The sequence below is a fragment of the Bacteroides caecigallinarum genome (assembly GCF_016902295.1).
Lineage (GTDB): Bacteria > Bacteroidota > Bacteroidia > Bacteroidales > Bacteroidaceae > Phocaeicola > Phocaeicola caecigallinarum_A.
On the sequence record NZ_JACJLQ010000030.1, the window covers coordinates 1 to 42,122 of the forward strand.

Consider the following 42,122-nt stretch of genomic DNA (forward strand, 5'->3'; position numbering starts at 1 on the left):
AGCTTTATTGTAAATTAATAGTTTGATCACTTCTAATTTACTAATAATCAGCGATAAGCACAACCTTTTATACATATTTATTTTATCAATTTAATTCCGCCAACGGGTTGTTTAATCTCTACATACTATGAATATAAATAACTATAAACCAAAGCCGGTTGATGTCTCTGATGTGGAATTGCCGGAATCTCTTAATGAACTGTTTGAACAGATAGCGGAGAATGTGCATGAGGTATGGAGCTGTGGCAGAATGAATGATGGATGGGTGTATGGTCCGGAAAGGGATGACGAAATGAAGACGCATCCGTGTCTGGTTCCGTATGTGGAACTGGATGAAAAGGAGAAGGAGTATGACAGAAATACTGCTATTAATACTTTGAAACTTATAATAAAACTGGGTTATAATATTGAAAAAAGGTAGATTATGAATATAATTAGGTATTATAAACGTTTGTTCTCTCAAGAAAATATTGACAGAACTATATCAGGAGGGATCAGGCCGCAAATAAAACTATTATTAATATCAATAGCTACACTATTATTCCTATTCTTTGTTATTGTGCTTGTATTTTCGATTGAATTGGGTGGCTCGGATGGATTTTGGGAACGGTTATGGCTCGTTTATAATAATTTTGTAGATTCAGGGAATCAGGTCGTGGAAAAAGGATGGGTTAATCGTTTGATAGTCACTTTTATGAGCTTGTGTGGTACTGTGTTGTTGAGCGGGGTGCTGATTTCCACTATTTCGAATATCATAGAAAGAAGAGTGGACGCTATTAAATCCGGTAGGGTAACTTATAGAAAAATAAAACAGCACTATGTGATAATCGGTTTTTGTGATACTACTATCAGTCTGATAAAAGAGATATGTAAGAAAGAGAAAAACACTCCAGTATTGTTGATTAGCGGTGTTCAGACAGAGAAAATCCGTTCTGCCATACAGTCTCATCTGAGCAAAGATGACGAGAACAGGGTTGTTATTTATTTCGGAAATATCGAATCAGAGGAGGAATTGGCAAGATTGAATATTCATATGGCTAAGGAACTGTATCTGTTGGGTGATTCAAATACTGTGGGACGCGATTCGAAAAGTATTGAATCTGTACATAAAATAAGTAATCTAAGAGGAAATCCTGAAGGAAAACCTTTGCTGGATGTATATGTGCAGTTTGATAGGATTCCGTCGTATTCAAATATTCAGAAAATGTCTTTGCCTGAGGATTATATATGTCATAATAAGGTGCCTAATATATATTTCAGACCTTTCAATTATTATGAAAACTGGGCGCGTCAGTTGTGGAGTCTGTATTCTGTGGACAGTGGCTTTGTGTTTAGACCTTTGTTCTTTAAGCCTATGACAATGAGGAATAAGGATGGCAGGCTGGTGATGGATAATGCTGATAAGTTTGTTCATCTTGTAATTGTAGGGTTTAACCGCATGGGGCGTTCGTTGTTTCTTGAGGCTTTGCGGGTGTGTCATTATGCGAATTACGATGATACTGTGGATGAATGTATGAGGACTCGTACAAAGCTTACTTTGATAGATAAGGATATGGATAATATGTTGCCATATTTCAAATCACAGTTCCCTTATTTAGAAAGTCAGATTTACGACATTGATATTGAATATATTAATGCTGACGTGTGTAGCATTCAAGTCAGGGATTTATTAATAAGTCAGGTTAATGATGATAATTGTATGCTCACCGTTGCAGTATGTGTCAGTGACCCTGACATGAGCCTTTCTTTAGGACTGAACTTGCCGCCTGATATTTATGAAAAGGATGTTTCGGTATTGATACGTCAGGATATACAAACTGACCTGGGGAAACTTATCAATTCGGATTGCGGAAGATATAAGAATGTAAAGATTTTTGGAATGCTTGACCAAGGGATGTCTATGACATTGCTTAGTGACGAACTGCCAGCATACGTAAATCAGATGTATAACTGTAATGTTTGTAATAAGACATCTCGTGAAGATGGTAAACATTGTGCGCTGTATTCTACTAAAGGGTGTAAGTATTGTAAGGATTCTTTTAAATCGAACCATTATATGTATTGTTTGTGTGAGTGTATTGATAATGACAATCCGTATGCCGAGGTGATGAAAAAGTGTGCTCTAAATTCCTGGTTTACCCTGGCAGAGGTTTATCGTTGGTCAAACCGTTATCAGATTGATGCGTATATCGTTTACTGTCGTGTCCTGGGGTATGAGATTTTTAGGAAAGCTCCTGGTAACGGATGGGAAATTGTAGATTTCAAAGAGTTTGAAAAGCATATTAATGATGGATATCTGCAGATATTGATGAAGATGGAGAAATATAGGTGGAATGCGGAAAGAACTATTGCGGGGTGGAGGAATGGAGATTTACGGAATAATACTTATCTTATACACAATCTTATTATGCCATACAATGAACTGATTAGCCAATATCCAGAACAGATTGGTAAGGATGAGGATGTTATTCGAAATATACCTTATATACTGAAATTGGGTGGATATGGAATTTATAGAAAGAAATACTGCTGATTTATAATAAATTAATATATTTTATTATCTTTGTTCTACAACTTTGTTACATAAGCTGACTTATAAATACTCTTACATGGAAATAGTTATTGTTTAATTTAAAATCATAGTATTATGGACAACAAATTATTCGCTTTTTTAGACAAGGTTTGGAATTATATTGACAATGGAAAATTTTATCGTGAACCTTTCCGTTGGTTGTATGCGGTGATTGCCGCTTTGAATCTGCTGTTCCCATTATATGTCATTTATATGGATAGTAGGATACTTAAATTCCTTTCAGGAGGAGAAGTGTTTGCTTGTGTATTGATATTCCTTTTGTTTATCTTTTTAGGAATTATGAGTGCTCATCTTTGGTTTAACAGGCAGAAGAAGGTAAAAGAATATCTTCAGGAAGATAATGATTTTGTTGCTATACCTGTTGTGTCTCATTTTATACAAACACTTGGTGAGTGGCTTGGATTCTATCTTGGAGTGGGTGGATGTATAATCTCATTGTTGTTTGTTATCTTTGGGCTTGATAGTTATGTAGGTGATATTCTTGGAGGAGGTTTCCTTCATATTGGTTCTGGATTTATTATGGTTATTATATATCCAATTATGGGATTCCTTGTTGTTGTGAGTGGTAGATTGTTAGCAGAATTATATAGAGCATTGGCTTCTATTGCAAACAATACTAAAAGATTTGTGAAACGGGATTGTCGTAATAATATTTCTTCTGAAGAGGTTGAATCTCAGAAATCAACTATTGATTAGGCAGATTTGAAAGTTAAAATATTAGTTCTGTTTTTAGGAAGTACCATTCTTGGAAACAGAACTTTTTTATATATGTAACGGTCTGTATTTTATGGAATCATAATAGGATGTAAATTAAAATTGGCTGGATATAAAATTTATGGGAATAGAAGCTGTTAATATGTAATAATTGATTTATATTTACTGCTGAAAACTTCATAACAACATGGGAATTCAAATTGTAAAACAAGGTAAAAGAGATATGGATAGAACTTTTCCATACAACATTGGCCTTGCGCTTAGCGGTGGAGGAGCAAAAGGCTTTGCGCATCTTGGCGCTTTACAGGTTCTTGAAGAAAGAGGAATAAGGCCTGATATAATATCCGGTACGAGTGCCGGGGCTATTGTGGGAGCTTATTATGCCGCGGGACTTAAACCTAAGGAGATTCTTAAACTATTCCTGAAACATGATGCAATGGACTTTATCAGTTTTACAATTCCGAAGGAGGCTTTCCTGAAATTTGACGGCTTTATTAAATTTCTGAAGGAAACTTTGCCTGTGAAACGCTTTGAGGATCTTAATGTCCCGCTGTGTGTTGTGGCTTCGGATTTCGACAAAGGGGAATGCAAGGTCTTTACAGAAGGAGAGCTTCTGCCGAGGGTGATAGCTTCGTGTTCTATCCCTATCTTGTTTAAGCCTGTCATGATAGACGGGGTGAGGTATGTGGACGGAGGATTGTACAAGAACTTTCCGGTCACTCCGATACGTGATGTGTGCCGAAAGGTGATAGGTGTAAATGTTTGCCCAAAGTTTGACGAGGAGTATGATGATAATATTCTGCACGTAGCTATGAGGTCTTATCTGTTTATGTTCAGCCAGAATGCTGTGGAGGATTCAAAACTTTGCGACCTGTTGCTCGAAGTGGATTCGATAGAGGGTTTTAATATCCTCAGGCTGAAGAATGCAACTAAAATTTATTATCAGGGTTACAGGCAAATGGCGGAGTTGCTTGATAAAAATGTATTGTCTATATAAATAAAATAATAATGGAGAAATTATCGAATAATGAACTGAGCATTCAGGTGAAGGCTGCAGGGGCAGAGCTTTGCAGCATCATGTGTAATGGTAAGGAGTATTTATGGCAGGCCGATCCTGCTTTCTGGAACAGACATTCGCCTGTGCTTTTCCCTATTGTGGGCAGGGTATGGGGTAATGAGTACAGATGCTGTGGCGGAACTTTCGCTTTAGGACAACATGGATTTGCACGCGACATGGACTTTCAGCTTATAAGCAAGACTGACGATGAGGTGTGGTATAAGCTTACTGACAATGAGGAAACTCATAAGAAATATCCTTACAGCTTTTGTCTTGAGATAGGATACAGAATTGAAAGGAAAAAGATTCATGTGATGTGGAGGGTTACAAATACCAACGATGGGGATATGTATTTCCAGATTGGCGCGCATCCGGCTTTTTATTTCCCGGGCTTTGATTCTTCGACTAAGGAACGCGGATTCTTTGGATTTGACAAGAAAGATGGACTGGAGTACATCCTTATAGGTGATAAGGGTTGTGCAAATACAGATGTACATTATCCTCTTGAACTTTGTGACGGTTTGTTGCCTATGGATACTTCCACTTTCGATGGTGACGCCTTGATTCTTGAAAACGGGCAGGTGGGCGAAGTGGCGCTATATGACAACTCGCGCAAGGCGGTGTTACGTCTGCTGTTTGATGCGCCTGTGGTAGGTCTGTGGTCGCCTCCTGGAAAGAACGCTCCGTTTGTTTGCATCGAGCCGTGGTATGGCAGATGTGACAGGATGAATTTCGATGGCGAATATAAGGATAAGGACTGGATACAGCATCTGCAGAAAGGTGGGGTATTCAACGGGGAATATGTGATTGAAATAATGGAATGATTTTTTTATGAAGATACTTCACACCAGCGACTGGCACTTGGGACACACGCTATATGAGCATGACAGGACTGCGGAACATGCCGCTTTCCTGTCGCAACTCAGGGATATAGTGGAGGAGGAGAAACCGGATGCTCTTCTTGTTTGTGGCGATATTTACGACAGGACTAATCCATCTACTTCGGTACAGAGAATGTATTATAAGGCTTTGTTGGATATGCATGAGGCGTGTCCGGAAATGGCTGTAATCGTTACCGCAGGTAATCATGACAGCAAGGCGATGCTGGAGTTGGGACGTGAGCTGTGGCTTATGGCTGGAGTGAGGGTTATAGGTCAGGTGGAACGCAGGGATGGTGTGATAGACCTGGACAGACATATCATTGGTATTGATGATGCTGATGGTGTGAGAAAGGGGTATGTGGTGGCAGTGCCGCATATCTTCGACCAGAATTATCCTGCTTTTGAGGGGGATACTACGAAGGAGGATAGAAGAAACTCTTTTTTCAGGGCTTTACAGGAGAGGGTGAAGGAAGTCAATGCGGAAGGGCTGCCGCTTGTCATTATGGCTCATCTGACGGTCGCGGACTGTAACTGTGAGGGGCATGATCCGGAGATGATTGGCGGAATAAATGAGGTGCCGCAGGAGGAGCTGGGGCGTGTATATGACTATATCGCATTGGGGCATATACATTATCCGCAGACTATGAAAGGGCTTCATGGAGTGGCAAGATATTCGGGCTCGCCTGTTCCTGTGAACTTTGACGAGACTTATCCACATTCTGTTTCTGTTGTGACACTGGAGCATGGATCGGCTCCGGATATCAGGGTGATTAGGATTCATAACGTCAAGCCTATGCTGACTGTGCCTGCTGTGCCTTCTGGTTTTGAGGAGGCTTTGGCGGAACTGGAAAATATAGCTGATGATGAAGTTTGCTATGTGAGACTGAACATTATGATGGACAAGCCTATGCCTTCGGACTACATGGAACGCATCGCACAGGCTTTGAATGGGAAAATGGCGGAATATTGCTATTGTAAAATCACAAGACCCGAAATGGATGAAGTGGCTGATGATACAGCTGTGACTTATGATGAATTCCGTGAACTCAGTCCGATAGATGTGGCTCAAAGATTTTATAAATCGAAATTCGGAACTGAAATGCCGCAACAGATGGCTGATATGATAGTTGAGGCTGTACGGAGATATGATGAGGATATTGACAAAAATTTCTGACAATCTATGAAACTGATAAAACTGAAAATTGAGAATATTGCGTCCATAGAAACCGCCGAGATTGATTTTGACTGTGAACCTCTGGCCGGTAGTTCTGTCTTTCTTATTACAGGTGATACGGGGGCCGGTAAATCTACTATTCTCGATTCTATATGTCTTACTTTATATAATACTACTCCGAGACTGAATATGGCTTCGGGGACGAAATCGAATTTCGGAACTGACAATATAACGGCAAGGAATACGTCGAATCTGTTAAGGCATGGAGCAAAACAGGCTTCGGCTATTCTGAATTTTATCGGTTCCGACGGGGTGGAGTATGAGGCTGTATGGCAGGTGAAACGCAACAGAAACTATAAACTTACTTCGCCTGAACAGACACTCTCGTGGGGCGACGTGACACTGAAGAATGCCGATGCTGTAAAGAAGATTACGGAGGAGGCTGTCGGGCTGGATTTCGATCAGTTCTGTCGTACTACCATGTTGGCGCAGGGACAATTTACGCAGTTTCTGAAGAGTAAGGATGATGATAAATCGGAAATACTGGAAAAACTTACGGGAACAGGTATATATTCGGAAATAGGAAAGAAGATTGAGGAAATAAAGAAGGAGAAGGAAGCGGAGTATGCGGCTCAAAAGAGTGTTACGGCAGGTATTGTACTTCTCAAGCAGGAGGAGATAGAGGGATTGAAAGAGAGGCTGTCTGTCGCGGCCGAGAAGAAAAAGAGTTTGGATAATGAGGCTTTGCGTTTGGACGGTTGTATCAGATGGATGGAAGGGAAAGTCAGAATTGAAAAAGAACTGAGTACAGCCGAACAGTCTGTTAAGGCATGTGATGAGATAATAAATTCGGACATGTTCAAGGAGGAATCAAAACTTATCTCTGAAATGGACAGGACGGAGTCTGCAAGAAACAATATCAGAACGCTTAAGGATGCCGAAAGGAAAATAAAGTAACTGGATGCTGAGAAAGAGAAACTTAGACTGCAGTATTATGATCTGTGTAAGGGGAGAAACGGACTGAAGGAATGGATTGACAGAAAGAACAAATATATTGCGTCGCTAAAAGAGAAGATGGAGGCGGCATCGGGCAATGTGTCTATGTATGCCAATGCCCAGAAAATCGAGGCTTTGCTAAAGTCGGCTTCGGATGCGTTGGTTAGGATAGGGAATAACAGAAAGGTGGTAAAGTCTGTTGAGGATAAGTTGCCTGAGCTGGAAAAAGATTTTAATGATGCTTGTATAGAATTGGAGAAAGCTGAAAAGGATTTGAAGCTTAAAGAGGAGGAGTATGTAAAGGCGGACGGAGAGATAAAACAGCTGAAACCTGAAGAGGTGAATGAGGAGACGGACAGACTGAACGCAGAGAAGTACGGCTTGAACGTATTGTCAGGACATTTGGCTGAATTGCGTAATGGCAATGTTTCGTTTGAAAAAACAGAGAAGGAGTTGGCTGCTCTTAATGCTGAACTTAAAATGAGGGAAGAGGAGGCTGTTGCCGGCAATAGAAAGTTGGAGGAAGTCACCGAAAGATATAATGAGGCTAAAAAGGCATACGACGCTGTGGAACTGTCAATGAAAGAATGGACTGTAAATCTGAGAAGCAGACTTAAGGTTGGTGATACATGTCCTGTATGCGGGCAGAGGATTGACAGTCTTGTGTCGGATGATGAATTTATAGAAAGACTGAAACCACTCGAGGAAATGGTTAATGTCTTTGATAAGGAGTTGCGCGAAACAGTATCTTTATGCAGCGGTATAGGAATGTTATCGGAAAGGCTTAAGAAGGATATTGCCGCAAAAGAGAACGAAAAGTCTGATAATCTGAATGTAGTAAAGAAACTTTCCGAAAAGGTTGTGGCTGAATGTAAACGCCTGTCGGTGGACTATGGCTGTGAGGACTGTGTTGATATAGCCATTGCCGAAGCTTGTATCAAAGTTAAGGCGGAGCGTATTATTTCCAGAATGAACGAACTTATTGAGGCAAGAAAGAAAATTGACGAACGCAACAAGTCATTGTCTGAGTTGGGACGTAATCTTTCGGCGTTGAGGAAGGAAATGGATAATGCGGGCAAGAAAACGGACCGTGCGAAGGATGCACGTCAGTCGGCAATAAAAGAGATTGAACGTGTAAACTCTTTGCTTGAGGCTGACAAAAGCAATATGGAGAAGATTTTGGCTGAGGCCGGCAATATGATGACTATTGATGACTGGAGAAGCAGATGGGATGCCGAACCGAAAGCTTTTGTATCTTCGATTGTCAGTGCCGCTGATGAATATTATAGTTGGGAAAAAGAGGTTACACTGACGGAAAAGCATCTTTCGAGAGCTGTGCCTGCACTGGAGAATGTGGAAAAAATCCTTACATCTGCATCGCATGAGTGGCCGCAATGGTCTGCCGGCGTGATTACTGAGGCTGTACCTATGGAAGGTCTTGCGGATATGTGTGATGCGTTCGGCAATAAAGTAAGTACGGTGGTAGCTGCTTTGTCGGCAGAACGTGAAAGGATTGCTAAGGAGACACGCGAACTGGATGTGTTCCTTGCCAATGAGACTGATATTGACAGGGAACGTCTGGAGTTTCTTTCTGCTGTGACCGACCTGACGGAGAGAAGGAAACGGCATGACAGGAAGATTGCCGATGCAAGGAGCGCGCATGGCATTCTTGATGCAAAGAAAAAGGAACTGGAAAATCATTTGGCGCTGCGTCCGGAATCGCTTATGGATGACGATTCGTATGAGAAACTTAATCTGGAGTTAAAGGAGATACGCATGTCAGCCGAGGAACTTATGGCTGAGATGGGACGTATTGACCAGCAATTGAAATCGGACGAGCAGAATGCCTCACGTTTCAGAAAAGAGAAGGACAAGGAGGAGGAGTTTAGAAAGGTATTTGCCAAATGGGATACATTGAACAAACTTTTTGGTGGCGGTGACGGCAAGATTTTCCGTAGAATAGCACAGAGCTTTATCCTTAATGATTTGCTGCAGAGGGCTAACGGATATCTGAAAAAGCTTAATAAACGATATAAGCTGGATTGTGAGCCTGGTACACTGACTATACGTATGATGGATATGTATCAGAATGATGCCCAGGGACCGGTGGATATTCTTTCCGGTGGAGAGGGATTTTTGGTGTCTCTTTCGCTTGCGTTGGCTCTTTCGTCGCTAAACAGGAAAAATCTGTCGGTTGATACACTTTTCATTGATGAGGGTTTCGGAACTTTGAGCGGTGAGGTATTGAATACGGTTATGAATATGCTCGAGAAATTGCAAAGCCTTAACGGTAAGCGTGTAGGTATAATAAGTCATGTGGAAGGACTGAAGGAGAGAATAGCCGTACAGGTGAAGGTGAAACGTATAGACCAGACCCGTAGTACGGTTGAGATTGTGGATAGTAGAAGTTAATTTTGGTAGGTAGTGAATTTAAATTTATAGCAAGCCGTAAAGAAGAATATATAAGAAATATTAGTGTGAAACTTACAATATAAAGATTTTTTCTATATATTTGTCCATGGAAAACACAAGGCCATTAAGCTAATATGAAAACGGACAACGTAAAACCAATAGATGTAGTAGCTGCTGTTATTGTATCGGATAGCGGTATTCTTGCTACTCAGAGAAGCCATGGAGAATTCAAGGACAGATGGGAATTCCCCGGTGGAAAAATTGAACCGGGAGAGACTCCGGAAGAGGCTTTGATACGTGAAATACGTGAGGAACTGGATATTGAAATTAGGATAGATTCGTTCATTGATATTGTAGATTATTCTTATCCTGATTTCCGCATAAGACTTCATGTGTTCGCATGTTCGGTTGTTTCCGGTAATATTACTTTGAAAGAACACGAATCCTTGAAATGGCTTAAACAGGATGAACTTTCCTCTATTGAATGGTTACCTGCCGACAGAATTGTTATGCCAGCGCTGGAAAAATATCTCGGTAATGTTACGATAGACAGAAAATCTGTAATGCCTGCATATACTTATCTTGAAAAAGGACATTTCGGACTTATAGAAAAGTCTGTTCCTCATATTATCAGTCAAAAAGATGCGATAGTACGTGTCACTCTAAGCAGTATCTGTACAAGCGACCTGCATATCAAGCATGGCAGTGTACCGCGTGCGGTTCCGGGAATAACAGTGGGACATGAAATGGTTGGTGTAGTGGAGCAGGTAGGAAGTGCTGTTCATAATGTCAAGCCGGGCGACAGGGTTACAGTGAACGTGGAAACTTATTGTGGTGAATGCTTTTTCTGCAAGAACGGATTTGTAAACAACTGTGAGGATCCTGACGGAGGCTGGGCATTGGGATGCCGCATAGACGGTGGTCAGACTGAGTATGTACGTGTGCCTCACGCTGATATGGGGCTTAACAGGATTCCTGATGGAGTAACTGACGAGCAGGCTCTTTTCGTTGGCGATATCCTTGCTACCGGATATTGGGCTGCTCGTATCTCTGAAATAAAGAACAATGATACGGTGCTTATCATAGGGGCAGGACCTACAGGTATATGTACATTGGAATGTACTATGCTGAAAAATCCTGGTAAGATAATTGTATGTGAGAAATCAGAAGAAAGAATTGCCTTCGTCAAAGAACATTACCCTGACGTATTTGTGGTAAAGCCGGAAAGCTGTAAGGATTTGGTTATGGAACAGTCGGCTCATGGAGGAGCTGATGTCGTTATGGAAGTGGCTGGAGCCGACGATACATTCAGGTTGGCTTGGGAATGTGCAAGACCTAATGCAATTGTCACTGTAGTGGCACTTTATGACAAGCCGCAGCAACTTCCTTTGCCTGATATGTATGGCAAGAATCTCACGTTCAAGACTGGAGGTGTGGACGGATGCGACTGTGACGAAATCCTTCGTCTGATAGCTGAAGGCAAGATAGATACAACTCCTCTTATAACTCATCGTTTTACGCTTGATAATATTGAGGAAGCCTATCGGATATTCGAGAACAGGATTGACGGGGTGATAAAAGTTGCGGTGGAAGGAAAACATAATTAACAGAAAATTAATATACCTATTGGAAAACAAAAAACATTAATCTTATGAAACATTTTTTCAAATCAGGACTTCTTTTGGCAAGTCTGCTGTTGTGTAGCCTAACGGCTTTTGCACAAGATCCTAATTTTTACATTTATCTGTGTCTGGGACAGTCGAATATGGAAGGTAATGCCAGATATGAGGCTCAGGACACAATTGTAAATCCACGTTTCAAGGTTCTTTCTGCCGTTGACAATGATGAAGTGGGCAGAAAAATGGGCAAATGGTATCCTGGACGTGCTCCGTTGTGCCGTAAAGGTACAGGATTGACTCCCGCAGATTATTTCGGCCGTACTATGGTGGAAAATCTTCCTGAAAACGTTAAGGTTGGAGTCGTTCATGTAGCGATAGGAGGATGTAAGATTGAACTCTTCCAGAAAGACACTCGTGAAGAATACATCAAGACTGCACCGGACTGGATGAAGGGCATGCTGAAAGAGTATGACGACAATCCATACGAAAGACTTGTGGAAATGGCTAAAATAGCACAGAAGGATGGTGTAATCAAGGGTATTCTGTTGCATCAGGGTGAGTCAAACACAGGCGATAAGGAATGGCCTATGAAGGTGAAAGATGTATATGATAACTTGATTGCCGACCTTAACCTTAATGCTGAAGATGTACCTTTGATTGCCGGAGAAGTAGTTAATGCCGATCATCAGGGAACATGTGCAAGCATGAACGAAATTATAGCTACACTGCCTCAGGTTATCAAGAACAGTGTTGTGGTATCGTCGAAAGGACTTAGCTGTGCAAGCGACCATCTGCATTTCGACGCTGCCGGTTATCGTGTTCTGGGACGCCGTTATGCTGAAAAGGTTCTTGGCATGATGGGTATCAAGTTGCAGACAACAGAAGATATAATCGCAAACACAGTTCCTGCGTCATCGAATATGCATGGATGCGATTTTCCACGTCTTGATAAGGAAAACCGTGCTTATTTCCGTATCTATGCTCCGGATGTAAAGAGACTGCAGGCTGACGTCTGTGGAGTGAAATACGACCTGGCAAAAGACGAAAACGGATGGTGGACAGGTCGTACAAATCCGCTTGTGGTTGGTTTCCACTATTATTTCCTTCTCGTTGACGGATTCTCTGTTATTGACCCTATGAGCTGTACTTTCTTCGGATGCAGCCGTATGGCAAGCGGTATTGAAGTTCCTGAAGGAAGTGAGGGTGACTATTATCGCACTCAGGACGTTCCTCACGGACAGGTAAGAATCTGTACATATTATTCAGAATCACAGAAACGTTTCCGCCGTTGTGTAGTTTATACTCCTGCCGATTATGACAACAATAAGAAAAAACGTTATCCTGTTTTGTATCTGCAGCATGGTATGGGTGAGGATGAGACCGGATGGAGTACTCAGGGATATATGTATAACATTCTTGACAACCAGATTGCGGAAGGTAAATGCGAACCTATGATTGTTGTAATGGAGAGCGGTGATATTGAAGTAGGTTTCCGTCCACGTCCCGGCAAAGATGTGAATGCAGAAAGAAATCTTTATGGAAGTTCTTTCGCAACTCTTATGATTAATGATCTTATTCCTTATATCGACAAGACTTTCCGTACTTATACTGACCGTGAACACCGTGCCATGGCTGGGCTTTCATGGGGTGGCAAGCAGACTTTCGACATTACACTTACAAACCTTGACAAGTTCGCTTACATAGGAGGTTTCAGTGGCGCTATTTTCGGTGTTGACGTAAAGACAGCATTTAATGGCGTGTTTACAGATGCTAAGGCATTCAACAAGAAGGTACATTACTTGTTCCTCGGATGCGGCACTGAAGAAAATATGGGAACAGAAGCGCTGGTAAAATCTTTGCGTGGTATGGGTATCAACGTCGATTACTACGTTTCACAGGGTACTGCACACGAATGGCTGACATGGCGCAGATGTCTTAACGAGTTTATTCCACATTTGTTCAAATAAGAATTTAAGGAAATTTCATGAAGAAGAATTTTTTATTTGCAATGGCTGCATTGCTTATGTCTTGTCCGGCTTTTTCGGATAATTCGGACAAGGCAACAAATCCGCTCATATATGCTGATGTTCCTGATATGTCTATGGTGAGAGTTGGAGATACATATTATATGAGTAGCACAACCATGCACATGGTTCCCGGCGTGCCTATTATGAAATCAAAGGATTTGTCAAACTGGGAGCTGATCAGTTATGCATATAATACACTTACTGACAGCCTGGAAACAATGAACCTTGAGAACGGCAAGAATACATACGGCCGTGGCTCATGGGCAAGCTGTATCCGCTATCATAAGGGATATTATTATGTGTCAACTTTCGCACAGACTACAAATAAGACATATTTCTTTATTACCAAGGATTTGGAGAAAGGTCCATGGAAACGTATAGAGTTTTCTCCTTCATATCATGATATGACGTTCTTCCTTGATGAGGATGGAAAGAACTATATGATTTATGGTAATGGAAAGCTGTTCATGGCGGAACTTAAAAGTGACTTGTCGGGAGTTGTACCGGGCACGGAAAGAGTGCTTATCGAAAATGCCAGTGCTCCGGCAGGAGACAAGATAATGCTTGGCGCCGAAGGTTCACAGTTGTTCAAGGTGAATGGCAAATTCTATTTGTTCAATATCACATGGCCAATAAACGGAATGCGTACGGTGGTTGTACATCGCGCCGACAAGATTACAGGCCCTTACGAAGGCAGGGTAGTGTTCCAGGACAAGGGTATTGCGCAGGGAGGTATGATAGACACTCCTGACGGCAGATGGTTCGCATATCTTTTCCAGGACTGTGGAGCCGTAGGACGTATCCCGTATCTTGTTCCTATGGAATGGAAAGACGGATGGCCTGTGCTTGGTATTGATGGCAAGGCACCGGACTATCTTGATTTGCCTGCTTCCAAAGGATTGAATCCTGGTATTGTATGTTCTGACGACTTCTCCAGAAAGGCTAATGATATGGCATTGCCTTTGACATGGCAGTGGAATCACAATCCTGACAATTCCCTATGGTCTGTATCAGAACGTGAAGGTTATCTGCGGCTTACGACAGGTAGTATTACGAATACTATATTGCAGGCTAAAAACATATTGTCACAACGTACTTTCGGTCCTGTATCGTCTGCTTCTACAAGTGTCGATGTTTCAGGTATGAAGGATGGTGATTATGCAGGGCTCACATTATTCCAGGAAAAGTATGGCTTTGTTGCCGTAAAGAAGGTTGGCGACAAGAAATATATCGTAATGGCTGATGCTTCAGGCAAAGAACCTGTGGAAGTGGTGAGCATACCTTGCAAGGCGGATAAGGTATATTTCAAGGCGGAGTGTGATTTTAGAGACCGTACAGACAAGGGGTATTTCTATTATAGTCTTGACGGAAAGAAATGGATGGAAATAGGTAGTGTCATTAAGATGCAATATACTCTGTCGCACTTCATGGGATATCGTTTCGGCCTGTTCAATTATGCTACAAAAGAAGTAGGCGGTCATGTTGATTTCGATTATTTCAATATTGACGACGACATTTCGAAATGATTTATATTCATAAACGAAAAAAGTTCCTGAATAATTCTGATTCAGGAACTTTTTTTGTTTATGTCATGTTATTGCATAAAAGTTATTTTTGGTTCTTGAAGAACTTTTTGTTATAGTATGAATTTGCGGTATAGAGTGCCGCCACAGGGTTGTTGCCTGTCACTCGGTCTTTTGTTACGAGTGTAGTTACGTAGGCGTAGGAGTATTTGTAGAACAGGCTGTCGTGCCCCACACATAAGCCGATTACTACGTTCAGGTCAGTTTTTGCATTGTTCAACAGGCGTGCCTGCATTATAGGATTGCACATTGCCGGACCTATCTTCTCGCATTGTGCAGGTATTCCCATAGAAGTTTTTGCCTGTCCTGCTACCTTGCATATAACCGAATATGCCTCGAAACCGTTAGCGCGTAGTATTTTTGCGAATATATGTGCTTCGTTTATCAGGCCTATGCAATTAGCTATACCGATGCGTTTCGCGTTTATCTTTTTGGCAAATTCCATTATCTCCTGTACTCTTGTCCACTGGCAGTAACCTTCGTATTCCACCTCTGCGCTGGCAATCATTATCTGTCTGTTGTTGCCCTCGTCATATCTTTCAAGTGCCCATTCCTTGTCTTCTTCCGTCAAGGATGTGGTAAGACAGAAGTCCGGATATGTGCGGTCCTTGAATTTGCAGTTCTGTGTCCCGCAGTCCACGCATGAGTGTATTGTTTCCTTTTCCATAATATGAAATTATTTTATTCCCTTCATCGTGAGTTGTACACGCTTCCTTTCATGGTCTATCCCAAGAACCCTGACACGTACATGCTGGTGTATGCTCACTACGGTAGTTGGGTCGCTTACGAACTTGTCGGCGAGTTGCGAGATATGTACAAGACCGTTTTCCTTTATACCTATATCCACGAAACATCCGAAGTTGGTTATGTTTGTCACTATGCCAGGCAGTTCCATACCTTCACGGAGGTCGTCGATGGTCTTTACATCCTTGTCGAACTCGAATACCTTAATCAGCTGTCGAGGGTCTCTTCCCGGTTTGTCGAGTTCCTTCATTATGTCGTTCAGGGTAGGGAGGCCTACTGTGTCGGTGACATACTTTTCGATGTTGATTTTGCTTCTAAGCTCTTTGTCCTTGATAAGGTCGGCTACTGTACATTTCATATCCTTTGCCATCTTTTCCACTATGGCATAGCTTTCGGGATGTACGGCAGAGTTGTCGAGAGGATTGTTCGCTCCGGGTATTCTAAGAAAACCGGCACACTGCTCGAATGCTTTGGCACCCATACGTGGAACTTTCAGGAGTTCTTTTCGTGACGCGAACGGTCCGTTCGCTGCTCTGTAGTCCACAATGTTCTGGGCCAGTGAAGGACCCAGTCCGGATACGTACGTCAGTAGATGTTTGCTTGCCGTATTGAGGTTCACTCCGACAAGGTTTACGCAACTTTCCACAGTGCGGTCGAGCGATTCCTTCAACTTTGTCTGGTCAACATCATGCTGATATTGCCCTACGCCAATAGATTTAGCGTCAATCTTAACGAGCTCAGCCAGAGGGTCCATTAGTCGTCGCCCTATAGATACTGCTCCACGCACGGTTACATCATAGTCAGGGAATTCCTCACGGGCCGTTTTCGAAGCTGAATATATTGAGGCACCGTCTTCGCTTACTACGAATACTTGTATTTCGCGGTCGTAACGTTGTGAAGTGACAAAACGCTCTGTCTCACGGCTTGCTGTTCCGTTTCCTATGGCGATTGCCTCAATCTTGTATTGTTCAACGAGTTTCACAATCTTTCTTGCTGCCAGAGCTTCTTCCGATTTAGGCGGATGAGGATATATGGCTTCGTTATGAAGCAATGTTCCCTGAGCATCCAGACATACAACTTTACATCCTGTACGGAATCCAGGGTCGATACCCATTACGCGTTTCTGTCCCAATGGAGGAGCCAGGAGCAACTGTCTCAGGTTTTCGGCAAATACACGGATAGCCTCTTCGTCTGCCTTTTCCTTGCTTATGGCTGCAAACTCTGTTTCTATGGCTGGCTTTAACAGACGTTTGTAAGCATCCTTTACCGCTTCCGATACCTGTGACGAACATTCTCCGTTACCTCTTACGAACTGTCTTTCCAGTCTGTCTGTACATTCGTCTTCTTCTTCCGGTGATATTGTTACCTTAAGTATTCCTTCCGCTTCACCACGGCGGATTGCCAGCAGACGGTGTGACGTACAGCGTTTCAGTGGCTCGCTGAAATCGAAATAGTCGCGATACTTTGCAGCATCCTCATCATTCTCTTTGCCTTTCACCACTTTGGCTGTTATGATTGCCTGTCGTGTAAAGATATTTCTTATCTGATTCCTTGCCCTTTCATCCTCGTTCACCTGTTCGGCGATGATGTCGCGCGCACCTTTCAGAGCGTCTTCCTCGTCTTTTACATCTCCTTTAACGAATTGCGCAGCTTTCGTCATAAGATTGTTTTCGCGTTGCATCATCAGGATTATGGCGAGCGGTTCGAGTCCTTTTTGTCGTGCGGCTTCGGCTCTTGTTTTTCTTTTTGGCTTGAAAGGAAGATATATGTCCTCCAGTTCAGTAGAGTCCCAGCAGTTGTCTATTCTGTTCCTCAGTTCGGCAGTCATTTTGCCCTGTTCTTCTATTGTCGATATTATTGTTTCCTTGCGCTTTGCAAGTTCGCACAGTTTTTCGTATCTGTCGTTTATTTCGCTTATCTGCACCTCGTCCATTCCTCCTGTAGCCTCTTTCCTGTACCGGCTTATAAAAGGTATGGTTGCTCCGCCCTGAAGAAGTTTCAAAGTGTTTTCCACTCTGTGCTCCTGAAGTTTCATGGCGGCAGCTATCATCTTGATGAATTGTTCCATTAACTTCTTATTTTACCAGACATGAGTCAAGCTCTTTGATAAGCTGTTCTTTGTCCATGTCTTTGCCAATAAATACTATTTTCTGCATTCTGTCGCCGTATTTTTCATCCCAGTCTCTCATAAGCCCGGGTTCGCGTTCCATCATCTTACGGATATCGTTTTCGGGCAGAGTGGCATACCATAGTCCGGCTTCAGAGATTTGTTTCTGCTTTCCTGCCTGTTCGAAAAGGTATGACATTTCCATCTGGTCGCTGAAATAGCATACACCTTTTGCGCGAATGATGCTCTTAGGCCATTTTGAGGAAACGAAATAGTCGAATCTGTTCATGTCGAAAGGAGCGCGCCTGAAATAAAGTAATGTGCTTATACCGTATTCTTCAGTCTCGCCTCCTTCATGATGATGATGACCGCATGAACATTCTCCATCATGATGATGGTGTTCATCGTGCCCGCAATGGCATTCTCCGTCGTGGTGATGATGATGGTGGCATTGATGGTCTGTGTCTTCTTCGGATACATGCTTGCCAAGTTCCTGTACCCATCCTGCCGATGCGGCTACCTGCTCATACCTGAACATTGATGTGGATATTATCCTGTTGAGGTCAATATCCGCATAGTCGCATTCTATAATCTCTGCTGCGGGTTGTAGTGTCCTTACAATTCTGTGAATAGTATCCAGCTCTTCACGCTTTATCTCGGAAGCTTTATTCAGTAAAACTATATTACAGAATTCAATCTGATGGATTAACAGGTTCTCTATATCATCTTCCGACAGATTTCTGTCGGTAAGGCTTTCGGCACAGCAGAATTCATCTCTCATTCGCAGCGCGTCAACCACTGTGACTACTGCATCCAGACGTGATACTCCGTACTTGGTATAAGCACCTCCTAACTGAGGGATAGAGCAAATAGTATTCGCTATAGATTCCGGTTCGCATATTCCGCTGGCTTCTATAACAATATAATCGAATTTCTCTGTTTTCAGCAGCTCGTAAATCTGTTCTATCAGGTCGGTACGAAGTGTACAGCAGATACAGCCGTTCTGCAGTGCGACCAGACTGTCGTCGTTCATGCCTACCACGCCCTGACGCTGTATCAGTTCTGCGTCAATGTTTATTTCGCCAATGTCATTTACTATAACAGCAAATCTGATTCCTTTCTTGTTTGATAGAATCCTGTTTACAAGCGTTGTTTTACCGCTTCCCAGATACCCTGTGAGCAGCAGTACCGGAACTTCTTTCATTTTATCCATCTATATTCTGATATAAGAATCTCTTGATACTTTTCTTTGCAGTCTTTTCAAACTCTTCAGGATAAAGCTTTACCTTTGAGATTTGAGAGAATGCAGGAAGTGACTTGTTAAGTTCTATTCTGTTTTGTTCTATTGCTTCTTCAAGTTGTGTCAATGATAAACCGTGAGCGAAGGCATCATCACTGTCAGGATATACAAGTGCCACAAGTTTCTCACCATTCAGTATGATAAGTGACTCATTTACGTAAGGCATGTTGTTAAGTTTTGCCTCAATTTCTTCAGGATATATGTTTTGTCCTGTAGAAGTCAGCAGCATATTCTTGCATCTTCCCTTAATGAAGACATTTCCTTCAGCGTCTTTTATAGCCATGTCTCCGGTATGCAGCCAGCCGTCATTGTCGATAGCTTCTGCTGTAGCCTCCTCATTCTTATAATAGCCCAACATCACATTCGCTCCGCGGCAAACCAATTCTCCTGGTATGCTTTCAGGTTTATCGGAGAGGACTTTCGTTTCCATGTTCGCTACAGTCTTGCCGCATGAAGTAAACTGTATTTCGTCCCAACGGCTGTGGCATATAAGAGGGGCACATTCAGTCATACCGTATGCAATGGTATAAGGGAAATTGATTTTTCTCAGGAAAGCTTCTACCTCTGTATTGAAAGGGGCACCACCGATGACTATCTCGATGAAATTGCCACCGAATACTTCCATTGCTTGGAAACGAATCTGTTCCTTTATCTTGTCGCTGATGATAGGAAGATTGAGCAATAGCTTTCCAAGTCTGTTGTCAACATTTGGCAATATGTTTTTCTTGAATATTTTTTCTACGATGAGAGGTACACACGCTATTACTCGGGGACGTATTTCGGCAAACGACTCAGCGATGATTTTCGGACTCGGCATACGTGTAAGGAACCAGATGTGGGCCCCTGCTGTAATACCGTAGAGGAAATCGAATACGAGACCGAATATATGTCCTAAAGGCAGCATTGACACTATTCTGTCGCCAGGTTTCAAACCGACTTTGTCGTCAATGTGGACGACGTTTGATATAATAGACCTGTATGGCAGCATTACTCCTTTTGAATAGCCCGTAGTACCTGAAGTGTAGTTTATGACAGCCAGCTCTTCAGGAGTTTCCCTTCTGTAGGACACCTGTTCGGCTCTGAACCTGCATGGGAATTTTTTCCCGAATTCTTCGTTAAGATGCTCTCTGGCGTATGTCAGCTGTTCGGAACGGGACACTACGAGGTCGAAGTTTTTTAATTCTATGATACCTTCAAGATTAGGCATTGATGCCTCGTTCAGGTTTTCCCATATCTGGTCGCCGGCAAAAAGCATCCTTGCTTCCGAGTGGTTTACTATATGATGAATATTGTCTGGCTTGAACTCATGAAGAATAGGTACAGCAACCCCGCCGTATGTTATGATGGCCAAGAAAACCGCAGTCCAGTTTGCGCTGTTACGTCCGCAGATTGCAATTTTATCTCCTTGGTTTATTCCTGCATGCTGGAACAGAATATGCATCTTTTCTATTTTCCTTGCCACATCCTTATATTGGAGAGTAACTCCTTTATAGTCTGTGAGGGCATTACCGTCCCAATTCTGTTTAATGCTTTTCTCTACTAATTCTATAAAGCTGTTGTTTAATTCCATGTCAAATTGTACACAATTCGTGATATTCTGTGCAAAATTAGTAAAAGTTGCTTTAACGTAGGCATGGTACGTTTATTTATTTTTAATTATTCCTGTCAATTCTGTATAAAATCCTATCTTCAGATAAGATGGGTTGCACCTCGGAATTAAAAGTCGAAAACCATGTTTTCACTTTGTACTTCTCTCGGTTTGCACTATCTTTGCAGAGTTTAAAAAATAATGGTTATGCTTATTTACAATACTACTTATCATGTTGAGATAAATGATGCCAGAAACTTTGTCATCTGGTTGAACGAGTGTTATATTCCGGAAGCAGAAAAGACTGGCGAACTCCATAATCCGCGTATTCTTCGTATCCTTAGCCATAAGGAGCAGGAAAGCGAATGCTTTTCTCTTCAATGGGAAGTGGAAGATAGTGCTGTTCTCCATAGCTGGCATACAAAGTGTGGTGCCCGTCTGAACGATGAGATGCTGAAAATATTCAAGGATAAGGTTATAGGTTTTCCTACTTTGATGGAGGTTATAAAGTGATTCAGCCGGTTAAGGAGAAAATAATATTGGGAATTGACCCTGGCACAAATGTTATGGGATATGGCGTTATCAAGGTCATCGGAACTAAAGCCGAGGTTGTGACATTAGGCGTTATAGACATGCGTAAGATTTCCGATCCGTATCTTAAACTGAAACATATTTACGAGAGAGTTCATGGAATTATAAATTCATATTTGCCTGATGAACTTGCCATCGAGGCTCCTTTCTTCGGAAAGAACGTACAGTCTATGCTAAAATTGGGCAGGGCACAGGGGGTGGCTATTGTGGCGGCTCTGTGCAGAGATATTCCGGTTACTGAATATGCTCCGTTGAAGATTAAAATGGCCATTACCGGTAACGGTCAGGCAAGTAAGGAGCAGGTAGCGGATATGCTTAGACGTATGCTTAAGATAAGGAAAGAGGATATAGGACCTTTTATGGATGCTACGGATGCGCTGGGTGCGGCATATTGTCATTATCTGCAAATGGGACGACCGGAAATTCAAAAATCATATTCCGGATGGAAAGATTTCATTGCGAAAAATCCTGATAAGGTGGTGAAGAAAATTTAAAAACAAAAAACAATGCAACAACGAGTTATTTCAGTGGTTAATGGTGTGACACGCCATCCACTATACAGAATGCAGAAACCGGTGGATTTCTGTCTTAATGCAGGCGAACAGCTGGCTGTGGTAGGTCCCAACGGTGGTGGTAAAAGTATTCTTATAGATATTATTACAGGAAAATATCCTTTGCTTATGAACGCGGTGGCATACGATTTCTCACCTTCAAGTTCAAATCTTGTTTCTGACAATCTTAAATATATTACTTTCCGCGATTCATACGGTGATGCCGACGGCGGTTACTATTATCAGCAGAGATGGAACTCACAGGATATGGAGAATATTCCTGTGGTGGGCGAACTACTGCCTGAATGTAAGGATGAGGGGCTGAAAGAAAGCCTTTACAAACTTTTCAAGATAGGAGATATGCTTGAAAAACCGATAATCATGCTTTCGAGCGGGGAATTGAGAAAATTCCAGCTCACAAAGACATTATTGTCAGGACCGAGAGTCTTGATAATGGACAATCCGTTTATCGGTCTTGATGCCGGAACGCGTGATTTGCTCAAGTCCCTTTTGGCAGAGCTTATCAGTGTTATAGGTCTTCAGGTGATTCTCGTACTATCGAAATCGGATGATATACCTGATTTTATTACTCATGTCATTACTGTGGAACACATGACTTGTGGTGAAAAAGTCACACATGCAGAGTATAAAGGTGTAGATGTCCCTTCCGTTATGTTGTCCGAAGAAAAGAGAAATGCCATATTGGATATGCCATACAAGGATAATCTCTACAAGGCAGCCAACGTAGTAAAACTGAACAAGGTAAGTATCCGTTATGGAGAACGAACAATCCTCCGCGACCTTGACTGGATTGTTAAATGTGGCGAGAAATGGGCATTGAGCGGCGAGAACGGTGCCGGAAAGTCAACTCTTCTTAGCTTGGTATGTGCCGATAATCCTCAGAGCTATGCATGCGATATCACTCTGTTCGACCGCAAGCGCGGCAGTGGTGAGAGTATTTGGGAAATAAAGAAACATATAGGCTATGTGAGTCCTGAAATGCACAGGGCATACCTCAAGAATATTCCTGCCATCGACATTGTGGCAAGCGGACTTCATGACTCCATAGGGCTTTACAAGCGTCCAAAGGAAGAGGAAAGAGAAGTATGTCTGTTCTGGATGGATATATTCGGAGTGAAACAGTTGGCAGACAGGAGCTTCCTGCAGTTGTCGAGCGGAGAACAGAGACTTGTGCTGCTGGCGCGTGCTTTCGTCAAAGACCCTGAACTGCTGATACTCGACGAGCCGCTTCATGGTCTTGACCTTTACAACCGTCGTCTGGTGAAGGACGTAATTGAAGCTTTCTGTCGTAGAAACGACAAGACCATGATTATGGTTACCCATTACAAGGAAGAACTTCCTGCCTGCATTACCGATTCATTGTATCTGGTAAGAAACTGATTTCTTATTTTCTGAACCATCGGTCTATAATTACAGCCAACGCTCCGTCGCCTGTTACATTGCAGGCTGTTCCGAAACTGTCCATGGCAATATACAGAGATATCATCAGTGCTTGGGCGTTGTCATCGAATCCAAGCATTGATGACAGTATTCCCAATGAAGCCATGATTGCTCCGCCCGGCACTCCCGGAGCCGCAACCATAGTTATTCCCAACATGAAGATGAATCCTGACATCATCTTGAAGTCGTATGGTATGCCTTGCATCATCATCAGCGCGAGGGCACATGCCACAATTTTCATCGTGCTGCCGGAAAGATGTATCGTTGCGCATAGCGGTATCACGAATCCTGCTGTATCCTCATTTACTCCATTCTTGATTGTTTGTTTCAGCGTTACAGGTATGGTTGCGGCAGACGACTGTGTGCCAAGTGCGGTAAAATATGCTGGCATCATGTTGGCAAGCATTCTGAACGGGTTTTTGCCGGCTATAATTCCGGCTATTATATACTGGAATATGAGTAACAGTATATGCAGGATGAAAATAATTCCTATAATCTTGATAAACACGCTCAGTACACTGAACACCTGGCCTGAATGCGTCATGTTGAAAAAAATGCCGAAGATATAAATCGGCAGGAGAGGGAGAATAACCTTCTGGATGGTTTTCACAATAATATCCCTGAAATCTATAAAGACATTTTTCAGATAGCTTGTATTTAGATTTGCCATTCCCAGACCAAGGGTGAAAGCCATGACAAGAGCTGTCATAACGTTAAGCGGCTCCGGAATGTCTATAGTGAAGAATGGTACCACACCTTTGGCCTCACTTATTTCCGAAAGCGGAATGTCTCTTGTTATAAGTTTCGGAAAGAAAGTCTCGCCGACGGCGTACGAGGTAAATCCGGAAAATAGTGTCGCTCCGTATGCGAGCAAAGCTGTAACGGCAAGCATTTTTCCTGCCCCTTTACCGATGTCGGCTATGGCAGGTGCCACAAGTCCAACAATTATCAGAGGAATGATGAATGCCAGAAATTCACTGAACAGTCCGTTGAATGTGACGAAAATTCTTACTGGCAGGGCGGGCGATATTATTCCGGCGCCTATACCTAATACTATGGCAATAATGATTTGTGCCAACAGTCCGGGCTTTTTTAGTTTCATGGTTTTGGCTTTTGAAATTAAAAAGTTGCTTTACATTTTGCGCTCATGCTTTCTATGTCAAGTCTTATGATTTCAATTCTATGGAAATTTCTGTTGGCATATTCCATTCCTGCAATCCTGTTGTCTTTGCAGTATTTGCTTATCAGGAGAGAAAGTGCAGACATTCGTTCTGCTTCATGCAGGCTGTGATGGGCGGTACATTTCATTATCACGCTTTCATATCCTGTAGTGAAGTTCTCGGGATTCATTTTTGTTTTTCCCACTACGCAGAATGACACATTGTGATTGGCGTCAATGCACCTTAGCTTTTTGCCTACCGGAGAGCATTGGATATATATCGAGTTTCCTCTGTCCCAGACGTAATTCAATGGCACCCCGTATGCGTTGTCGCCGTTATCGGCTACCATTGACAAAATGCCATATTCACCTTCCTTTAATATATCATAGATACGCTTATTGTCGTTCGATATATTCCCGCAACCTTCTATTTTATTACTAATTTCCATATATAGTGAGTATTACTTCGTTGTTTTGATTACAAATATATAGTTTTTTTTCGTATCTTTGCACACATCTAAAAATATGAATATGAAATCAGACATAGAAATCGCACGCAGTATAGAACTGACAAAAATCAAGCAGGTTGCATGCAACTTCGGTATGCCGTTGGAGTACGTCACTCATTATGGTCGTTACATGGCCAAAGTATCTGAAGAAATCATTGATGATGAAAAAGTAAAGAACAGTAACCTTATTCTGGTTACAGCCATCACTCCTACAAAGGCCGGTATCGGTAAGACTACCGTATCCATAGGTCTGGCATTGGGACTTAACAGAATAGGCAAGAAAGCCATCTGTGCCTTGCGCGAGCCGTCACTCGGACCATGTTTCGGTATGAAAGGTGGTGCGGCAGGAGGTGGCTATGCACAGGTCCTTCCGATGGAGAAAATCAATCTCCACTTTACCGGCGATTTCCACGCCATTACTTCCGCCCATAACATGATTGCGGCACTCCTCGACAACTATATGTATCAGAACCAGGATAACGGTTTTGCCATGAAAGAAGTGTTATGGAACAGAGTTCTCGATGTTAACGACCGTGGATTGAGATATATCATTACAGGGCTTGGAGGTAAGTCGAACGGTATCACACGCGAATCAAGTTTCGATATTACTCCCGCGTCAGAAATCATGGCTATTCTTTGCCTTGCCAAAGATGAGGATGACCTTCGCCGCAGAATAGAAAATATCCTTCTTGGTTTCACTATCGACAACAAACCTTTCACAGTGAAAGACCTTGGAGTGGCAGGTGCCATTACAGTACTGCTTAAAGATGCTCTTTCACCTAACCTGGTACAGACTACAGAGGCTACTCCAGCATTCGTTCACGGAGGTCCGTTTGCGAATATCGCCCATGGATGTAACTCTGTTCTCGCTACAAAACTTGCAATGACTTTTGGTGATTACGTAGTGACAGAAGCCGGCTTCGGTGCCGACCTGGGAGCTGAGAAATTCTATGACATCAAGTGCCGTAAGGCAGGTCTGCAGCCTAAGCTTACTGTCATCGTAGCTACAGCTCAGGGATTGAAAATGCACGGAGGTGTAGATATCGACAAGATAAAAGAGCCTAACCTTGAAGGTCTGAAAGAAGGTATAAAGAACCTTGACAAGCATATCGAGAATCTTCAGTCATTCGGTCAGACTGTTGTCGTGGCATTCAACCGCTATGCAAACGATACTGAGGACGAAATCGACTTCGTTCGCCAGCATTGCAACGAAATGGGAGTTGGCTTCGCTGTCAATAACGCGTTTGCCGAGGGTGGTGCAGGAGCAGTAGAGCTTGCAAATCTTGTGGTTGACACAATAGAAAATCATCCTTCAGAACCTCTTACATTCGCTTACGATGAAAACGATTCTGTTGAGGTTAAGGTTACTAAAGTCGCTTGCGGACTTTATGGAGCTAAACAGGTATTGTTCGGTCCTGCTGCAAGAAAGAAACTCAAGATGATAGAGGAACTTGGTTTCAGTCATTTCCCTATATGTATTGCCAAGACACAGTATTCATTCTCTACCGATCCGAAACTGTATGGAGTGGCTTCAGGATTCAACTTCGCGGTACGCGATATAGTAATCAATGCCGGTGCCGAGATGTTGGTAATCGTTGCCGGTGAAATGATGCGTATGCCGGGATTGCCTAAGGAACCACAGGCACTTCACATTGATATCGTTAACGGTGAAATAGAGGGCTTGTCTTGATTTTGAAGTTAAAGTAGTTAAGAAGTTAAATGAATTTACAGCACGGATTGAGTGCTTGAATATTATAAAATCTGCCATGGGTGTTATGCTCTTGGCAGATTTTTTTTGCACATTTTCATTGTTTTATTTGGATATATTAATCGGATAATTTAATTTTATGATTAAAATAATAATTAACAATTATCAATGAATAAAGACAAAGCAAATATGGAGCAGAAAATCCTTGAGGCAGCCGAGAAACTGTTTATGGAACAAGGATTTGCTTCTACTACCACAGCCAAGATAGCTAAAGAGGCTGGTTGTAATCAGGCATTGGTGCATTATTATTACCGTACGAAGGAACTGCTGTTTGAAAGAATCTACAAGGAGAAAATGCAGCTCATGGTAAATAGCATTACAAACATAAATACTTCAGGTTCTACATTTGAAGAGAAAGTTGTAGGTGTTATCAATGCACATTGGGATTTTCTTACAAAAAATCCTTTGATAGTATGGTTTGCCTTGCGCGAGAACCTGAATGGTTCAACAGCACTGGTAAATCTTTTTATTAAGGAAATAAGACCAAAGGCTGTTGATGCTTTCTCTAAACTTGAGAAAGATTTGAATACTGAAATAGAAAAAGGAAATATTTCTCCTATAACAATTTATGATTTATTGCTTACCATTATATCGCTTGATATAGCACACTTTGTCATACAGCCTTTTTATCAGATGATTGTTGGCGATGGGGAAACATCTGTGAAACATATTCTTGATAACAGAAAGGAAGAGGTGATAAAAACAGTGTTAGCCAGACTGAAAAAATAACTTTTAGTCTGATTTACGGATGAGGCTAGTATTGCATAGCCATAATCCGTTTTTTTAGACTATTCTATTAATTAAGTAATTAAATATTATAATTAATATTGCTGATGTATGAAGAAACTAACCATTACAACAATTGCAATTGCCTTGTCATCGCTTTGTTTTGCACAGTCACGCATAACAATAGAAGAATGCTACGGCAAGGCGAGGGAGAATTACCCTTTGATAAAACAATTGGGACTTGTGGAGAAAACCAAGGATTACAATATAGACAATGTAAGTAAGGGTTATCTTCCGCAACTGATGTTCTCTTCAAAAGCTACTTATCAATCGGACGTGACTAAAATCCCGATAGATTTGTCTGCTATTGGAATTCAAGGTGTAAATATTCCGCAACTCAGTAAAGACCAGTACGGTATTACGCTTGACCTCAATCAGACAATATGGGATGGCGGTGCTATAAAGTCGCAGAAAAACATTATCAGATCATCGTCTGAAGTAGAGAAGAACAATATTGAGGTGAGTCTGTATTCGATAAATGAAAGGATAAATCAGATATATTTCGGTATCCTGTTGGCGGATGCCCAGATATTACAGAATAAGTTGCTTAAAGAATTTCTTGATAACAGCTACAGTCAGGTGAGCTCATACGTCAAGAACGGTATTGCCAACCAGGCAGACCTTGACGCCATAAAGGTAGATATGATAAAGGCCGACCAGAATAATGTAGAATTTCTCACAACAAAGAATACATACATCACAATGTTGTCAAAGCTGATAGGTACAGAGATAAGTCTGGATACCGAATTTGTCAAGCCGTTGCCTGTCATTCCATCAGACAAAGGGGTGTTAAACAGACCGGAGATGAGTCTTTACGATGCACAGGTTTTAAAGTATAAGAGTGAATACAGCAATATAAATGCCGGATTGTATCCTAAATTAAGTCTTTTCGCCACAGGAGGATATGGCAAGCCGGGACTGGATATGTTCGAAAATAAGTTTGCGCCATACTATATAGCCGGGATAAAGCTGAACTGGAATATCGGCAATTTCTATTCCCTCAAGAGCCAGAGAAAACTCATACGCAACAATATTGATATTGTGGAAAACCAGCGTGAACTCTTTCTCTTCAATACCGATATAGACAAGACGCAGAAAGAACTTGCCATAGACAAATACATGGAACAGATAAAGTACGACGACGAGATTATCCGCCTGAAGACTTCCATCAGAAAAGCGTCCGAGGCAAAGATTGCCAACGGGACCATCTCCGGCACCGACCTTATGCGTGACATCAATTCGGAGCATGCTGCCATACAGACAAAGATCCTGCATGAGATACAGCTTCTGCTTTCCATCTATGATTTCAAGTATGTGATGAACGACTTTTAAATACTATTTAAATACCGTTTAAAAGCCTTTTAAAACACTTTGCAAAAACTTTTCAAAACATAAAAACAGGGAAACATGAGAAACATTCTTTCTATTATATCAGCAATGACCCTCCTGGCAGCATGTTCGGGTAGCGACAGTAAGTACGATGCTTCGGGAGTATTCGAAGTGACAGAAGTGATGGTATCGGCAAGAGTGGCCGGAGAGATTATGGAACTTGATATAGACGAAGGTACGGAAGTTACAGCAGGTAAGCCTGTGGGATATATTGATACCGTACAGCTTTATCTTCAGAGGCTTCAGCTTGAGGCTAATGTTAAGGCTGCTGAAAGCCGTATATGCGATGTGGATAAACAGACAGCAGCCATACGCCAGCAGATTGCCACGCAGAAAAAAGAACAGACCCGATTCGAAAATCTAGTCAACGCCAATGCAGGAAACCGCAAGCAGCTGGACGATATCACTGCAGCCATCAATCTCTTGGAGAAGCAGTTGGACGCACAGACTGAAACATTGAGAAACAGTAATGCCAATGCCAAAGCCCAGGCAGAAGCCTTGAAGGCTCAGATAGCGCTTACGAACGATATGATAAGTAAAAGTACTATCGCATCACCGTTTGACGGAACGGTCATGGCCAAGTATGTAGAGAAAGGCGAGCTTGCAGTTCAGGGACGCACCCTGTTCAAGGTGGCAAATATCAACGATATGTATCTGAAAGCCTATATTACATCCGGACAGATTACCGGTCTGAAGATAGGTCAGGAAGTAAAGGTGTTTGCCGATAGCGGCGACTCCGACAGAAAGGAATACCGCGGGGTAATCTCATGGATTTCCGATAAGGCAGAGTTTACTCCGAAGACCATTCAGACACGCGATGAACGCGCAAACCTTGTATATGCCGTCAAGATTAAGGTACAGAACGACGGATATATCAAGCGCGGAATGTATGGGGAGGTGAGTTTTTAATTTTTAATTATTAATTTTTAATTCAAAAAATGCCCTCAGTATCAGTATCCCGATTATCAAAATCATATAATTCAATAAAGGCTCTTGACGATGTCAGCTTTGATGTTCCGAAAGGCGAACTCTTCGGTATCATAGGTCCGGACGGAGCGGGGAAGACTACACTCTTCCGTCTTCTCACCACACTGATATTGCCGGACGGTGGCAGTGCCGTGATTGAAGGTCTTGATGTGGTGAAGGACTATGCCGCAGTACGGCATATAATAGGGTATATGCCCGGGAAATTCTCTCTGTATCAGGACTTGACCGTAGAGGAAAACCTGAATTTCTTTGCTACGGTTTTCAATACTACTGTAAAGGAAAATTACCATCTGATAGAAGATATCTATAAGCATATCGAACCCTTCAAGACTCGCCGGGCCGGAAAACTGTCGGGAGGTATGAAGCAGAAGCTGGCACTTAGCTGTGCCCTTATCCATAAACCGAAAGTCCTCTTCCTTGACGAGCCTACAACAGGAGTAGACCCCGTATCAAGAAAGGAATTCTGGGAAATGCTTCTGAAACTGAAGAGTCAGGGTATTACCATCATAGTGTCTACACCGTATATGGACGAAGCCAGACTTTGCGATAGGATAGCACTCATGCAGAACGGAAATTTCCTTCGTATAGACTCGCCGGAGAATATTATAGCATCCTATCCGCAAAAACTATGGTCAGTCACATCAGACAATATGCACGGACTGCTGAACGACCTGCGTTCCTGCCCGTATGTGAAATCATCATTCTCATTTGGAGCAAGCTATCATGTCACTATGGAAGAAAACATGACTGTTGCTATACTCAACGAATATCTGATTAATAAGGGATACGGAAATATTGATATAAGAGAAATAGAGCCTACGGTTGAAGACTGTTTTATGTTGATGTTAAAGGAGGAAGGGCAATGAAAGAAGAATACGTTATACAGGCCGAGAACCTTACCAAGAGGTTTGGCGATTTTACGGCAGTCGATCATATTACATTCAATGTAAGGAAAGGAGAAATCTTCGGTTTCCTTGGTGCCAACGGCGCCGGGAAGACTACAGCCATGCGAATGCTTTGCGGACTGAGCCGTCCTACGGAGGGCAAAGGAACAGTTGCAGGTTTCGATATAGACAGGGAACCCGAAAAGGTAAAGCGCAATATCGGCTATATGAGTCAGAAATTCTCCTTATATGAAGACCTGAAAGTATGGGAGAACCTGCGCCTGTACGGAGGAATTTATGGTATGAAGGATAAGGAAATAGCCGAAAAGACCGACGCTGTTCTCCGCAGCATAGATATGGAAACTGAGCGCGACACTATGGTGTGCGACCTTCCTTTGGGTTGGAAACAGAAGCTTGCATTTGCCGTATCCACATTCCATAATCCGAAGATAGTATTTCTTGACGAACCGACTGGTGGGGTAGATCCTATCACCCGCCGCCGTTTCTGGGAACAGATATACGGTGCGGCAGCAAGCGGTATCACGGTGTTTGTCACCACTCACTATATGGATGAGGCCGAATACTGCGACCGTGTCTCCATTATGGTTGACGGTAGGATAAAGGCGCTGGACAGGCCTATGGCGTTGCGTAACAAATTTGGTGTGTCGGACATGGACGAAGTATTCCGCATGTTGGCACGCGAAGCTACACGAAAAGGAGATTGACAGTTATGAAACAGTTTATTACATTTGTCCGAAAGGAATTCCTTCACATATTCCGCGATTCCAGAACCATGCTTATCCTCTTGGGTATGCCCATGGTGCAGATGCTTCTCTTTGGTTTTGCCATTACCACCGAGGTGCGAAATACCAAGGTTGCCGTGTTCGATCCTTCACAAAGCATGGAAACCAGAGCCATAAAGGAACGTTTCGATGCCAGTGAATATTTCACCATTGCCGAGGAAATTCGGGATGTGTCGCGCATAAACGATGTATTCAAGTATGGGGAGATAGGCCTTGTCATGGTGTTCAGCGATGATTTTGAAAATGAACTCCATCAGGGAGGCGATGCCGCCGTGCAGCTTATTACTGACGGTACGGAACCTAATCAGGCATCAATGATAACAGGCTATGCATCCAATATCCTCGCACAGAGCATGCAGGAATTGTCCGAAAGTAGCAGTGCCCCGTGCCGTATAATACCCGAGATAAGGATGCTTTACAATCCTCAGGCAGAGAGCGCATACAACTTCGTTCCCGGAGTAATGGGAATGATACTCATGCTTATCTGTGCCATGATGACCTCAATAGCCATTGTGCGCGAAAAGGAGAACGGCACAATGGAGATTCTCCTTGTATCACCAATGAAACCGATATATATCATCCTTTCGAAAGTAACACCATATTTCACTCTGTCACTGGTAAACCTTATAACCATACTCCTCCTTTCGGTCTATGTGCTCGGAGTACCGATAGCCGGCAGTCTGTCTCTGCTGTTTTTCGTATCGGTGATATTCATCTTCCTTGCATTGTCGCTCGGACTGCTTATCTCCAACGTGGTTAATACCCAGGTGGCTGCCATGCTCGTATCAGGAATGGGACTTATGATGCCGGTCATGCTCCTTTCCGGTCTGATATTCCCGGTAGAAAGCATGCCCATTCCGCTACAGTGCCTTTCTGCCATAGTTCCCGCAAGATGGTATGTCGATGCCATCAGAAAGATAATGATTCAGGGAGCAGAGATACAGTTCGTCCTGAAGGAGATAGGAATACTGCTTTTTGTCACAGTGGCCCTAGTGGCATTGAGTCTGAAAACATTCAAGAACCGTTTAAACTGAAATGTCTATGCTGAAATATTTGTTGGAAAAAGAATTCAAGCAGATAATGAGGAACAAGTTCATTCCCAAGATGATAATAGCCATGCCTCTTTTCATGATGCTTATCATGCCATGGGCTGCAAATCAGGAAGTGACGAATATCCGTCTTACTGTGGTTGACAACGACCGCAGCGTGACATCAGACGAACTGGTGCGCAAGGTGGTTTCGTCAGGATATTTTATCTTCCAGTCGGTGTCCGACGGTAGTGAGGAAGCCCTCAGGGATGTTGATGCCGGAAAGGCAGATATAATACTCGACATTCCGGACGGATTCGAGAAAGATTTACAGACTGAGAGAGTAGCAGGTGTGATGATTTCGTCAAACTCCGTAAACGGGACCAAGGGAATTCTGGGCAGTAGCTATCTTTCTACGATAGTCAATGATTTTGCTGCATCGCTGTCCGGAGAAATGATGATGTCGCAACCGGCTGTAACAAGTTCAGTGGGAAACTCATTCAGGATTATGCCCCAATACAAGTTCAATCCACACCTCGACTATAAAGTCTTTATGGTACCTGCCATAATGGTGATGCTACTCACCATGATAACCGGATTTCTCCCTGCGTTCAATATAGTGGGCGAGAAAGAAGCCGGTACCATAGAGCAGATAAATGTGACTCCAGCAAGCCGTATGCAGTTCATACTTGCCAAGCTGATACCTTACTGGTGCATAGGTCTTATAGTCTTTACCCTCTGTATGCTGCTGGCAGTGTTTGTGTATTCACTTATACCTGTAGGCAGCCTTCTGACGATATATCTCTTTGCTGTGGTATATATTGTTGCCGTATCAGGTATGGGACTTGTAGTGTCCAATTATTCTGATACCATGCAGCAGGCCATGTTCGTGATGTTCTTCTTCATAATGATATTCCTGCTTATGAGCGGACTTCTCACTCCAGTAGCCAGTATGCCGGACTGGGCACAGTATATAACCATATTCAATCCGTTGAAATATTTTATCAGCGTCATGCGTATGGTATATCTCAAAGGCAGCGGATTTGCCGAACTCGTTCCGTATTTCCTGTCCCTATGTGGTTTTGCCGTGGTGTTCAATGCTTGGGCGATATTGGGGTATAGGAAGAGGATTTGAGTATTATTTGTTAGTTTTTAGAGAAGATTTGAAGTAAAATAATTATACAATTAAACAAAAAATGGCGAGAGTACAATCCCGCCATTTTTCATTATTAATTATTCATTATTAATTCATTCAAACGACCCATACCGTGTTGGTAACAGCTTGCGGTCGCCCAGTGTATTGTCTATTCTTGCCACATTTATCCAGAACTTGTTCTGTCTTACGCTTTCAAGCGGATATACAGCCTTGGCACGTGTGTAAGGATGGTTCCATTCGCCTTCCACCACCTCATATTCAGGATGAGGTGCGTTCTTCAGAACATTGTCGTCGGCAGGAGCGGTTCCGCTCTTCACTTCCTCAATCTCATTCCAGATACTCAGCATAGTATCTACGAAGTTGTCAAGCTCTGCAAGGCTTTCACTCTCCGTTGGCTCAATCATCAGAGTGCCGTGAACAGGGAATGAAAGGGTAGGAGCATGATAGCCGTAGTCCATCAGACGCTTGGAGATATCGTTCTCGTCGATACCGCTTTCCTCATGCAGTCTTCTGCAGTCAAGAATCATTTCGTGTCCCACAAATCCGTTTGTACCTCTATATACTATTCCGTATGTGTCGTTCAGACATGCAGCCAGATAGTTGGCATTAAGTATGGCAGCCTTAGTCGCGTTCTCCAGACCTTCGGCACCCATCATGCAGATATATGCGTATGTGATAGGCAGGATTCCCGCACTGCCGTAAGGAGCAGACGAAACCTCGTTCAGAGCATTATCAGTTGAAGCATGTCCCGGGAGGAAAGGAACAAGATGAGATTTCACGCATACAGGACCAACACCCGGACCGCCACCACCGTGAGGGCTGGCAAATGTCTTGTGCAGATTCAGGTGACATACGTCCGCACCGATAGTCCCCGGATTGGTAAGTCCCACCTGAGCATTCATGTTCGCACCGTCCATATAGACCTGTGCACCGCAGTTATGTATGATATTGCAGATTTCAACTATGTCAGCCTCAAAGATTCCGTGAGTGGAAGGATAAGTAATCATCAGTGCTGCCAGACGATCCTTGTTTTCCTCGGCTTTGCGTTTAAGGTCTTCCACATCCACATTGCCATGCTCGTCGCACGCACAAGTCACAGTGGTAAATCCTGCCTGAATAGCCGATGCAGGATTAGTTCCGTGAGCCGATGCGGGAATAAGAATTATATCCCTGTCGCCTTGGCCGATGCTGTTCAGATAAGCCGCAATGACGCGCAGACCGGTATATTCGCCTGCAGCACCTGAGTTAGGTTGCAGAGTCACCCCGTCCATACCAGTGATAATAGCCAGCTGTTCCGACAGATTTGTTATCAGCTCCATGTAACCTTCAGCTTGGTCAGCCGGAGCCAGAGGATGCATGTTCATCCAACCCGCGTTGCTTAGAGGAAGCATCTCGGAAGCCGCGTTCAGTTTCATTGTACAGGAACCGAGTGAAATCATGGAATGAGCCAGAGAAATATCCTTACGTTCCAGACGCTTGATATACCTCATCATTTCAGTCTCAGTGTGATACTTGCAGAACACCTCGTGAGTAAGATACCCACTCTGGCGTTTCATATCCTTCTTGATAACCGAGCCTTCAGGAATTTCAGCTGTTTCTGTGAAAGGTTTTTCTGCGGCAATGGTAAAAATACTTAACAGAAGATTAGCTTCTGCCACAGAAGTAGTCTCGTTTACACTCAGTCCCACATCACCATTGTCAAAATATCTCAGATTGACACCTTTGCCGGCAGATATAGTCTTTATTTCGTCAGTCTTTACATGATCAGGCATTTGCAGTCTCAGAGTGTCAAAATATACTGCATTCTTCTGTACATAACCCAGTTTCGAGAGCTGTTTAGCCAGCCATACAGTAGTGCTGTGTATTCCCGAAGCAATACTCTTTATGCCTTCCTGTCCGTGATAAACAGCATAAAATCCGGCCATTGTAGCCAAAAGAGCCTGGGCGGTACATATATTTGATGTAGCCTTCTCGCGCTTGATATGCTGTTCGCGTGTCTGCAATGCCATACGATAGCACAGATGTCCGTACTTGTCTTTCGACAGACCTATGATACGTCCCGGCATATTTCTCTTATATTCGTCCCTTGTGGCAAAATAAGCTGCCGACGGACCTCCGTAGAACATAGGAATACCCAGTCTCTGAGTACTTCCGAACACGATGTCGGCACCCCATTCACCCGGCGGAACCAGCAGGGCCAGCGACATGATATCCGCATCCACAGCCACCTTGCATTCAGCCTGATGAGCCTTTTCTGTGAACTCCCTGTAATCCTCCGCGCTACCGCTGTTGTTAGGATATTGCACTATGCAGCCGAACACGTCAGGAGTAAATTCGAAGTCCTTGTATGAGCCTGTCTTCACGTTCATACCCTGAGGAATAGCCCTTGTCATGATAACTGCAAGGTTCTGAGGGAAAATCTCCTCATCCACGAACAGGGTACATGCCCCTTCCTTCTGCTGCTTGCGGCTTCTAAGCGCGAACATCATAGTGGCAGCCTCGGCAGCGGCAGTAGCCTCGTCAAGCAAAGAGCAATTGGCAAGCGGCATAGCCGTAAGGTCGCACACTGCAGTCTGGAAGTTGATAAGAGCCTCAAGTCGTCCCTGAGAAATTTCAGCCTGATAAGGAGTGTATGAAGTGTACCACACAGGATTTTCGAATACATTTCTCTGTATCACGGCAGGAGTGGCAGTGTCATACCAGCCCTGACCGATATACGATTTGAATCTTGTGTTTTTCGCTGCCATGCGGTTTATATGGTTGGCAAACTCATATTCGCTCATGGCAGGTTTAAGTGGCAGTCTCTCTTTAAGTCTTATTTCAGACGGGATGGTCTTTTCTATAAGTTCATCCACAGACTTTACTCCGATTTTATTGAGCATAACAGGAATGTCCTGTTCCGAAATACCGATATGGCGGTCGGCAAATGAGAAACTTTTCATGGTTATATTAGTTTAAGTTTTTAAGTTTGTGAGTTTCTTAGATTATTAGGTTCAACTTGCTTACTGTTGGGCGTGAACTTTTGAGTTCTTTAGTTTATAGATGATAAACATAAACAAACTTAAAAACTAAAGAACTCAAAAACTGATCTGCTTTATCTGAAAAACGGATTGTTCATCTTTTCGTTTCCTATGGTAGTGGCATCACCGTGTCCGGTGTAAACCTTAGTCTGGTCGGGCAGGGGGAACAGCTTGTTGCTAATGCTGTTTATCAGCTGTTTGTAGTCGCCCTTGTCAAGGTCTGTCCTTCCTATACTGCCTCTGAACAATACATCACCACAGAACAGACAACTGTCTTTCTCGCAGTAATACACAAGACTTCCGGGCGAATGTCCTGGTGCGCTCAGAACCTTCAGCGAGGTATTGCCGAATATAACCTCATCGCCATCCGCGAGATATTTTCCTATGGCTGGTACTTCCTCGTTCAGCCCTAAACCGAACATCTTGCAGTAGTCCTTCACTTTCGGTATCAGAAACTCGTCGTCTGCCGATGCCTCAGGTTTCACTCCATATACCCTTGCCACAAAAGCGTTTCCGAACAAGTGGTCGAGGTGCAGGTGCGTGTTCAGCAGATGTTTTACCGTCAGTCCGTTGCGTTCTATATATTGTTTGAGCATTTCCTGCTCGTCGTCATAATAACATCCCGCATCAATAATTACAGCCTCGTTAGTCTCGTCCGATAGCACGTATGTATTGACAGGGAACATATTGAATTCAAAACACTTTACAGTCATATTCATTTATTTATAGTTACATAAACCACTTTTTTGGTTTCAAAGTACTCTTCCTTGAAATAATCTTTCAGGTCGTAAATCACAGTCTGGTGTTTTACAGGCATCACTTCGTTCTGAAGTTCTCCACCCTTCAGACAAATAAGTCCGTTTGGCAGAGCGTTGGCCTGCTCCTTCTTGATATTCTTTCTTATGATTTTCAGCAGGTCTGTAAGCGGCATTACCGCACGGCTTACCACGAAATCGAACATCTGTTTTTCCTCTTCGGCCCTGCAATGGCGTGTTGTGACATTCTGCAGTCCTATTGCGTTGGCTATTTCCGTAGCTACCTTGACCTTCTTGCCAATGCTGTCCACCAAATGGAATTTAGTATCCGGAAACATTATTGCCAAAGGTATTCCAGGGAAGCCGCCTCCAGTACCCAAGTCCATAATCTCGGTTCCAGGACGGAAATGAGTGACTTTTGCTATACCTAATGAGTGCAACACATGGTGTTCGTAGAGGTTTGTTATGTCTTTTCTGGAAATCACGTTTATCTTGCTGTTCCAGTCGGTATATAAATCGTATAAAGCCATGAATTGCTCTTTCTGTGTGTCAGTCAGTTCCGGAAAATATTTCAGTATAATCTCCATTTATTGAGTTAAAAATTAAGAATTAAAAATTAAGAACTATTCTCTGTTCAGCATCGTTTCAATCTCGGCGTAAGGCACGTCGATAATGAATTCGCCCATTGAATACGGAGCTATGTCATATCTGTTGTAGAGGAACGAAACCCTGTCCTCAAGCAGCAGGAAGTTTTCAGGGATATATAGATCCACATCCAGCAGCGCGCCGTTCTGTTTCAGTCCCTCAATAGAAGTGATAGTGTCGGTCTCCAGTCTCTGGTTCACCTCGTCAATCAGGTGTTTCAAAATCAGATCGATGATTTCTTTTTCCTTATCTTTTCTGAACACAACATCCTTGGTAAGCACCTTTCCCGATTTCGCCAGCAGGTTAGCCCATTTGATAGTAGTGTTGGGATGAGCGCCGCCCGTATCCATGAAAGTTGACACGGAGAAGTTCCAGATGCTGTCATTATTGAGCGACAGTTCCGAAGTAATCTCATATTGATAGTTATACCATGCCGGGATATCCTCCGGCTTCACTCCGTTGTGAATGTCGGCTTCGTAGAATTTTGTAAGCTTGTCTCTATAGTCCTTGGTATATTTGCCCACCACAGCAGGGATAGCTTCTTTCGGGTCCATCTTCCCGTATGTATCACCAAAAGCGATACTCTGGATTTTGGAATTTATGATGGCGGAAATGGAATCCTTTTCGTCTCCCGCTTCCAGATACATATAATCTATGGAAACCTTACATTTAGGCGATGCCTCTTCACCGGCTTTCAGGGCAACCAAAGTATCAGCCTGTATGCTTGATACCTTGGCCGGTTTCACAGACTGTGTCTGCTGGCAAGATTGCAGCGAGAAACATGCAATAGCCCCGCATGCCAAGGCAGTATTAAGAATCGTTCTTTTTTTCATAATCTGTTTTTGTGATAATTCTACTTAATACAAATATAAGTAAAGTTCTTGAAAGAGTTAAACGCGGGCTTACATTTTAATAGTTTTTTACTGTATATCCACCGTTCATTATGCCTTACATCTTGCAATATTAAGATAAAACCTGTATTTTTGTTTTAAACTAAACCGATAACCATGAAAATAGAAGACTGGAAACACATCCCTTATTCCGAAGCCTGGGAACGGCAGACGGAATTGTTCAATTCGATAATTAAAGCCCGCAGTGAGGGACAACCATACGAGAACCGTATAATATTCTGTACCCATCCGCACGTATATACAATAGGCAAACACGGCAAGCAGGAAAACATGCTGATAAGCGACGATATGCTTTCGCGCATAGGAGCCGAAGTGTTCCGCATCGACCGTGGAGGCGACATCACCTATCACGGTCCCGGTCAGCAGGTATGTTATCCCATTCTCTGTCTTGAGGATTTTAAACTGGGGCTGAAAGGCTATCTCCATCAGCTTGAAGAGGCTGTAATCCGTACCTGCTCGCATTACGGAATAGTGTCAGACAGGGTAGCGGGAGCAACCGGAGTATGGCTTGACACCGGTACACCACGCGAAAGGAAGATATGTGCGATGGGAGTCCGGAGCAGCCATTTTGTCACTATGCACGGTCTTGCTCTCAATGTAAATACCGACCTCAATTATTTCCGCCATATCAATCCGTGTGGCTTTATAGATAAGGGCGTCACCTCTATTTTCAAGGAAACTGGCTCCGAAATACCTATGGACGAGGTCAGAGATATACTAAAAGAAGAGTTGCTCCGTCTTTTTTCCGAGAGGGCGCAAACCGTCTGATAATGTGTGTCTTGAACAGCCTGTAAGCCCCCAGATAGTATTTAAAAGGATAAAAAGCGGATAAAATTGTCTTTAAAATGTTTTGTAAATTAAAATAAAAGTCATACATTTGCACCCGCAATCGAAAATGATGCACTCTTAGCTCAGTTGGTAGAGCAACTGACTCTTAATCAGTGGGTCCAAGGTTCGAATCCCTGAGGGTGTACTTCTTTCGGGAAATTTGACAATAATTTAGTGGATGCACTCTTAGCTCAGTTGGTAGAGCAACTGACTCTTAATCAGTGGGTCCAGGGTTCGAATCCCTGAGGGTGTACGTGCACTGACGGTTTTTTGGATTGGGGAATCCATTGGCCGGAAAAAACGAACAGAGAGTCCTTTAAATCGTGAAGATTTGAAGGGCTTTTTTATTTGTGTCTTCAAAAGAAATAAGGGATGCCGAAGCATCCCCTTTCAGAAAATTCAATCTTATAATATTAAAACATTCTTTCTTCCAGTTCCAGACTTTTCGGGAACATGATATTATTCTCGATATGGATATGTTCGAACAGCGCGTTTACGAACTTTTCCAACTCTGTCATCATCAGGCGGTAAGTGTTGCACCCGTCCTGCGGAACCTCAAAATTGTTGGTAATCTCCTTTATATGTAAATATCTGTTACCTTCATTCTCATGCTCCATATTCATAACCCTTATAGGATTTGCTATCGAGCCGCAGTGCATAGGCGCTATGCTGATATTCTTTTCCGACGCGTCGAAAAGTTCAAGCAGGTATGGGAACAGTACATTCTCTTCTTTCTGCAGATGGTTTTCCAGATCTTCAAGCGAAACGCTTACCAGTTCGTGCAGTTCGTTCAGTTCCGGATGTCTTTCTCCATGAGCATTTCTCACCTTTTCTATCAGTTCCAGAAGTACCGGACCATTATTTCTGATGCCGCGGTGATGTATCTTGAGCACATAGTCAATAAGCAGGTCGATAGGCCAGGAGGCAAACGGAATACCACCTTCCGAAACAGTGCTGTTGTCGTTTATAGCGCTGATAACAGTATCTACATCTATATTGGCATTCTTGCATGCTTCATCTAGGGCAACCTGACCATGACAGCAGAAATCTATTCCAAACTTGTAGAACACACTCGCCGTAGCAAATCTTTCGGCTACGATATCTCCAACATTTCTCTTTCTTAAATCCATATTGCTTAGTATTTAATTGTTTGCTGCAAAGGTAGGGTTAATAAACCGGGCAAACCGTAACATTTGTTACGTGGCGGCATAATAATGGTTAATTGATATTCTGCCGTATGTTAATTGTCATTTTGACAATTTGTAATTATTGGCTTCTGAGAATGGCTGTTTTGTGTATGATGGTTCGACTGAAACTGAAAAACGTATTTATACGGTTTTGTGAATTGATAAAATTGTATTTATTACGCTTGAAATTATATTATGTGTAAGAGGTTTTGGCGATTGTTGTGATAATAGTTTCTAAATAATATATTTCTATTGTTATTGTGATACTTTGTGTGTCTTCTTGTCTGTTGATGAAATAGAATAAAATTTCCTGTTTTGCAATGTCTTTTCAAATGTTTTGCAAGCCTCTTGAAAATGCTTTGACATTTAAACTAAGATGTCAGGACGTTTTAGTTTGAATTTCTTGTCGTTTTCTCTTGATTTTTTGGAAAAGTCAGTGTTAATTTATTTTGGGCGTTTAAGGATACTGCTGATTTTAGTTGATGATTTGTTAAGTATATGTATTCATGTGATTAACTTTTCTTTTCTGGATGATGATTGTTTTGATTTGTAAAGTAAGAGATGATCGTGGATTTGTGACAAAAAGTAAATTATAACTTAAAGATAAAGGAATGAGTTGTTCGGAATTCCCGGACAACTCAATTTTCATTTATGAAAAGAAGAATTTTCTGTTCTTACTATATTTAAATTACTGGATGTCTTTATTAAGGAATTTTTATTATCTTTGCAATAATAGTTTTTCATAATACACTTTGTAAAGATTTTTACATAGAAAGATATAGTGATGGAGATTATAGATAATTTAAGTTTCGCAAGTAGCTTTATTCCGTTTTCTTCTCTGGACATAGCTTTTTGATGATAGCAATTTTTTGGTTATCATTAGCAATCATCCGGATGATTTCTTCTTCA

33 protein-coding genes, 2 tRNA genes and 2 pseudogenes are annotated in these 42,122 nt (G+C 42.6%); 26 read left to right on the forward strand and 11 right to left on the reverse strand.

Annotation, left to right across the window (positions count from 1 at the left end; all coding sequences use genetic code 11):
- The first annotated feature begins 127 nt into the window (after positions 1-127).
- From H6A27_RS10485 to H6A27_RS10535, 12 genes and pseudogenes are all read left to right on the forward strand, one after another.
- Positions 128-421: a RyR domain-containing protein gene (locus H6A27_RS10485; RefSeq protein WP_204404053.1), complete on the forward strand. Its 294-nt coding sequence runs from the start codon at positions 128-130 to the stop codon at positions 419-421.
- Between the two features lie 3 nt (positions 422-424).
- Positions 425-2,533, forward strand: a complete 2,109-nt coding sequence (locus tag H6A27_RS10490) for a potassium channel family protein (RefSeq protein WP_204508644.1) — start codon at positions 425-427, stop codon at positions 2,531-2,533.
- 114 nt (positions 2,534-2,647) lie between these two features.
- Entirely contained in the window at positions 2,648-3,289 is a 642-nt protein-coding gene (locus tag H6A27_RS10495; protein WP_204508645.1) for a hypothetical protein, read from the forward strand.
- Between the two features lie 241 nt (positions 3,290-3,530).
- Positions 3,531-4,304 carry a patatin-like phospholipase family protein gene (locus H6A27_RS10500; protein ID WP_204404047.1) on the forward strand — a complete coding sequence of 258 codons (774 nt, stop codon included), beginning with the start codon at positions 3,531-3,533 and terminating at the stop codon, positions 4,302-4,304.
- Between the two features lie 11 nt (positions 4,305-4,315).
- The gene (locus tag H6A27_RS10505; protein ID WP_204508646.1) at positions 4,316-5,188 is read left to right on the forward strand and encodes an aldose 1-epimerase family protein; all 873 of its coding nucleotides are present in this window, start codon (positions 4,316-4,318) and stop codon (positions 5,186-5,188) included.
- 7 nt (positions 5,189-5,195) lie between these two features.
- Positions 5,196-6,419: an exonuclease SbcCD subunit D gene (locus H6A27_RS10510; protein ID WP_204508647.1), complete on the forward strand. Its 1,224-nt coding sequence runs from the start codon at positions 5,196-5,198 to the stop codon at positions 6,417-6,419.
- 6 nt (positions 6,420-6,425) lie between these two features.
- The gene (locus H6A27_RS10515) at positions 6,426-7,376 is read left to right on the forward strand and encodes an AAA family ATPase (protein ID WP_204508648.1); all 951 of its coding nucleotides are present in this window, start codon (positions 6,426-6,428) and stop codon (positions 7,374-7,376) included.
- A gap of 117 nt (positions 7,377-7,493) precedes the next feature.
- On the forward strand, positions 7,494-9,827 hold the full coding sequence (locus tag H6A27_RS10520; RefSeq protein WP_204508649.1) for an SbcC/MukB-like Walker B domain-containing protein: 2,334 nt from the start codon (positions 7,494-7,496) through the stop codon (positions 9,825-9,827).
- A 134-nt stretch (positions 9,828-9,961) separates the two neighbouring features.
- A pseudogene (locus H6A27_RS15595) lies at positions 9,962-10,330 on the forward strand ((deoxy)nucleoside triphosphate pyrophosphohydrolase); the annotation flags it as partial.
- Positions 10,331-10,390: 60 nt separating this feature from the next.
- Positions 10,391-11,434: an alcohol dehydrogenase gene (locus H6A27_RS10525; RefSeq protein ID WP_420867856.1), complete on the forward strand. Its 1,044-nt coding sequence runs from the start codon at positions 10,391-10,393 to the stop codon at positions 11,432-11,434.
- A 44-nt stretch (positions 11,435-11,478) separates the two neighbouring features.
- Entirely contained in the window at positions 11,479-13,413 is a 1,935-nt protein-coding gene (locus H6A27_RS10530; protein WP_204404037.1) for a sialate O-acetylesterase, read from the forward strand.
- Between the two features lie 17 nt (positions 13,414-13,430).
- Positions 13,431-14,999 carry a glycoside hydrolase family 43 protein gene (locus tag H6A27_RS10535; RefSeq protein WP_204404034.1) on the forward strand — a complete coding sequence of 523 codons (1,569 nt, stop codon included), beginning with the start codon at positions 13,431-13,433 and terminating at the stop codon, positions 14,997-14,999.
- 82 nt (positions 15,000-15,081) lie between these two features.
- Here the strand turns inward: H6A27_RS10535 and H6A27_RS10540 are convergent, their stop codons facing one another.
- Genes H6A27_RS10540 through H6A27_RS10555 form a run of 4 tightly spaced genes read right to left on the reverse strand, consistent with a single transcriptional unit; the run spans position 15,082 to position 20,777 of the window.
- Positions 15,082-15,723: a DUF1847 domain-containing protein gene (locus tag H6A27_RS10540; protein WP_204508651.1), complete on the reverse strand. Its 642-nt coding sequence runs from the start codon at positions 15,721-15,723 to the stop codon at positions 15,082-15,084.
- Between the two features lie 9 nt (positions 15,724-15,732).
- Entirely contained in the window at positions 15,733-17,868 is a 2,136-nt protein-coding gene (locus H6A27_RS10545) for a Tex family protein (protein WP_204508652.1), read from the reverse strand.
- 7 nt (positions 17,869-17,875) lie between these two features.
- Positions 17,876-19,120, reverse strand: coding sequence for a GTP-binding protein (locus H6A27_RS10550; protein WP_204508653.1), 1,245 nt, complete (start codon positions 19,118-19,120; stop codon positions 17,876-17,878).
- Positions 19,113-20,777, reverse strand: coding sequence for an AMP-binding protein (locus H6A27_RS10555; RefSeq protein ID WP_204404028.1), 1,665 nt, complete (start codon positions 20,775-20,777; stop codon positions 19,113-19,115). Before H6A27_RS10555 ends, H6A27_RS10550 begins: the two co-directional genes overlap by 8 nt.
- A gap of 225 nt (positions 20,778-21,002) precedes the next feature.
- On the opposite strand from H6A27_RS10555, the gene H6A27_RS10560 reads away from it, so the two are divergent.
- The 3 genes from H6A27_RS10560 to H6A27_RS10570 are packed head-to-tail and all read left to right on the forward strand — an operon-like array spanning position 21,003 to position 23,338.
- Positions 21,003-21,308, forward strand: a complete 306-nt coding sequence (locus H6A27_RS10560; protein WP_204508654.1) for a DUF4286 family protein — start codon at positions 21,003-21,005, stop codon at positions 21,306-21,308.
- The gene (ruvC, locus tag H6A27_RS10565) at positions 21,305-21,880 is read left to right on the forward strand and encodes a crossover junction endodeoxyribonuclease RuvC (RefSeq protein WP_204404024.1); all 576 of its coding nucleotides are present in this window, start codon (positions 21,305-21,307) and stop codon (positions 21,878-21,880) included. The genes H6A27_RS10560 and ruvC overlap by 4 nt, the downstream gene beginning before the upstream one ends.
- A 12-nt stretch (positions 21,881-21,892) precedes the next feature.
- Complete coding sequence (locus H6A27_RS10570; protein WP_204508655.1) at positions 21,893-23,338, forward strand: ATP-binding cassette domain-containing protein; 1,446 nt, start codon at positions 21,893-21,895, stop codon at positions 23,336-23,338.
- Between the two features lie 4 nt (positions 23,339-23,342).
- Here the strand turns inward: H6A27_RS10570 and H6A27_RS10575 are convergent, their stop codons facing one another.
- Entirely contained in the window at positions 23,343-24,500 is a 1,158-nt protein-coding gene (locus tag H6A27_RS10575; RefSeq protein WP_204508656.1) for a dicarboxylate/amino acid:cation symporter, read from the reverse strand.
- Between the two features lie 17 nt (positions 24,501-24,517).
- Complete coding sequence (locus tag H6A27_RS10580; protein ID WP_204508657.1) at positions 24,518-25,006, reverse strand: pyridoxamine 5'-phosphate oxidase family protein; 489 nt, start codon at positions 25,004-25,006, stop codon at positions 24,518-24,520.
- An 82-nt stretch (positions 25,007-25,088) separates the two neighbouring features.
- On the opposite strand from H6A27_RS10580, the gene H6A27_RS10585 reads away from it, so the two are divergent.
- The 8 genes and pseudogenes from H6A27_RS10585 to H6A27_RS10620 all read left to right on the forward strand — a co-directional run bounded on the left by H6A27_RS10585 (position 25,089) and on the right by H6A27_RS10620 (position 33,846).
- Entirely contained in the window at positions 25,089-26,756 is a 1,668-nt protein-coding gene (locus H6A27_RS10585) for a formate--tetrahydrofolate ligase (RefSeq protein WP_204508658.1), read from the forward strand.
- Positions 26,757-26,942: 186 nt separating this feature from the next.
- Positions 26,943-27,563, forward strand: a complete 621-nt coding sequence (locus tag H6A27_RS10590; RefSeq protein ID WP_204508659.1) for a TetR/AcrR family transcriptional regulator — start codon at positions 26,943-26,945, stop codon at positions 27,561-27,563.
- Positions 27,564-27,671: 108 nt separating this feature from the next.
- Complete coding sequence (locus H6A27_RS10595; RefSeq protein WP_204508660.1) at positions 27,672-28,952, forward strand: TolC family protein; 1,281 nt, start codon at positions 27,672-27,674, stop codon at positions 28,950-28,952.
- A gap of 75 nt (positions 28,953-29,027) precedes the next feature.
- A complete protein-coding gene (locus H6A27_RS10600) occupies positions 29,028-29,918 on the forward strand; it encodes an HlyD family secretion protein (RefSeq protein ID WP_204508661.1) in 891 nt (296 codons plus the stop codon).
- A 29-nt stretch (positions 29,919-29,947) separates the two neighbouring features.
- Positions 29,948-30,862 (forward strand): ABC transporter ATP-binding protein, encoded by a 915-nt coding sequence (locus tag H6A27_RS10605; RefSeq protein ID WP_204508662.1) that lies wholly within the window; start codon positions 29,948-29,950, stop codon positions 30,860-30,862.
- A 23-nt stretch (positions 30,863-30,885) separates the two neighbouring features.
- Positions 30,886-31,605, forward strand: a pseudogene (locus H6A27_RS10610) (ABC transporter ATP-binding protein); the annotation flags it as partial.
- Between the two features lie 5 nt (positions 31,606-31,610).
- Positions 31,611-32,717: an ABC transporter permease gene (locus H6A27_RS10615; protein WP_204508664.1), complete on the forward strand. Its 1,107-nt coding sequence runs from the start codon at positions 31,611-31,613 to the stop codon at positions 32,715-32,717.
- Between the two features lie 7 nt (positions 32,718-32,724).
- Positions 32,725-33,846 carry an ABC transporter permease gene (locus tag H6A27_RS10620; RefSeq protein ID WP_204508665.1) on the forward strand — a complete coding sequence of 374 codons (1,122 nt, stop codon included), beginning with the start codon at positions 32,725-32,727 and terminating at the stop codon, positions 33,844-33,846.
- A gap of 113 nt (positions 33,847-33,959) precedes the next feature.
- Here the strand turns inward: H6A27_RS10620 and gcvP are convergent, their stop codons facing one another.
- From gcvP to H6A27_RS10640, 4 genes are all read right to left on the reverse strand, one after another.
- The gene (gene gcvP, locus H6A27_RS10625; RefSeq protein ID WP_204508666.1) at positions 33,960-36,809 is read right to left on the reverse strand and encodes an aminomethyl-transferring glycine dehydrogenase; all 2,850 of its coding nucleotides are present in this window, start codon (positions 36,807-36,809) and stop codon (positions 33,960-33,962) included.
- A 152-nt stretch (positions 36,810-36,961) separates the two neighbouring features.
- Complete coding sequence (locus H6A27_RS10630) at positions 36,962-37,600, reverse strand: MBL fold metallo-hydrolase (protein ID WP_204404002.1); 639 nt, start codon at positions 37,598-37,600, stop codon at positions 36,962-36,964.
- 2 nt (positions 37,601-37,602) lie between these two features.
- The gene (gene rsmG / locus H6A27_RS10635; protein WP_204508667.1) at positions 37,603-38,229 is read right to left on the reverse strand and encodes a 16S rRNA (guanine(527)-N(7))-methyltransferase RsmG; all 627 of its coding nucleotides are present in this window, start codon (positions 38,227-38,229) and stop codon (positions 37,603-37,605) included.
- Between the two features lie 36 nt (positions 38,230-38,265).
- Positions 38,266-39,120, reverse strand: coding sequence for a DUF3298 and DUF4163 domain-containing protein (locus H6A27_RS10640; protein ID WP_204508668.1), 855 nt, complete (start codon positions 39,118-39,120; stop codon positions 38,266-38,268).
- Positions 39,121-39,294: 174 nt separating this feature from the next.
- Between H6A27_RS10640 and lipB the strand changes: the two genes are divergently transcribed.
- The 3 genes from lipB (at position 39,295) to H6A27_RS10655 (ending at position 40,279) form a co-directional block, all read left to right on the forward strand.
- Positions 39,295-39,966 (forward strand): lipoyl(octanoyl) transferase LipB, encoded by a 672-nt coding sequence (gene lipB, locus H6A27_RS10645; RefSeq protein ID WP_204508669.1) that lies wholly within the window; start codon positions 39,295-39,297, stop codon positions 39,964-39,966.
- Between the two features lie 132 nt (positions 39,967-40,098).
- Positions 40,099-40,171, forward strand: a tRNA-Lys gene (locus tag H6A27_RS10650).
- 35 nt (positions 40,172-40,206) lie between these two features.
- Positions 40,207-40,279, forward strand: a tRNA-Lys gene (locus H6A27_RS10655).
- A 160-nt stretch (positions 40,280-40,439) separates the two neighbouring features.
- Here the strand turns inward: H6A27_RS10655 and ric are convergent.
- Positions 40,440-41,156 carry an iron-sulfur cluster repair di-iron protein gene (gene ric / locus H6A27_RS10660; RefSeq protein ID WP_204508670.1) on the reverse strand — a complete coding sequence of 239 codons (717 nt, stop codon included), beginning with the start codon at positions 41,154-41,156 and terminating at the stop codon, positions 40,440-40,442.
- Positions 41,157-42,122: the final 966 nt, after the last annotated feature.

Bases quoted from the DNA above. Each gene is read 5' to 3' on its own strand.
- H6A27_RS10630 (WP_204404002.1), bottom strand. From the start codon at position 37,600: ATGACTGTAAAGTGTTTTGAATTCAATATGTTCCCTGTCAATACATAC.
- H6A27_RS10540 (WP_204508651.1), bottom strand. From the start codon at position 15,723: ATGGAAAAGGAAACAATACACTCATGCGTGGACTGCGGGACACAGAAC.
- H6A27_RS10485 (WP_204404053.1), top strand. From the start codon at position 128: ATGAATATAAATAACTATAAACCAAAGCCGGTTGATGTCTCTGATGTG.
- gcvP (WP_204508666.1), bottom strand. From the start codon at position 36,809: ATGAAAAGTTTCTCATTTGCCGACCGCCATATCGGTATTTCGGAACAG.
- H6A27_RS10550 (WP_204508653.1), bottom strand. From the start codon at position 19,120: ATGGATAAAATGAAAGAAGTTCCGGTACTGCTGCTCACAGGGTATCTG.
- H6A27_RS10590 (WP_204508659.1), top strand. From the start codon at position 26,943: ATGAATAAAGACAAAGCAAATATGGAGCAGAAAATCCTTGAGGCAGCC.
- H6A27_RS10490 (WP_204508644.1), top strand. From the start codon at position 425: ATGAATATAATTAGGTATTATAAACGTTTGTTCTCTCAAGAAAATATT.
- H6A27_RS10585 (WP_204508658.1), top strand. From the start codon at position 25,089: ATGAAATCAGACATAGAAATCGCACGCAGTATAGAACTGACAAAAATC.
- H6A27_RS10620 (WP_204508665.1), top strand. From the start codon at position 32,725: ATGCTGAAATATTTGTTGGAAAAAGAATTCAAGCAGATAATGAGGAAC.
- H6A27_RS10515 (WP_204508648.1), top strand. From the start codon at position 6,426: ATGAAACTGATAAAACTGAAAATTGAGAATATTGCGTCCATAGAAACC.
- rsmG (WP_204508667.1), bottom strand. From the start codon at position 38,229: ATGGAGATTATACTGAAATATTTTCCGGAACTGACTGACACACAGAAA.
- H6A27_RS10505 (WP_204508646.1), top strand. From the start codon at position 4,316: ATGGAGAAATTATCGAATAATGAACTGAGCATTCAGGTGAAGGCTGCA.
- H6A27_RS10500 (WP_204404047.1), top strand. From the start codon at position 3,531: ATGGATAGAACTTTTCCATACAACATTGGCCTTGCGCTTAGCGGTGGA.
- H6A27_RS10595 (WP_204508660.1), top strand. From the start codon at position 27,672: ATGAAGAAACTAACCATTACAACAATTGCAATTGCCTTGTCATCGCTT.
- H6A27_RS10575 (WP_204508656.1), bottom strand. From the start codon at position 24,500: ATGAAACTAAAAAAGCCCGGACTGTTGGCACAAATCATTATTGCCATA.
- H6A27_RS10545 (WP_204508652.1), bottom strand. From the start codon at position 17,868: ATGGAACAATTCATCAAGATGATAGCTGCCGCCATGAAACTTCAGGAG.
- H6A27_RS10605 (WP_204508662.1), top strand. From the start codon at position 29,948: ATGCCCTCAGTATCAGTATCCCGATTATCAAAATCATATAATTCAATA.
- H6A27_RS10560 (WP_204508654.1), top strand. From the start codon at position 21,003: ATGCTTATTTACAATACTACTTATCATGTTGAGATAAATGATGCCAGA.
- H6A27_RS10530 (WP_204404037.1), top strand. From the start codon at position 11,479: ATGAAACATTTTTTCAAATCAGGACTTCTTTTGGCAAGTCTGCTGTTG.
- H6A27_RS10615 (WP_204508664.1), top strand. From the start codon at position 31,611: ATGAAACAGTTTATTACATTTGTCCGAAAGGAATTCCTTCACATATTC.
- H6A27_RS10555 (WP_204404028.1), bottom strand. From the start codon at position 20,777: ATGGAATTAAACAACAGCTTTATAGAATTAGTAGAGAAAAGCATTAAA.
- H6A27_RS10580 (WP_204508657.1), bottom strand. From the start codon at position 25,006: ATGGAAATTAGTAATAAAATAGAAGGTTGCGGGAATATATCGAACGAC.
- H6A27_RS10570 (WP_204508655.1), top strand. From the start codon at position 21,893: ATGCAACAACGAGTTATTTCAGTGGTTAATGGTGTGACACGCCATCCA.
- H6A27_RS10640 (WP_204508668.1), bottom strand. From the start codon at position 39,120: ATGAAAAAAAGAACGATTCTTAATACTGCCTTGGCATGCGGGGCTATT.
- lipB (WP_204508669.1), top strand. From the start codon at position 39,295: ATGAAAATAGAAGACTGGAAACACATCCCTTATTCCGAAGCCTGGGAA.
- H6A27_RS10520 (WP_204508649.1), top strand. From the start codon at position 7,494: ATGGAGGCGGCATCGGGCAATGTGTCTATGTATGCCAATGCCCAGAAA.
- H6A27_RS10510 (WP_204508647.1), top strand. From the start codon at position 5,196: ATGAAGATACTTCACACCAGCGACTGGCACTTGGGACACACGCTATAT.
- H6A27_RS10525 (WP_420867856.1), top strand. From the start codon at position 10,391: ATGCCTGCATATACTTATCTTGAAAAAGGACATTTCGGACTTATAGAA.
- H6A27_RS10600 (WP_204508661.1), top strand. From the start codon at position 29,028: ATGAGAAACATTCTTTCTATTATATCAGCAATGACCCTCCTGGCAGCA.
- ric (WP_204508670.1), bottom strand. From the start codon at position 41,156: ATGGATTTAAGAAAGAGAAATGTTGGAGATATCGTAGCCGAAAGATTT.
- H6A27_RS10535 (WP_204404034.1), top strand. From the start codon at position 13,431: ATGAAGAAGAATTTTTTATTTGCAATGGCTGCATTGCTTATGTCTTGT.
- H6A27_RS10495 (WP_204508645.1), top strand. From the start codon at position 2,648: ATGGACAACAAATTATTCGCTTTTTTAGACAAGGTTTGGAATTATATT.